This window comes from Bradyrhizobium sp. YCK136 (assembly GCF_044570075.1).
Taxonomy (GTDB): domain Bacteria; phylum Pseudomonadota; class Alphaproteobacteria; order Rhizobiales; family Xanthobacteraceae; genus Bradyrhizobium; species Bradyrhizobium diazoefficiens.
In genome coordinates this window covers 5363421-5419859 of the sequence record NZ_CP172424.1, presented here as the reverse complement: position 1 = coordinate 5419859, position 56439 = coordinate 5363421, and the positions used below count along the sequence as shown (strand labels likewise).

The window sequence follows — 56439 nt, the reverse complement described above, 5'->3', positions numbered from 1 at the left end:
GTTCGGCCCCCTCGACCGCGATCGGTCCGGTGAGGATGTGGCCGGGCAGCATGCGCTCACTCTTCGCGTGGACCTCGTGCATCTCCGGCGGAATGTGAAATTTGTCGCGGTCGGGCAGCACGTCCGGGCTGCCGCTGATGGTGTCGACCGTCACCTCGTCGCCGCTCTTGACCGTGAGGACGGGCTCGAGCGCGGCTTCGAAGAAGCCCCAATGGCAGGTTTCGGGGCTTGAATGCAGGTGATGATGGGTCATTTGCGGCCGTCCGTTCGGTTTGAACTGCTGTGCCCGGGCTTGACCGGGCGATCGATCCTCTTTCAAGAAGATTTAAGATGGACGGGCCGGTCAAGCCCGCGCATGACCCGATCATTCCAGCGAGGCTCCCCCTGTATTTCGTTCTTTCCAAGACCCTCGGCACGGCGCTGCTGCCGATCAATCTTCTGGTCGAGCTCGGAATCCTGTCGCTGGTGCTGATGCTGACGCGCTTTGCGGCGCTCGGCCGCAAGCTTGCGGTGACCACGCTGGTCCTGCTGGCGCTCGCCGCGTTCTCGCCGCTGGGCAACCTCCTGCTTTATCCGCTGGAGTCGCGCTATCCGAAGTGGGACCCGTCGCGCGGCGCGCCCGACGGCATCATCGTGCTCGGCGGTTCCGTCGACACCGATCTGTCGGCCGCGCATCGCACGCCGGTGGTCGCGTCCGCAGCCGATCGCATGCTGGCACCGGCCGAGCTCGCGCGCCGCTATCCGAATGCGCGCATCGTCTTCACCGGCGGCTCGGCGAACCTCGTCTCCACCGATGCGAAGGAGGCCGACTACTCCGCGCCGATCCTGGAAAGCCTCGGGATCCCTAAGGAGCGCCTGATCGTCGAGCGGGACTCGCGCAACACCTGGGAGAATGCGGTCTTCACCAAGCAATTGGTGTCGCCGAAGCCGGGCGAGCGCTGGCTCCTGGTGACGTCGGCTTTCCACATGCCGCGCGCGATGGGGATCTTTCACAAGGCCGGATTTGACGTCGAGGCCTATCCGGTGGACTGGCGAATGGGCGGGCGTGACGATCTCTTCGCGTTCACCCATATCGGCAAGGAGGGGCTCGGCAGGACCGACGTCGCCATGCGCGAATGGATCGGCCTGTTGACTTACCGTGTCATGGGCCGGACCGGCGAGTTGCTTCCGGGGCCGGGCAAGGACTAGAACGAGAGGCGCAAAACAAGAACACAGCACCGGCGCACGATCGCCGGCCCGGAGGACGCCATGCAGCAGCAGAGCGCTGAAAACATCGATCTTGCCGGCCTCGTCGCCGATCTCAACAGCCTGTTGCGGCTGAAGACCACGGTGATCGGCATGAAGCTGTTCGCACGCGCCGCGGACATGGAAGCGATCCCGAAAATCCGGCGGCCGAACGCGATCCATACCACCGACCAGGTCGTCAGCATGGCCGCGCGTCTGGGGTGGACCGTCGGCATCACCGCCGACGATCTCGTAGGTAGCCAGTGCCGCGCGGTGATTGGCCTTGCGCCGCAGGACGACAAATGGCTCGCCGGCGAAAATTACGTCGGGGTCTGGCACGGCACGGCGGAGGACGCGCGCAAGCGCCAGGAGGCGCTGGACGTGGTGCCGTTCGGGCACTATCAGGCGCTCGCGGTCAGCCCGCTCGCCAGCGGCCGGCTCGATCCGCCCGACATCTGCCTCGTCTATGCGACGCCCGGGCAGATGATCATCCTGATCAACGGGCTGCAATATACCGGCTACAAGAAGTTCGAATGGGGCGTGGTCGGGGAGACCGCTTGCGCGGATTCGTGGGGGCGGGCGCTCAAGACCGGGGAGCCCAGCCTGTCCTTGCCATGCTATGCCGAACGGCGCTATGGCGGCGTGCCGGACGAGGAGATGCTGATGGCCCTGAAGCCCTCGCATCTCGCCAAGGCGATCCTGGGCATGAAGGCGCTGGCGAAGAACGGCCTTCGCTATCCGATTCCGCCCTATGGCATTCAAAGCGACGTCCGTGCCGGCATGGGCGTGAGTTACGCGAAAAAGTAAAGGCCAGTCATGAGCTCTGCGAAATTCGACATCGTCGTCTACGGTGCGACCGGTTTCACCGGCCAGCTCGTCGCCGAATATCTGGCGGCGCACTACAAAGACGACAAGGCGCTGAAATGGGCGATGGCGGGCCGCAGCCTCGACAAGCTGAAATCGGTGCGCGAGGCGATCGGCGCGCCCGCAGATACGCCGCTGATCGTAGCCGATGCGTCCGATGCCGCCTCGCTGAAGGCAATGGTCGCGCAGACCAAGTCGGTGATCACGACGGTCGGTCCGTATCAACTCTATGGCGAAGAGCTGCTCGCGGCCTGCGTCGCTGGCGGCACGGATTATTTCGACCTCTGCGGCGAGCCCGTCTGGATGCGGCAGATGATCGACAAGTACGAGGCGGCGGCCAAGGCGAGCGGCGCGCGCATCGTGTTCTCCTGCGGCTATGATTCCGTGCCGTTCGAGCTCGGTACGTTCTTCGTCCAGGAGGAAGCCAAGCGCGTGTTCGGCGCAGCGGCTGCGCGCGTGAAGGGCCGCGTGCGCGACATGCGCGGGACGCTGTCGGGTGGCACCGCGGCGAGTGCGAAAGCGACCTTCGATGCTGTCTCGAAAGATCTCAGCCTTGTCGCCATTCTCAACGACCACTTCGCGCTGACGCCCGGGTTTGCCGGACCAAAGCAGCCGAAAGGCAACAAGGCGGCGTTCGAGGAGGATCTGCAATCCTGGGCCGCGCCGTTCATGATGGCGCTGATCAACACGCGCAACGTCCATCGCTCCAACATGCTGATGGGATTCCCTTACGGCCAGGAGTTCGTCTACGACGAGATGGTCTTGACCGGTCCCGGCGAGAAGGGCGAGGCCAATGCGAAGCGCGTGATGGCCGTCAACGCCGAAAAGACCGGTCCGAAGGCGCCGAAACCGGGTGAGGGGCCGTCGAAGGAAGAGCGGGAGAACGGTCTCTTCAATCTGCTCTATGTCGCGATCGCGCCTGACGGCCGCCAGGTCCGCGCCGGCGTCACCGGCGACCGCGATCCCGGCTACGGCTCGACCTCGAAGATGATCTCGGAATGCGCGATCTGCCTGTTGCGCGACACGCCGGACGTCGCTGCGGGCTTCTGGACGCCGGGCGCAGCGATGCAGCACAAGCTGATCAAGCGGCTGCAGGACCACGCTGGGCTGACGTTCGAGGTGGAGGGGTAGGGCCGCATCACGGACGCTGTCATGCCCCGCGAAGGCGGGGCATCCAGTACGCCGCGGCTTCTCCGTATCTTATCGCTGTCTCTGGAATACTGGATCGCCCGCCTTCGCGGGCGATGACACCGTGTTCGGCGCTACACCGCCCGCGCATCATACGCGTACATGAACTCCATGCTCTTCGAGCCCAGCGGCAACAGCCATTTCAGCATCTGATTGCGCATCCACGCGCCGGTAGCGCTGAACTCGCGCTTGCTGTTGCCGTTGCGGCGCGCCATCGCGACGATCTTCTCGGTGCGGGGCCGCCGCTCGGCTTCGAAAGCCTGGAAGGTGGTGCCGAGCTCCTGTCCGTCCTGCATCAGGCGCGCGAGCCGCATCGCGTCCTCCAGCGCGAGCGAGGCGCCCTGGCCGGCATGGGGGCTGGTCGCATGCGCGGCGTCGCCGATCAGCAGCGAGCGCTTGCGCGACCAGGTCGGCAAGGTCGCGACATCGAGCGTGTCGGTGACCACGATGTTCTCGGCCGCCTCGATGATGTCGGGGATCGGATCGTGCCAGCCGCGATGGAAGCCGCGCAGATGCTGCTTCAGTGTCGCCGCATCGAGCGCGCGGAACATCGCCGCGTCCATGCCGTGGGCGGGCTGCGTGCTCCACCACATCACGCCGTCGTTCGGATCCGGGCTGCAATAGCCGTAGCCGAAGAAGCCGCTCTGGCCGAACGTGGTCTCGACGTGCCGGCCGATCGGCCTGCCGTCGAGCACGGCGTGCGGCACGAAGCCGCCGAAGCCGATCAGGCCGGTGTCGAACGGCCGGGGTCCGTCCGGCACCACCTGGCGTCGCGTGATTGAATGCACGCCGTCTGCGCCGATCAGGAAGTCGCCTTCGGCGGTGGTGCCGTCGGCAAAGTAGGCGATGATCGGCTGGTCGCCGCGGTCCTCGATCTTGATCAGGCGCTTCTCGAAATAGAGCGAGACGCAGGCGCACCAGGCCTTGTCGATCAGCATCTCGTTCAGCGTGGCGCGGCAGACGTTCACCGCGGGCTGGCCGAAGCGGCGCTGCATGTCGCGGTTGATCGAGCCGAGCTTTCGGCCTTCCTGCGAATAGAAGTCGAAGGCCTCTGCGACCGAGCCGCGGCTGATCAGCTCGTTCGAAAGCCCGATCTCGTCCATCACATGCATGCCGTTCGGCGCGATCTGAAGGCCGCCGCCGATGCCCTTCGAATAGGGCCAGGCCTCGTAGATCGCGGACTCGATGCCGGCGCGGCGGAGCAGGATGGCGGCGACGGGCCCGGCGATGCCGGCGCCGATGATCAGGGCCTTGCGGGGACGGTTGGACATGGCTTGCTCCCGACGTTTCCGTGGTGCTAGGAGAAATTACGGTCGCTAAATCTCTTAGTGACTAAGATATATATCGACTAAGATATGAGGTCGGCCTTGTCAAGGACGAAGGCGCGCGCGGCGCTGTTGCAGGAGCTCGAGGAGGCGATGCGCCGGTCGTCCGCGCAGGGCGTGCTTTATGGCCAGACCGTTGCGAACGTTGCCGGAATTGCCAATTCCGACCTCGAATGCATGGACATCCTCTATCTCGAGGGACGCGTCACCGCGGGCCGGCTCGCCGAGGTGACAGGCCTCACGACGGGCGCGATCACCGGCGTGATCGACCGGCTCGAGAAGGCTGGCCTCGTGCGCCGCGAACGGGACGAGAAAGACCGCCGCAAGGTCTTCATCGCGGTCGTGCCGGAGGCGGCCATGAAGATCGGCCAGTTCTACGTGCCGATGCAGCAGGCGATGGAGAAGGTCTTCGGCGCCTATTCCGACGAGGAGCTGCGTCTTCTGCTGCGCTTCGCGACGGAGGGCTACAAGGGCGTGCTTGCCGCCACTGAAGCGCTGAAGAGCCTCCTCGACACGCCGCCGGAGAAGCGTCCCGATCTCAAGCTGAAGAAGCTTCGTCGCCAGCCCTAGTCTTATAGACTTGGGCAGCCGCGATCATGCCCCACATCGCGCCCAGCATCATCCAGAAGTGCCGCCAATGGTCGGTGTCGATCACGAAGCTTTCGCCGACTGTGCCGACGAAGGCTGAAAACACGGCGAGATAGGCGCGCTGCCAGGGCACGCGGACGAAGATGTGCCGGAAGCCCGTGATCACCGTGGTGAAGACCAGCGCGGGATAGCACACGCCGGACAGCCAGCCGCCCGACATGAAGGCGTTGAGATAGGAGTTGTGGGTGTCCTCGGGGAAGAAACGGTGGAATTGCAGGGGGCCGATGCCGAATGGCAGGTCGAGCGCCATCTCCGCACCCAGGATGTGCCGGCCGAACCGGCCGAAGCGGCCCTCGTCATAGCTCTGGTCGAAGCTGGCGCGCTGCTTGAACATCTCGGCGGTGGAATCGAACGACAGCAGCACCGCGATCAGCGCAACGCCCAGCACCGCGGCGACGATCGCCATGACGACGATGCGCGAGCGCTGCGCGTTGGTGCGGCTGGTCAGCACCATCAGCGCCAGCATGAAGGCCGAGGTCAGCACCAGCCCGCCCCAGGCGGCGCGGGAGAAGGCGAGCAGGATGGCCAGTGACATGATTCCGAAGGCGATGACGTTGCGGAAGGCCTTAGCCGGCTTGTCCGAGACCACGCTCTGGAGCGCGAACAGCGCCGGCAGGATCAGGAAGGCGCCGAGCACGTTCGGGTCCTTGAACGTGCCGCGCGCGCGCCCGTAGAGCGTGAGGAGGTCGTCTCCGCCGGGAACCAGGTGGAAGTAGCCGGCGACCGCCGACAGCGAGGCAATCATCGCGCCTACCACGAGGCCGCGGCGGAGCATATCGAGCCGGGCCGCGGTGTCCTCGGACGTGATCGTGGCGAAGAACACCACGGTCACCGCCATGTACCAGGAGGTTGCGATCCAGCTCACCACCTCGGGCTGATCGAACAGCGGGATCGCGCTGATGGTGTAGCCGACATTGAGCAGGACCAGCATCAGCAGCAGCGGCATCAGCGCGAGTCGCAGGCGCAGGCCGGTGGCGAAGAAGGTGACGGTGGCGAGCAGCGTCACGATCTCGTAGGGGCTGGGTTCGATGAAGACGATGGCGCCGGAGGCGCCGACCAGCCACACCAGCGCGCGCTGGAGGGCCAGCACGCCGGGCGCAGCGCGAACCGCTGCATTCATCTCCCCGGCTGTCGCCGCATACGCCATCACACGCTCATACGCTTACGCTACTCGTTCGCCACAAACACCGCTGTCATCGTCCGGCTTGACCGGGCGATCCAGTATTCCGTGGCGCACATTGCGGAAGACGGATGGCGCTGCGGAGTACTGGATGCCCCGCCTCAGTGCGCAACTGCGCACAAGGCGGGGCATGACGGAAACTCAATACGCGTTCTCGTTCTTGGTCAGCAGCGAGATCGGCGTCTTCAGGAGAATGACGAGGTCGAACAGCACCGACCAGTTCTCGATGTAGTAGAGGTCGAACTCGACGCGCTTCTGGATCTTCTCTTCATTGTCGATCTCGCCGCGCCAGCCGTTGATCTGGGCCCAGCCGGAAATGCCGGGCTTGACGCGGTGGCGGGCGAAATAGCCGTCGACGGCCTCGTCGAACAGGCGGCTCTGGAGCTTGCCCTGCACCGCATGCGGGCGCGGGCCGACCAGGGAGAGGTTGCCGGAGAAGACCACGTTGAAGAGCTGCGGCAGCTCGTCGAGGCTGGTCTTGCGGATGAAGCGGCCGACGCGGGTTACGCGCGGATCGTTCTTGGTCACGACCTTCGAGGCCGTCGGATCCGCCTGGTGATGGTACATCGAGCGGAACTTGTAGACGTCGATGCGCTCGTTGTTGAAGCCGAAGCGCTTCTGGCGGAACAGCACCGGGCCGGGGCTGTCGAGCTTCACCGCCAGCGCCACCAGTCCCATCACCGGCAGGGCTGCGAGCAGCGCGAGGCCGCCGACGACACGGTCGAACAGCCATTTCATCACGAGGTCCCAGTCGGTGATCGGCGCCTCGAACACGTCGAGCGTCGGCACTTCGCCGAGATAGGAATAGGAGCGCGGACGGAAGCGCAGCTTGTTGGTGTGGGCGGACAGGCGGATGTCGACCGGCAGCACCCAGAGCTTCTTCAGCATCTCCAGGATGCGCGTTTCCGCCGAGATCGGCAGCGCGAACAGCACGAGATCGACGCGGGTGCGGCGGGCGAACTCGACGATATCGTCGACCTTGCCGAGCTTGCGCGCGCCGGCGCAGGTGTCCAGCGCCCGGCTGTCGTTGCGGTCGTCGAACACGCCGAGCACGTGGATGTCGGAATCGTCCTGCGCCTTCAGTGCCTCCACCAGTTGCTCGCCGTTACTGTCGGAGCCGACGATGATGGTCCGGCGGTCGAGCCGGCCCTCGCGCCCCCAGGCGCGCACCAGCGAGCGCAGCACCAGGCGCTCGGCGATGAGCGCTGCGAGCCCGATGAAGTAGAAGGCGGCAAGCCACAGCCGCGATATTTCGCTGCCGAACTTGGCGAAGAAGGAGATGCCGATGAAGAGCAGGAAAACGAATGACCAGGACGAGATCATCCGGGTCATCTGCCGGAGTTGACCGCGGAACAGCTGCACCTGGTAGATGTCGGCGGCCTGGAAGCAGACCACGGCGGCGACCGCGACGGCGAGGATCTCCGCCGGATATACCCAGCTGAAGCCGGAAAGCGGCATGACGTAGCCGACATAGACCGCGATGCCGACGAGGCTCAGCAGCGCGAAGTCGGCAAGGCGTACGATGCCGGTGATCACGATCGGCGAATAGGCGCGGGCGACCTTCTGGTTGACGACGTCGAGTGCAGCGGGCGAGAGCCGGCGGCGGCGCTCCACAAAGGGCTGGTCAGCCGGCTTGGCCGCGGCACTGGTCGCGGCATCGAGCATCGAGCGTGCGTTGAGCGGTTCCACGGGCGTCCACGTCCATTCCAAAAACCCGCGGCGCAGCCTTGCACCCCGGGCGAGCATCCCCCGGCACCTCGATTATCGGACAAATCGGAAGAATCTCTAAAGCGACCTTAAGGGTGGTTAATGATTGGCAAATGCGTCGCGATAGCCCGCGATCACGCCGTCAACCATCGCCTGCTGGGAAAAATGCGCGGAGATGCGCTCGCGCAGGGAGGATGCGCGCTGCGCTGTCGCCTGCGGATCGTCGAGTGCGGCCGCAATCGCTTCCGCCATCGCCGCGGCGTTGCTTGCCGCGAACAGGGCCGGGCTCTCCGTGCCGAAGATCTCCGGAATGCCGCCGACGCGCGCGGCGATCATGGGAATGCCGGCCGCGCCCGCCTCGATCACCACATAGGGCATGGAATCGCCGCGCGAGGGAACGACCAGCAGCCGCCCTTTGGAGAAGCCGTAGCGTGCTTTGACGTGGCCGATGAAGCGGATCGCGCCGGAGAGGCCGAGCCTCTCGACCTGCGCCTTCAGCGCTGCCGTCTCCTCGCCGTCGCCGCCGAGCGTGAGGGTGACCTTCTTGCCGCCTTCGTGCAGGCGCGCCACGGCATCGACCAGCAGATCCGCGCCCTTGATGTGCCTGAACTCGCCGACATAGCAGAGGTCGGTGGCATCCTCGGTGGTGACAACAGGCTCGAATTCCTCCGGCGTCACGCCATTGAAGACGCAATGCACCACGCCCCTGGGTGTGCCGACGATGCGCTGATAGGTGTCGCGGGCAAACGCGCTCTCGAACAGGAACAGGTCCGTCGAGTCCATCAGCGAGCGTTCGAGCCGCGTGTAGAACTCGCCCTTCAACGTGTTGAGCGGATAGTGCAGCGAGCCGCCATGGGGCGTGTAGATGCGGATGGTGTCATCGGAGCGCCGCCGCATGCGAATGAACGCGCCGGCCTTGGCGCCGTGGCCGTGCATGACATCGGGCTTGAGCTCCGCGATCAGGCGCCGCATCCGAAGCCACACCAGGACATCGTCGGGCGACGGCTCGCGGCGGATCGCCATGCGGTGCACGCCGAGCTTCAGTCGCGGCGCGAGCTCGGCCAGCGCCTTGTCGGCGCGCTCGCCGCCGGTGAGGCGGTCGGCGAGAATCCCGACATGGTGGCCGCGATCGACCTGGCCGTTGGCGACGTCGAGGATGTGGCGGAAGATGCCGCCCACGGGGGCGCGCACGGCGTGCAGGATGCGAAGCGGCCGGTCGGGAGAGGGGGGCATGATCTGAACCAGCGCTCGACGGCGAATGCCGAACAATTTCCGAAATATCGAGACGGATTAAGAGGCCTCGTGGTTAACAAACGGTGACGGGCGCGCGTGCCCATCGCGGGATTAACGCGATTAACCCAGCGGCAACCTTAATGGAGTGTAATCGCCCCGGTTGAGGTAGCTTGGTGGCGTTGCCCTGCGGGAGTGTTCGATGCGTTTAGCGTTCTGGCGTGCCGGCAAGGACAAGGCGGTGGTCGAGCGGGCTGTTTCGAAGTCCAAAGCCGAAGCCAAGCCCGAAGCCACGCCCAAGGTCGAAGCAAGGCCTGCGCCTGCTGTCACCAGGCAGGCGTCCGGTGAATCCGGCGACATCGATCTGCACGCGCTCGGCGGCGCGCTTGCCCGCAAGCGCGGCTGGATCATCGTGCCGACGGTGCTGGCGCTGGTCGCATCCGTCGCCGCCGTCAATCTCGTGACGCCGCGCTACAAGTCCGAGTCGCGCATCCTGATCGATGGTCGCGAGAACGTATTCCTGCGTCCGAGCAGCGACCGCAGCACCGAGGAGCGGCAGGCGCTCGACCCCGAGGCTGTCACCAGCCAGGTCCAGCTCGTGCTGTCGCGCGATCTCGCGCGCGAGATCATCAAGAAGAACAAGCTTGTGGAGCGGCCCGAATTCGATCCGGTGCTGCAAGGCATTTCGCCGCTGAAGTCGCTTGCGGCGCTGGTCGGCATCGGCCGCGATCCGTTCTCGATGACGCCGGAAGAGCGGGTGCTCGACGCCTATTACGATCGCCTCCAGGCCTATGCCGTCGACAAGTCGCGCGTGATCGTGATCGAATTCCAGTCGGCTGACCCGGATCTCGCCGTGCGCGTCGCCAATTCGATCGCCGACGGCTATCTCGTGCTCCAGCAGAATGCGCGCCAGGACCAGGCGCGCAATGCCAGCCAATGGCTCGCGGGCGAGATCGAGAATCTGCGCAAGAAGGTTTCCGACGCCGAAGCCAAGGTCGAGGACTTCCGCTCCAAGTCGTCGCTGTTCGTCGGGACCAACAACACGACGCTATCGAACCAGCAGATGGGCGAGGTCAATACCCAGCTCAACAACGCGCGCTCGATGAGGGCCGATGCGGAATCCAAGGCGCGGCTGATCAAGGAGATGCTCCAGAGCGGCAAGCCGATCGAGGCGTCCGAGGTGGTGAACTCCGAATTGATGCGGCGGCTGTCCGAGCAACGGGTCACGCTGCGGGCGCAGCTCGCCGAACAGTCGTCGACGTTGCTCGGCAATCACCCGCGGATCAAGGAGCTGAAGGCGCAGCTCGGCGACCTCGACAACCAGATTCGCGACGAAGCGGCCAAGATCTCCCGCTCGCTCGAAAGCGATGCGCGCATCGCGGGTGGCCGGGTCGACGGTCTGACCACGAGCCTCGAGCAGCTCAAGAAGCAGGCGACCTCGACCAATGGCCAGGACGTCCAGCTCCGCGCGCTCGAGCGCGAGGCCAAGGCGCAGCGCGACCTGCTGGAAACGTATCTTGGCAAGTACCGCGAAGCCAGCACCCGCGAGAGCATCGATACGGCGCCGGCGGAGGGCCGCATCATCTCGCGCGCCGTCGTCTCGAACACGCCGGCCTATCCGAAGAAGCTTCCGATCGTCCTGATCGCAACCATCGCGACGTTGCTACTCTCGTCCGGTGTCGTCGTCACCGGCGAGCTATTGCGCCAGACCGCGCCGCGCGCTGCGGCTGTCTTTGCTCCGGCGCAGCCGCAGGCACAGGCGGCGGTTCGTCAAGAACCATTCGTCCGGCCGATGGTCGAGCCGGTGGTCGAACCGGTCATGGACGAGCCCGCGCCGCTTCAGCCGGAGATGACGGCCGATGCCGATGTCTCCGAGTTTGCCGAGATCGAGCATCTGGCCGACAGGCTGCGCGCCGCGGCGGCAAAGAAGATCACGGTGCTCGGCACCGCGCCAGGCGAAGCCGTCACGCTGTCGGCGCTGACGCTGGCCCGGCACCTGGCGCGCGATGCGCGGGTGGTCGTGGTCGATCTCGCCGCGTCCTCGCCGACGATTGCCGCGGTGTCCGTCGATGCCTGGGCGCCCGGCCTTGCCGAGCTGATGCAGGGCGAAGCCTCGTTTGCGCAGGTGATCACAAGGGACAAGCTGTCGCGGCTGCACCTGGTCATGGCCGGCCGTCCCGGCTTCGACCGCAGCCTGCTGCAATCGCCGCGCGTGACGCTCGCGATCGACGCCTTGCTTCGCGCCTACGACCACGTGCTGCTCGACGCCGGCAGCGCCTCCGACCTGCCGGCCGAATTGCTGACCGCCAATGCCCGCGCCGTCGTGGTGCCCGATGCGTCAATGGAGCCGGATGCGCGCAGGCTGATGAGCGAGCAGCTCAAGGCCGTCGGCTTCAGCGAGGTGACGATGCTGAGCAGGCCGGTCCAGCCGTCGGATGCACGCGAGACGGGACCGCGCGTGGTCGCGGCTTAGTAGATTTTACCCTCTCCCCGTGTGGCAGAGGGTGGCTTCGCGAAAGCGAAACCGGGTGAGACGGGTGAAGGGTCTCTCTCCGCGAGTTCGGAATCGTAGGGTGGGCAAAGGCGCACTTGCGCCGTGCCCACCACCTTTCAGCGATTGCGGCAGAGGTGGTGGGCACGCTTCGCTTTGCCCACCCTACGTTACTACGAAGTCTACCCGAACGCGCGCCGCAGCCGCTGCGCCAGGTCGAACAGCATCTGGTTCTGCTTCACCAGCCGCTTGCCGTGGCTGAGCGAGGACATCGCCATCGCCGCAAGCTTGCCGCGCGAGGTCAGCGGCACGAAGCTGTCAAAGATGTCCTCGTCGTCCTTGCAGAACATCCGCTTGTAGTCGTCCGAGCCGATGCCGAGGTCGAGCGAGCGGTAGCCGCGCTCGGCGTAGCGGTCGATGATGTAGCGCATCAGGATCAGGCCCGGGCTGTAGCGGGCGTGCTCGGACATGGTGTAGGTGTTGAACATCATCGAGAAGCGCTGGCCGTCGGCGACGCCGGCGAAGATTGCGATCACCTCGTCGTCGCATTCGAGCGCGTGGATGTCGATGACACGGCCGTCGCCGCGCGGCGACAGGCAGGCGCTACGGACGAACTGTTCGACGCCCGGCTCGGCGAAGACGTTGGGCAGTTTCTGTTCGGCCATCCGCACCGGCTTGACGCGGAAGAACCAGTCGAGCAGGCGGGTGACGTCGGCGTCGGTGGTGGCGAGGTGATAACGATAGCCGGCGAGCGCCTGGAGCTTCTTCTCCTTGCTCTTGAGGCGACGGCGGAGGGAGTTGCTGATCCGCGACGCGGGCGGGCCGCCCGGCTCCATCACCAGCAGCGGGCAGCCGTTGATCGCACTCTGCCGCGGGAGAGCCGCGAACGGGTTCTGCTGATCGTTCCAGCGCAGCGGCTGCTGCGTCAGCGAGAGCACGTCGACATGCTCGCGCAGCGGCGCGAGCAGTGCGTCGAGATCGGCGGCGACGGCCTGTGCCGCGAACTCGGCGTTCCACAGTCCCATGTTGAAGGTCGTATGCTTGCCGCCCATGAAGCAGGCCGTGCGCACCCCGTGGCCTTGGCGCAGCGAGAGCGGCACCAGCAGGACCGGTGCATGTTCGGCGTCGCGGGCGATCACGATGAAGGGGCGCGCGCCCTCGCAGCCGCCGACCAGCCGCTGCCAGGGGCTGAGCAGGTCGAAGCGCTGGTAGGGCGTGAAGAGGTGGCCGCTCTCCTCGAGGGCGCGCCAGACCGGCTCGGCCTGATCGAGATCGGTGACGATATCGACCTGCGCGATACGGCTCGCTTTCGACCGCGCTGGCGCTTCTGCCGTCCGGCTTTGCATCGCCGCAGCCATGGTCATTCGCGAAACCTGTCGAGATATCAAAAATATGCGTAATTCGGCCTGTGGCCGACCTTTGCAAAGAAATGTCAACAAAGGGTAATGACAATAGGCGAGGGAACGGGCCGCCGGCGAGCGCGAAGGTGGGATATTGGCATCCGACGACAGATGGCTGGAACGGCTGCGCCATGAGCTGACCTGGTTCACCGGCCAGGCCGCGCTGCGCAGTCGTGGAGCCGGCGCCATCCTGCGCTTTCAGCACGTGCGGCCGCGGCGGCGCGGCGGATTTCAGCCGCTGCGCGAGAACGAGATCACGCCGCAATTCCTCGACCGTGCCATTCGGGCGCTGAAGCGCTGGAAGTACGACATCCTCGGCATGGATGAGGTTTGCCGGCGTGCGGTGACGCTGCCGGAGAAGCGGCGCTTCGCGGCGCTCACCTTCGACGGCGCCAGCAAAGATCTGATCACGTTCGCCTACCCGGTGCTGGCCCGCCACGCCGTGCCGTTCACGATCTATGTGCCCACCGCGTTTCCCGACGGGGTCGGAGAGGCCTGGTGGCTCGGGCTCGAGCAGGTGATCGCGCGCGAGAGCCGCATCAGCCTGATGATAGGCGAGAAGGAGCAGCGCTTCACCGTCACTGGCAATGCCGAGAAGCGGGCGCTGTTCTCGTTCCTCGAGAGCTGGCTGCGCTCGCTGCCGCCGGCGGATGTGTCGGCTACGATCGCCGATCTCTGCACGCGCTACCGGATCGACCTGGTTGCGCTCTCGCGCGAGGCGTCGATGGATTGGGAGGATCTGGCGAAGCTCGCGGCCGATCCGCTCGTCACGATCGGCAGCGCGACCGTGAACTATCCCGTTCTCGCCAACATGAAGGACAGTGCGGCGCTGCGTGAGATGACGATGGGCAAGGTGGTTGCGGAAGCGGCCTTCCACCGCGAGATCAGGCATCTCGCTTTTCCGTTCGGCGATCGCGCCTCGTTCCGGCGCAGCCACGTGGTGATGGCGGAGGAGGCGGGCTTTACCAGCGCGGTGTCGGCGATGCCAGGCATCGTGGATGCGGAAGGGCGAACCAATCTGCGCGCGCTGCCGCGCATTTCCTGGGATGGCCGGGTGCGCTCGCTGCGCATGCTGCGCGTGCTGGTGTCGGGTGTCGCCTTTGCGCCGGTGAAACCGACCGGCAGCGCGACGTAGGAGCGTTACGTGGGTTTGGCGCGATCGGGCCGCTGCATCCAGCTCACGATCGGCATCGCCGGCAGCACCCAGCCCATGCCGACCACCACGTAGTAGATCGCCTGCCGCCAGCCGGATTCGGCGATCCACGGCATCTGCGCCGCCGCCATGCCGAGCAGGGCCCAGACGGTGGCCAGCACCAGGAGCAGGATGGCGCCGAGGAACTTGCGGGTGCGGATCGTCATGACGGAATGTCGCGGTCTCTTGCGCAACTTGCGCTGCGGGAGCGGGGGACTATAAGGGGCACGCAGTCCGGTTCAAGCCTCCTGGTTCAAGTCTCTTAGCTACAAGGTTTGGTTTCGCCCTGAAATGACGACGATTTCCGCCCCGTCCGAGCCGTATCGCGCCGTGCGCTGGTGGCTGATTTCCGTGGCCGCGCTGATCGCGCTGATGGTGCTGGTCGGCGGCGCGACGCGGCTGACGGAATCCGGCCTCTCGATCGTCGAATGGAAGCCGGTGACGGGCAGCCTGCCGCCGCTCTCGGCGGCGCAGTGGACCGAGGCGTTCGAGGCCTACAAGAAGATCCCGCAATATCGCGAGCTCAACGCGGGCATGAGCCTGTCCGAGTTCAAGGAGATTTTCTGGTGGGAGTGGAGCCACCGGTTGCTCGGCCGCTTCATCGGCGTCGCATATCTGTTGCCGTTCCTGTTCTTCCTGTGGCGCGGGGGCTTGTCCCGTGAGTTGAAGCGCAGGCTGTGGCTGCTGTTCGCGCTCGGCGGGCTTCAAGGCGCGGTCGGCTGGTGGATGGTGGCCTCGGGTCTCTCGGAGCGGGTCGAGGTGTCGCAATATCGGCTGGCGACGCATCTGGTGCTCGCGCTGCTGATCTTCGCCGGCATCGTCTGGACGGTGCGGCGGCTCAAGGAGCGGGCGCAGATCGCCGCGCCCGCGCGGCTGCGGTTCACGAGTGCGCTGCTGCTTGTCGTGACCTTCGTGCAGATCTATTTCGGTGCATTGGTCGCGGGCCTGCGCGCGGGCCGCGCCTACAACACCTGGCCTGAGATCGACGGCGCGCTCATTCCCTCCGCCGAGCGGCTGTGGTTCGAGACGCCGTGGTGGCGCAACATGTTCGACAATGTGCTGACGGTACAGTTCGAGCACCGCATGACGGCCTATGCGCTGTTCGTGTTGGCGGCGCTGCATGCGTTCGACTCGGTGCGTTCGCGCGCTGGTCTGGCTGCGAGCGGCGCACTCTGGCTGTTTGCGGCGGTGAGCCTGCAAGCGGTGCTCGGCATCCTCACGCTGCTCAACCAGGTGCCGATCGGGCTTGCGCTCGCGCATCAGGCGGTTGCGATCGCGGTCTTGACGCTCGCGGTGATGCAGACGGAACGGCTGGCCTCGCGGCAATCTGCCGAGACGCAGCCGCGCGTGGTTCCGGTCAGTCAGCCCGGCTGATCACCATCAGCCCGGCTGATCAGCAATAGCCGTAGACGCCGCACGCGTAGGGCAGGCGCCAGAAATAGTCGACCTGCTTCCCGCCGTAATACGGGCCCTGATAGTCGTAGTCCCAGGGGCGGCCATAATAGCCCGGCAGCGTGTGAGAGCCGGGCAGCAGCGGCGTGCCCGGCAGATTGCGGACGTAGCTGCCGATGCCATAGGCCGGCGAGATCAGCGCATCCGGATCGGTCTCAACATAGACCGTTGGCGCCTCCTGCGGCGGCACGGCGGCCCGCCGCTTCGGCGTGGCCGGAAGGTCGGCGGCGAGCGCGCTTGAGAGCGTCAGCATCGCCGCAAGGGCAGGCACCATCCAGCGCAGCATCGTCGGCTCCGAATCAAAGGGCGATCCAAAGACGATGTATGCGGCAGATATAGTTAATGACTGTTAACTGAGGGGGCGGCGCCGCCACCATGCGCCGTCCGTCATTCCGGGGCGGTCCGGTAGGACCGAACCCGGAATCCAGAGATGAGCAAATGACGTCGAGGTTCCGGGTTCGGTGCTTCGCACCGCCCCGGAACGACGGGCAACTAAGCCCCCAGCGCCTGTTCCAGATCGGCGATCAGGTCTTCCTTGTCCTCGATGCCGATCGAGAGCCGCACCACGTCGGGGCCGGCGCCGGACTTCACCTTGGCGGCGTCGTCGAGCTGGCTGTGCGTGGTCGAGGCCGGATGGATCACCAGCGAGCGGGTGTCGCCGACATTGGCCAGATGCGAGAACAACTGCAGTTTCGACACCAGGCTGACGCCAGCGTCATAGCCGCCCTTCAGGCTGAAGGTGAACACGGCGCCTGCGCCCTTTGGCGCGTATTTGCGCGCAAGCCGGTTGTACTTGTCGCTGGCAAGGCCCGCGTAGCTGACCGAGGCCACCGCCGGATGGCCGGCGAGGAATTCGGCGACCGCCTTGGCGTTGTCGCAGTGCTTCTGCATGCGCAGCGGCAGCGTCTCGATGCCGGTCAGGATCATGAAGGCGTTGAACGGCGACAGCGCGGGCCCGAGGTCGCGCAAGCCCAGCACGCGGCAGGCAATCGCGAAGGCAAAATTGCCAAAGGTCTCCTGGAGGCGGATGCCGTGATATTCCGGCCGCGGCTCCGACAGCATCGGATATTTGCCGCCGGTCGACCAGTCGAACGTGCCGGCATCGACGATGATACCGCCGAGCGAATTGCCGTGGCCGCCCAGAAACTTCGTCAGCGAGTGCACGACGATGTCGGCACCGTGATCGATCGGGCGGATCAGGTAGGGCGAGGCCAGCGTGTTGTCGACGATCAGCGGCACGCCCGCCTTGCGCGCCACCGTCGAGACCGCCTCGATGTCGGTGATGCTGCCGCCGGGATTGGCGATGGACTCGATGAAGATCGCCTTGGTGCGCGGGGTGACTGCGCGCTCGAAGCTGGCGATGTCGTCGGAATCGGCCCACACCACGTTCCAGCCGAAGCTCTTGAACGCATGCGTGAACTGGTTGATCGAGCCGCCATAGAGCTTTCGCGCCGCGATGAACTCGTCGCCGGGCTGGAGCAATTGCTGCAACACCACGACCTGCGCGGCGTGGCCGGAGGCAACGGCCAGCGCCGCTGTGCCGCCTTCGAGCGCCGCGACGCGTTCTTCCAGCACCGCGTTGGTTGGATTGCCGATGCGGGTATAGATGTTGCCGAACGCCTGCAATCCGAACAGCGAGGCGGCGTGGTCGGCGTCGTTGAAGACGAAAGAGGTCGTTTGATAAATCGGAGTCGCGCGCGCACCGGTCGTGGGGTCGGGCTGTGCACCGGCATGCACGGCGAGGGTTGAAAATCCCGGAAGGCGATCGCTCATTGAGGGCGTCCTGTTCTTGTGGTCTGAAATCGCGCGGCATGCTGATCGGCGCCGCTGCTGCCGTCAAGGCGCGGCTTCACATCGGAACGATCGTTCTGCGTATTGTCGCGTTCGCGAAACGAATCGTTCGCAATTGCGTCAGCTTTGCTCGCTCTTGTTTTTGGCGGCACGATCGGATGCCGCGGTATCGCCACCGCCGACACTCATCCGATTGAGGGATAGCCGCATGCCTTGCGTCGGCGCCGGCGGGCGCTTGGAGCTGAGCGTGCGCGAATTGACGCCCATCCAGGAGATCTCGGACGACAAACGGCCATATTCGATTTTTGGGCAGCGGTTCATGACCACCTTGATACCGACCGCTTCGGCCTTCGCCGCCGCGACGTCGTCACGCGCGCCGAGCTGCATCCAGATCACCTTCGGCAGCGGATCGAGCGCCAGGGCTTCCTCGACCACGGGCATGATGTGGCTGGAGTTGCGAAAGATGTCGATCATGTCGACGGGACGGCCGATGTCGGACATCGAGGCGACGAAGGGTTTTCCGAGCAGCTCCTTGCCGACATGGCCGGGATTGACCGGAATCATGTCATAGCCGCGCTGCGCCAGATATTTGAACGCGAAATAGCTCGGCCGCACATTGACCGGCGAGGCGCCGACCATCGCGATCGACTTCACGCTATTGAGGATGGCGCGGATGTAATTGTCGGGATAGGCGTCGTGGTTCATCTTTTTCTTTCGTTCGTCATTCCGGGGCGGCTCGCAGAGCCGAACTCGGAATCTCGAGATTCTCAGGTGCGCAATTGCGCACCATAGTTCGATGCTCCGCATCGCCCGGAATGACGGTGCGTGAAACGTCGCTATTCATCCCGCCACGTCGGCGCGCGCTTCTCGATGAAGGCGCCGATGCCTTCCTCGGCGTCGCGCGCCATCATGTTCTCGGTCATCACCTCTGCCGCATAGCGATAGGCGTCCGCAAGGCTCATCTCGGCCTGGCGATAGAACGCCTCCTTGCCGAGCTTGACCGTGTAGGCGGATTTCAGCGCGACCTGTTCCGCCAGCGCAATCGCGGCGCCGCGCTCGGTACCCGCTGTCACGACGCGATTGACGAGCCCGATCTCGCGGGCGCGGGCGGCCGGGATCGGCTCGCCCGTCAGCAGCATCTCCATCGCCTGCTTGCGCGGCACGTTGCGCGACAGCGCCACCATCGGCGTCGAGCAGAACAGGCCGATGTCGACGCCCGGGGTGGCGAAGTGTGCGGCCTCCGAGGCGACCGCGAGATCGCAGCTTGCGACGAGCTGGCAGCCGGCGGCGGTCGCGATGCCCTGGACGGCGGCGATCACGGGCTTTGGCAGATGCACGATCGCCTGCATCATCGCGCTACAGGCGTTCATCATCTCGGCGAAATAAGCGCGGCCGCGATCGGGGTCGCTGCGGCGCGCGGTCAATTCCTTCATATCGTGGCCGGCGGAGAAGGCCGGACCGTTGGCGGCGATGACGGCGGCGCGGATGCGCTTGTCCTCGGCAATTGCGTTGAAGCTCGCATGCAGCTGGCCGATCATCGCCTCCGACAGGCTGTTGCGCGCGGCGGGGCGGTTCAGCGTGAGCACGGCGACGGTGCCGACGATCTCCCGCAGCAGGATCGGCGGTTCCGGGAAGGGGGGGCGGGCGGGCTGGACGGACATCGAAGCGTTTCCAGTTGGATTATTGCAATTGGATGATGCAGATAACCTAATGTAACAGCGGACCTGAAGCGAGGGTGGGGGTGGCATGGCGTTAGCGAAAATGAGCGTGGCGGAGGTCGAGCAGTTTCTCCGTGACGAGTTTCCCCAGGCCTTCAGTGGCGGCGACATCACGATCGAGAGCGCGGACGGCCAGACCTGCCTTTTGCGCCAGCGCTACAGCGAAAGGATGCTGCGGCCGGGCGGAACCGTGTCCGGCCCGACGCTGATGGCGCTCGCCGATTTTGCGATGTACGTGGTGCTTCTGTCCGCGATCGGGCCGATCGGGCTCGCGGTCACCACCAATCTCAACATCAACTTCCTGCGCAAGGGCCAGCCCGGCCAGGACGTTCTGGCCGAGGCGCGGCTGCTCAAGCTCGGCAAGCGCCTGGCGGTCGGGGAAGTGAACCTCTTGTCCGGCACCTCGCCCGATCCGATCGCCCATGTCACCTCGACCTATTCCATTCCAAAAGTTTGAGCTTTTTGCGGGTAATATAGCACCATATTTTTAAGCTGTTGATTTTACGAGCGTAATTTCCGTCTTCGGGCATTGACCGTTGCGCGTCTCTTCTCTAGAAAACCGCGCAGTCCGGTGCGGTGTTCGCGCCGATATCTCCCGTCCACGGAAACTCCGATATGAAAACCTTTTCGGCAAAGCCGGCTGAGGTGACGAAGAAGTGGGTGCTGATCGACGCCAAGGGTCTGGTCGTCGGCCGTCTCGCCACCATCGTCGCCATGCGCCTGCGCGGCAAGCACCTCCCGACCTACACCCCGCACGTTGATTGCGGCGACAACGTCATCATCATCAACGCGCAGCATGCGGTCCTCACCGGTCGCAAGCGCGAGCAGAAGACCTACTACAAGCACACCGGCTATGTCGGCCACGTCAAGGAGCGCACCGCGCGCCAGATCCTCGAGGGCAAGCATCCCGAGCGCGTGCTCGAGAAGGCCGTCGAGCGCATGATTCCGCGTGGTCCGCTCGGTCGCGTGCAGATGGGTAACCTCCGCGTCTACGGCGGGGCCGATCATCCGCACGAGGCGCAGCAGCCCGAGAAGATCGACATCGCCAAGTTGAACCGCAAGAACACGAGGGCCGCATAACATGGCCGAATCCATTCAGTCGCTCGACCAGCTCTCGCAGCTCAAGACGGCGGCCGCGCCCGACGCGCCCAAGCACGAGAAGAAGGTCGACAAGTTCAACCGCGCCTATGCCACCGGCAAGCGCAAGGACGCGGTCGCCCGCGTCTGGATCAAGCCGGGTGCCGGCAAGGTCACGGTCAATTCGCGTGAGGTCGAGGTCTATTTCGCGCGTCCCGTGCTGCGCATGATGATCGAGCAGCCGTTCTCCGTGGCCCAGCGTTCCGGCCAGTACGACGTGATCTGCACCGTCGCCGGCGGCGGTCTGTCCGGCCAGGCCGGCGCCGTCCGTCACGGCATCTCCAAGGCGCTCACCTATTTCGAGCCGGAGCTGCGTACCGTGCTCAAGAAGGGCGGCTTCCTCACCCGCGACAGCCGCGTGGTCGAGCGCAAGAAGTACGGCAAGGCCAAGGCCCGCCGGTCCTTCCAGTTCTCGAAGCGTTAATCGCTTCGGTCACATTCGCCGCGAAAGCGGCTTCAATGAGATGCAAAAGGGCGCTGATTTCAGCGCCCTTTTTGTTGTTCGTTTGTATGCAAATTGACGACGTGTTTCCCGAAAAGTTGGGGCCGCGTGAAAACCTGAATGGAACCCGCGGGAACTTAGCGTCGCCTTTGGAAGGGCGCGCAAATCGGCTGGGCCGGTCGCGTAACTGCTATGTTTTCAAGGGGGCCGACATGATGTCGCTCGATAGCATCACGCTCTATTTGGTTGCCACCATGGTCGCCGCACTGCTCGGCGCCATGATGGTGTTCTTCGGCAGGCAGGAGAACAGTCCTGCGCTGAAATGGTGGGGCACCGCCTATCTCCTCGGCGCGGCCTCGGTCGCGTTGTGGACGGCGGCAGGCGACAGGCTGGGGCCGCATCTCTATCTGGCGTTAAATGCCGTCGGCTTCGTCGCCTGCGGCATGGTGTGGAACGCGGCGCGCGTCTTCCACGGTCGCAAGCCGAACTGGCCCGGCCTCGTGCTCGGCGCGCTCGCATGGGCCGCTGCCGTGACGCTGCTCGATCCCGCGGCGTCCATGCTGCGCATGATCATCGGCGCCGGCATCGTCTCGGTCTATGCCGCGCTGACCGCAAGCGAGCTCTGGGTCGAGCGGCGCAAGAGCCTGCAACGGCGCTGGCCGGCCTTCATGGTGCCGGTGATGCACGGCTGCGTGCTGATGCTGCCGATCCTGCTCGGCAGCTTCCTGCGCCCGCACGATGCCGGTTTCTCCAGCAGCATCTGGGTCACCGTGTTCGCGGTCGAGCTCGTGCTCTATGCCGTCGGCACCGTGTTCGTGATCTTCATGCTGGTCTCGGAGCGCGCCGTCACCGCGCACCGGACCGCCGCGTCCACCGATCCCCTGACCGGTATGCTCAACCGCCGCGGCTTCTCCGAAGCCTGCGGCCGCGTGATCGAGCGCGAGGCCAAGGCCGGGCGTCCCGTGACCGTGATGATCTTCGACATCGACCACTTCAAGTCGATCAACGACCGCTTCGGCCATCCCGCCGGCGACGAGATGCTGAAACTGTTCTCGACCGTGGTCGTCAGCAATCTGCGCATCACCGACATGTCGGGCCGCATCGGCGGCGAGGAATTCGCGGCGCTGCTGCCGTGTTCGCTGGAGGAGGGCGTGCTGGTTGCCGAGCGCGTGCGCGAAGCCTTCGAGACCTCCGGCGTCGTGGTCGATGAGGGCCCGGTCGACACCACCGTCAGCATTGGCGTCGCCGGCGGTCCGGCCGGTACCGAGCTCGAGGTGCTGCTGGCCTCGGCCGACACTGCACTCTACCAGGCCAAGCGCGGCGGCCGTAACCGCGTCGAGGCCGCGGAGGAGCTGCCGCTGTCGCTGGAGAACTGGCGCCGCCAGAGCGCCGCGCGGATCGGCGCGCCGCAGGCGCGTCCGGCCACGGCTTGAGGCAAAGGGCCCTGCGGTAATTCCTTGTTTACCATTCGATCCCTACCATTCCGGTCATGGAATCGATCCGTCGACAGACCCCGCAGGCCGCCCTGATGTCGCTCGAAGCTCAAGCCGCCTCGGCGCGAGGCGGCTTCGCCTGTCTGTTCTCGACCGCGGAGGAATATGAGACGGCGCTGATCACCGAGCGCCGCGCCCAGGGACGCTACACGCAGGGCCGCAGCTATTGGCCGCTCGCGCTGTTCGTCGGTTGCGCGCTCATCGTGGCAGGTACCGTCCTGCTGTTCGCCTGAGAGACCTGCAGTTTCCGGCCAGCCAGGGCGCCGTTTCGGCGCACTTTTTCTTTTGGGCGGGGTGCGGTAGACACGCCCGTCAAACAAGAAGGGTGGAAGCCGATGATCACCGAGATCGCGCAAATCGACGTCAAGCCGGGCAGCGAGAAGGATTTCGAGGCCGCCGTCGCCAAGGCCAAGGCCGCGTTCGGCCGCTCCAAGGGCTTTCACGGCTTCGAGCTGCACAAGTCGATCGAGAAGCCGCAGCGCTATCGCCTGATGGTGAAATGGGCGACGCTGGAGAACCACACCGTCGATTTCCGCGGCTCCGAGAACTTCGCCGAATGGCGCGGCCTCGTCGGCCAGTATTTTGCCGCGCCCCCGGAGGTCGAGCACACCGAGACCGTGCTGGCGACCTGAGCCGCCTCAAGCCGCCTCTGCCAGAGGCGGCGCCTCATAGGTCTTGAAATGGTCGATCATGACCTTGGCGATGGCGACCAGTGGCAGCGCCAGCGCCAGGCCCCAGATTCCGAACACGACGCCGAGCAGGATCTGGAACGCGAACAGCGTGGCCGGCGGAATGTCCAGCGCCTGCCGCTGGAGCAGCGGCGTCAGCACGTAGCTCTCCATCGCATGCACGCCGAGAAACAGGATCAGTGCGGATAGCGCCGGGATCCAGCCCGAGGCGAGACTCGCCAGCACCACGACGACATCGGCGATGATGGCGCCGACGGTCGGGATGAAGGCGAGGAGGCCGGCCTGGATTCCCAGGATGAACGAGCCGGGGATGCCGATGATGGCCAGCCCGATCCAGGTCACCACGCCGACTGCCAGCATGACGATGATCTGCGCGATCAGCCAGCGCTCCAGCGTCTCGCTGATGCGGTCGACGATGAGCGTAGCCCGCGTGCGGTGCCTGGCCGGCACGAGGAACAGCAGGCCGTCGTGATAGACGCTGGGCTGGGCAGCGAAGGCCAGCCCGAGAAACAGCACGATGAAGATGTTGCCGACGGCGCTGATGGTGCCGAGCAGCAGCTTGAAGGTCTGGCTCACGATCGCCCCGCCGCTGGACGCGAGGGCGCCTGCACCCGGCAAATTGCCGCGCGGGGCCGTGTTTGGGGTGGGCGTCGACCCTGCATCGGTGGAGGCGGCGGGTGCTGCGTTGCCGAAATCGAAGAAGCTGGTGTCGATGCCGTGGTTGTCGAGAAAGGACTTCACGTTGGTGATCTGCGACCTGATGGTCTTGCTGAGCAGCGAGGCCTGTTCGGCGATGGTGGCGCCGCCGAGATAGGCGACGCCCGCGAGCATCAGGGCCAGCGCGATGCAGACGATCGCAAGCCGCATTGTGTGCAGCAGGTGCACGCGGCGGCCGAGTGCATTGGTCAGCGCGTTGAGGCCGACGCCGAGCAGCATGCCGGTGAAGATCAGGAGCAGGGTGGCGGCAAAATACCAGGTGAAGGCGAGCAGCGCCGTGACCAGCACGACGCTGATGCCGCCGACCGAGATGGCCCAGGCCAGGTCGCTGCGGGTCCGGGGTCGTTCATCTCGGGAAATTGTCACGTCGTCTCCTTTTGGGAAGGCCGCAGAGCGCACTCTTTCGCCAAATCTTACCTGGGATCAAGCCGAGGCTATGCACCGGTTTGACGCCTCGGCGGGCCTGCTTTGGCCGACGCCGGGGCGCGAAAGGGGGGCCGAGGCGGCGCCAAAGGCGCGAAAATAGCATTGCCGTCCCGCAATCCCTTCGGTTGAATTTGTTCCATCGGAAGGGCATGTTTGGAGAATCTTCTTACGGGGGAGGTCGGAAACGGAAGATGAGAAAGCCGGTCGTCGGCGTGATCGGGAACGCCCATCGCGTCGAAAATCGATTTCAGGTCCAGATGGTCGGCGAGCGCAATTTGCGTGCGGTGGCCGAGGTCTCCGGCGGCCTGCCGGTGATGTTTGCGGGCTCGCCCGACATCACCGACATCGGTGCGTTGCTCGATACCGTCGACGGCATCGTCCTCACGGGCGCCCGCGCCAACGTCCATCCGACCCGCTTCAACGTAGACCCTTGCGAGAAGCACGAGCCCTACGACATCCACCGCGACGAGGTGGCGCTGGCGCTTTCGGTCGCCTGCGTTGCGCGCGGCATCCCGCTGTTCGGCATCTGCCGCGGCCTCCAGGAGATGAACGTCGCCTTCGGCGGCTCGCTGCACCCCGAGATCCGCGAGATCCCGGGCCGCATGAACCATCGCATGCCCCGGCTCGAGAACGGCGAGATCCACCCTGATCCGACCGTGGTGTTCGCCGACCGCCACGATGTCGACCTCACGCCGGGCGGGGCGTTCGCACGGCTGCTGGGCTGTGAGAGGATCCGGGTCAATTCTCTGCACGGCCAGGGCATCCTCGATCCCGGCAAGCGCGTGCTGATCGAAGGTGTCGCCGAGGACGGCACCATCGAGGCCATCCGCATCGCGGAAGCCCCGACCTTTGCGCTCGGCGTGCAATGGCACGCCGAATACGATCCCCAGCGCAATCCGATCAACCGGAAGCTGTTCGAGGCGTTTGGCGCAGCGCTGGTGGAGCGGCAGCGCGCGACGGCGTAGATCACGTTCGTGTCCCGGACAAGCGAAGCGCTGATCCGGGACCCACGCCGCTCGGAGGTCCTGCTGGGGGATAGCTCGTTTGGCGGATAGTCAGCCTATCTTCTGGTTTGTAGGAACGCTTGCATCTCTTCCGGCGTGAGTTTGCCATCCTTATTGCTGTCCATTGCCTTGAAAATTCGCTCGTGGGCTGCCTGAAACTCCGCCGACGAGATGGCTCCGTCGCCGTCGGAGTCCATAAGCGCAAACATCATGCGGAACATTATGGGAGGTCCCATCGCGTCCACACCCATCGTGCTGCGCCCCTTCATCGCGCGACCCATCATGTCTCCACCACCCATCATGCCTTGTCGCTCTCCGGACGGGCTTGCGGGGGGCGTCGTTTGCGCTGGATGAGCCGGTCGCGAACCTGCACCCACGGTTCATGCGGCGCCACAAAGGTCCAGAAATAGCACGTTGGTCCGCCGCCGCCTCGATCGTTGCATCACTCGCCGAGGATGTTGCGGTACCCGTGGTACGTCATCATTTGCCGCGAGGTAGCATGCGGTTCAGCGTATTGTCGCGAAAAACGATATGATGGATCAGAGCTGCGCCAGCATGAAAGAACGCGACGAATACAAGCGCGTGGGCCGCAATTTCGTGGATCTCCTTGACCGAATGCGCGAAGGCTCTATCTCGTATCCATGGCGATGATATTTCGTAGATGCCGAGCAGCGGCAACGCCTCGCCACGCGCAAACTGCGTAACGATCCCGGCGACCGGAACGACAACGAGCAAGGCGTAGAGCGTATAATGAAAAAGACGGGCGGATGGGTCGGCGAAGGCGCCAAGCCATCTGCGGAATTCGTTTGGCTCGGGAGGTGGCGGCGGAACGGCCGCCCTCCACACCAGCCGCATGATCAATGCGGCCAAGATCAACAGGCCGGCGGAAACATGAACAAGCAGGCCTGTCTCGCGCGCGCCACCCTTGGGCAAGTCATCGCCAAATATGCCGAGCGTCCACGCAACGATCACCAGAACTACCGTCGCCCAGTGGAGGAACTGGGGAACAGTACCGTATCGGTCAGGGGAACTCGTCAATGTCGCCTCCCTTCGGCTTCGATCCGGTGGCGCGGGTCAACTCTTCAAACATCATTACATCAGAAAAGTCGCGCCAACTCGTTGATCCACCTCATGGCGCGACCTGTTTCTAGCGCGAGGATGGCTGCATCTTTCTGAGACGAGTTCGATTACTGCGTATTACGGTATTGCTCGGCCGCGATCTGCTCGCGGCGTCGGCTGGAGCAGAGTTAAGAGCACTATCGCCGCAGTGGTGGATTTGCCGGGCGAACAAGGCGCTAAGCTGGGTCGAACACTCTTGGTCAGCGGTTACGCCGCCCGCTCCATCCGCCGCGCGCGATAGGCTTGCGGCGACATCAACGTCAGCTTGCGGAACGCCTTGCGAAAGCTGCTCTCGTCTTCATACCCTGTCGTGCGCGCGATGGTCTTGATCGGCTGCGTCGTCGTCTCCAGCAGCGTGCGCGCGTGCTCGACGCGGCGGCGCATGATGAAGGCTTGTGGCGGCTCGTGCGTGAGCTCCTGAAACTTCCGGTTCAGCGTGCGCTCGCTGAGGCCGAGCGCGCCGGCAAGGCGCTTGACCGTCATCGGGCTCTTGCCGGTGCGACGAACCAGCAGGTCGGCCCTGGTCAGCAGCGGGTCCTGCGAGAGCAGGTAGCCCACGGGCATGAAGATCGATTGGGTGCGCTGTGCGGTGTCGATGACGACGTAGTCCGCGCACAGTTTTGCGATCTGCTTGCCGTCGACCATCTCGATCAGCCTGAGCAGGAGGTCGACCCACGACATCGGGCCGGCGGCGCAGACGACGCGGTCCGCGCTGGTGATGACGGCGTCCGGGGCGAGGTCGATCGCGGGATGGCGCTGCCGAAGCTCGCTTTGCAGCCACCAGGTGATGGTGGCGCGGCGGTTGTCGAGCAGGCCCGCTCCCGCAAGCAGGAAGACGCCGCTGCAAAAGGCGCCGATCAGCCGGCCGTTGGCGTGCTGCTGCCGCAGCCAGGCGCCGGCACGGACGTATTGCGGCCGCAGGCGCTCGGCCGTGACGTGATCGACGAGGTTGCCGGGGACGAGGATCGCGTCGAAGCCGGCGCGCTTGCCGATCGCGCCGTCGACTGCGACCGTCTGGCCGCCGCCGGCGCGCACCGCCTTGCCGTCGAGCGACAGCGTCTTCCAGGTGAAGCGGGATTTTTCGCCGCTCTGCTGCATGACGTGATTGGCGAGCGACAGGACGTCGGCGACGCCTGAGATCGCCGAATGCATGCAACCTTCCAGCGCCAGAACTGCGAGCTTCATGGGATCTCCTGCCAGCCACTGGCGACCCTAACCGATCGGCGCCAGCGATGCGTGGCGGAAATTGCCCGATCTCTGGCTGATCCGCCACTGCCCTGCCCGGGGCACCGGGTCCAAATTCGCTCTGTCGTCACACGACATGATTGGAGAGAGACATGCCTTACGTCACCATATCCACCGTCCGCGGCATCCTGGATGCCGCACAGAAGAAAACGCTGCTCGAACGCGTCACCGACCTCCTGGTCGAGGTCGAAGGGCAGGGCAGTCCGGACTTCCGCCGCAACGTCTGGGTCAGGATCGAGGAGCAGGAGCCTTCGCACTGGTCGCTCGGCGGCATGCAGCCGACGAGCGAGATCATCGCGAGTACGTTCGGCGCGATCGGAGCGGACGGGGTGCGGATCGCGAGGCCGTAGCCGCCAAGTGCGCGGGCGGATCAGCCCAAGGCATGGTCCGCCACCGCCCTGCTCAACCGATCCGCGGGGCGATTTCCATTGCATCGCACAATCAGACAAGGGCCTGCACACGGCTGCATTGAGGTTCAAGAGACGAACACCATATGCTCTGCAAGGGAGCCCTGCCGTGCAGACCATGAAGGCGGCCCTCGTTACGGCGATTGGCGTCGTGGCTTTGATCTGCTGCCTCCTTCCCAGTTCAGCAGAGGAGAACGGCCGTCTTGCACTGATTGTTTCGATCGACGGGGCCATTGGCCCCGCGTCGGCCAGTTACGTGAAGGAGGCCTTGGCCCACGCAAGTGAACGGCGCGCCGAGGTCGTGCTTCTGAGAATCAACACTCCCGGCGGTCTCAATTCCAGCATGCGCGAGATCATTGCGGATGTGCTGGCCTCGCCCGTCCCTGTCGTCGGGTACGTCGCTCCCTCCGGCGCCCACGCGGCGAGCGCGGGGACCTATATCCTTTATGCGACCCACATCGCGGCGATGGCGCCGGGCACCAATATTGGTGCAGCAACGCCGGTGCAGATTGGCGGACCGCTGCCGGGTCTGCCGAGCGGTACACCGGACAAGGGCGGCAAGGACAAGAAGGACGGTGACCAGCAGGGCGAGAAGGATCAGCCCAAGGATGCGATGACGGCAAAGGTGACCAATGATGCGGTTGCTTTCATCCGTAGCCTTGCGGAGCTGCGCAACCGCAATGTGGACTGGGCGGAGAAAGCGGTCCGTGAGGCCGCCACTCTCTCTGCCAACGGCGCGCTAGAGGCCCATGCCATCGATCTCGTCGCGCGCGATCAGGCCGAATTGCTGAGGCAACTCGATGGCCGCGTGGTGGAGGTTGCAGGCGGCAAAACGCAACGCCTCGCGACGAAGGATGCGGTCGTTGAAGCCATCGACCCCGGATGGATATCCCGCTTCCTGGCGGTCATCACCGATCCGAATGTGGCGTTCATTCTCCTGATGGTCGGCATCTACGGCCTGATCTTCGAGTTCATGTCTCCCGGAGCCGTCGCTCCGGGAGTCGTCGGCGCGATCTGCCTGTTGATCGGCCTCTATGCGCTCAATTTGCTGCCAATCAACTATGCCGGGCTTGCCCTGATGCTGGTCGGCATAGTGCTTCTCACTGTCGAAGCCTTCAATCCGACGGTGGTGATCGGTCTCGGAGGGATCGTCGCTTTCGTGCTGGGAGCGCTGATGCTTTTCAGGGTCGAGGCGCCCGGCTACCACCTGTCGTGGTGGGTAATCGGCATCGCTGCAGCTGTGTTCACCGGCTTTGCGCTCGTCGTGCTTGGTTCGCTGCGGCGTGCCGCCAACGCTCCTGAACGGGTCGGCGCGCAAGCCATGCGAGGCTTGCCCGCCGAGGTTCTCGACTGGCGTGGGAGCGAAGGTCATGTCTTCGCCCATGGCGAGCGCTGGCAGGCGCGCGGCGCCGAAACGTTCAAGCCCGGAGAGACGGTCGAAGTCGCAAACGTCGTCGACCTGACGCTGCTGATACGGCGCGCACCAGCCCGAACAGGCGAGGGAGATCCGTCATGATGCTGGAATATCTGACCTATGCGGCGCTCGCGTTGCTTGTCATCATGTTCCTATCCCAGGCTATTCGAATCCTGCGTGAATACGAGCGTGGCGTCGTCTTTACGCTCGGTCGCTTTACCGGCGTGAAGGGCCCGGGCCTCATCATCCTCATTCCGGTCGTGCAGCAATTGGTAAAGGTCGATCTACGGGTGATGGTGCAGGTCGTCCCGCCCCAGGACGTGATTTCGCGGGACAACGTCTCCGTCAAGGTCAACGCCGTTCTGTATTTCCGCATCGTCGATCCCGAGCGGGCCATCATCAAGGTCGGCGATTACATGGCCGCCACCAGCCAGCTCGCGCAGACCACGTTACGCTCGGTGCTCGGCAAGCACGAGCTCGACGAGATGCTTGCCGAACGCGACAGGTTGAACGCCGACATCCAGGAGATCCTCGACAAGCAGACCGACGTCTGGGGCATCAAGGTCACCGGGATCGAGATCAAGGACATCGATCACAACGAAACCATGGTGCGCGCGATCGCCAAGCAGGCCGAAGCGGAACGGTTGCGGCGCGCCAAGGTGATCAACGCGATGGGCGAGCAGCAGGCCGCCGAAAAGCTCGTCGAGGCCGGCCGGATTCTCGCGCAGGAGCCACAGGCGATGCAGCTACGTTACTTCGCGGCCCTGCACGACATCGCGGGCGAACGGTCGTCGACCGTCGTCTTTCCGCTACCGACGGGTTTGCTCGATCATTTTATGCCGCGGCGGGACAACCCATAGGGAAAGCAGCAGGCTGACCCATCTTCGGCCTCAATGGGCGGATCGAATGTCGATCCCTACTTGAACGGGAGGACAATTCGATGACGAAGCCTACCGCCAGCCCAGCCAGCTGTCGCCAACGTCGAACATCCATGCTTGCCATTCCACTGCTGTCTTTTGCGCTCTGGTCCGGCGGCATTGGCGCAGCGGCGCACGCTGCGGAGCCGGGCAAGGACGCTTCGGCCGGAGGCCTGCCGCGCATTCTCGTGCTTGCGACGGGAGGCACCATCGCAGGCCAGGCTGACGCGCGTGCGACCGGTGCGTACAAATCGGGCCAGATCACGGGCGAGCAATTGATGCAGTCGGTGCCGGGTCTGGACAAGCTGGCAAAGCTGAACGCCGAACAGATTTCGTCGATCGGATCCCAGGACATGAACGACAAGGTCTGGTTTGCGCTGGCCCGTCGCATTCAGGAGGCCTTCGACAAGAACGAGGCCGACGGCGTCATCGTGACCCACGGCACGGATACGCTGGAGGAGACGGCGTTCTTTCTCGACAATGTGGTGCGTGGCGACAAGCCGGTGGTCATCGTCGGCTCGATGCGTCCGGCTTCAGCCGTCAGCGCGGATGGCCCCGGCAATCTGTACGAAGCGGTCCAGGTGGCCGCCGATCCCCGATCCCGCGGTCGCGGCGTCATGGCCGTGCTGAACGACAAGATCGAGGGAGCACGCTCGGTCACCAAGACCAACACCACGAGCATCGAGACGTTCAATTCTCCCAACGGCGGGCCGATCGGCTATGTCGACACCGCGGGCGGCATCCGTTTCATGGCCCAGGCTGCCGGTCTCAAGCGCGCGGCCTATCAGCTCCCGGCAGGCGAGCAATTGCCGCGGGTCGAGATCGTCTACTCGCATGCCAACATGGACGCCGTTCCGATCGAGGACGCCATTTCCCACGGCGCCAAAGGCATCGTGCTGGCCGGTGTCGGTGACGGCAATACGTCGAAGCCGGCGCTCGATGCGCTCGAAGCGGCCGCGAAGAAAGGGATCCTCGTCGTCCGTTCCACGCGGGTTCGGTCTGGCTTCGTCACCCGCAATGTCGAGGTCGACGATGACAAGAACGGCTTCGTCGTGTCCGAGGACCTCAATCCCCAGAAGGCACGGGTTCTCACCCAATTGCTGATCGCGAGCGGCGTCACGGCTCCGGCCGAGCTGCAGCGGGCTTTTACAGCGACATGGTGACTGGATCGGCGACGAGGCGCCCCAAAACGAAAAGGCGCCCCTCGCGGAGCGCCTTTTGCTTGTCGCAGACAGTTCGGGCCGCTTAGCCCGAATAGTACATGTCGAACTCGACCGGGTGCGGGGTCATTTCGAAGCGCTCGACTTCGGCCATCTTCAGCTCGATGTAGCTGTCGATGAAGTCGTCGTCGAACACGCCGCCGGCCTTGAGGAAGGCGCGGTCCTTGTCGAGGTTCTCGAGCGCCTCGCGCAAGCTGCCGCACACCGTCGGGATCTGCTTCAGCTCTTCCTTCGGCAGGTCGTAGAGGTCCTTGTCCATCGCCGGACCCGGATCGATCTTGTTCTTGATGCCGTCGAGGCCGGCCATCAGCATCGCGGCGAAGCCGAGATAGGGATTGGCGAGCGGATCCGGGAAGCGCACCTCGACACGCTTGGCCTTCGGCGAAGCGGTGTAGGGGATGCGGCAGGAGGCCGACCGGTTGCGCGCGGAATAGGCGAGCAGCACGGGAGCCTCATAGCCCGGGACCAGACGCTTGTAGGAGTTGGTCGAGGGGTTGGTGAAGGCGTTGATCGCCTTGGCGTGCTTGATGATGCCGCCGATGTAGTGGAGGCAGGTCTCCGACAGGTCGGCATATTTGTTGCCGGCGAACACCGGCTTGCCGTCCTTCCAGATCGACTGGTGCACGTGCATGCCCGAGCCGTTGTCGCCATAGACCGGCTTCGGCATGAAGGTGGCGGTCTTGCCGTAGATGTGGGCGACCTGGTGGATGCAGTATTTGTAGATCTGCAGATGGTCGGCCATCAGCGTCAGCGTGTCGAACTTCATGCCGAGCTCGTGCTGGGCGGAGGCGACCTCGTGGTGATGCTTCTCGACCTTGACGCCCATCTTGGCCATGGCGCCGAGCATTTCCGAGCGCATGTCCTGCACCGAGTCCTGCGGCGGGACCGGGAAGTAGCCGCCCTTGGTGCGGACGCGGTGGCCGAGATTGCCGCCTTCATATTCGGTGTCGGTGTTGGTCGGCAGCTCCGAGGAGTCGAGCCTGAAGCCGGTGTTGTAGGGGCTGGAGGAAAAGCGCACGTCGTCGAACACGAAGAACTCGGCTTCGGGACCGACGAAGACGGTGTCGCCGACGCCCATCGACTTCACCATCGCCTCGGCCTTCTTGGCGATGCCGCGGGGGTCGCGGTTGTAGGGCTCGCCGGTGGTCGGCTCGAGCACGTCGCAGGTGATGACCATGGTAGTCTCGGCGAAGAACGGATCGATCGTCGCGGTCACCGGATCCGGCATCAGGCACATGTCGGACTCGTTGATCGCCTTCCAGCCGGCGATCGAGGAGCCGTCGAACATCGTCCCTTCGGCAAATATGTCTTCATCGATCATGCTGACGTCGAACGTCACATGCTGCCACTTGCCGCGCGGATCGGTGAAGCGCAGGTCGACGTACTTGACGTCGTTGTCCTTGATCGATTTCAGGACGTCTTTGGCGGTCTTCATGCATACCCCTTTTGGCTCTGCGGGTCGGTTTCCAGATGAGCAGGATTATTCTCGCTTTTGGCGAGTTCGCGCGCGACCGCACAAACGAATTCGGGCCGCCGAAGCAGCCTTATTTCTTGTCAGAGTGTCGCAAAATGCGGGATAGCACCCGGCTCAGATAGCGTCCAGCCCGGATTCGCCGGTTCGGATGCGGATCGCCTCTTCGATGTTGGAGACGAAAATTTTGCCGTCACCGATGCGACCGGTCTGCGCAGCGCGGCGGATCGCGTCGATGGCGCGCTCGACCAGATCGTCGCCGATCACGATCTCGATCTTCACCTTGGGCAGGAAGTCGACGATGTATTCTGCGCCGCGGTAAAGCTCGGCGTGTCCCTTCTGCCGGCCAAAGCCCTTGGCCTCGGTGACGGTGATGCCCTGAAGGCCGACTTCCTGAAGCGCTTCCTTCACCTCGTCGAGCTTGAACGGCTTGATGATGGCTTCGATTTTCTTCACTGCGCGCCTCCCGGCATTTCGATCAAATAGCAACGTCTTCGTCAGGATGCGCTTTTCTCACGCACGATCTTGTCTTCGCTATGCCGGGATCCCTGACCAGCCCGGCACCAACGGCCGGCCACACCCTGATAGATGTCAGTGAGCACGACGAACCGAAGCGGCTTCCTCGAAAGCAGGGTCTATGCCAAGTTGCAAATGCCCTGATTATTGGAGCGTTATCAGCCTTTTAACGAGCATCTCTGATAGGTGGAGCCGACCGGCCCAAAATACCGAAGACTACGAAATAGGCAAACGGTTCAATCTGTGGGCAAATCGGCGTTCCGGCGGTCGGATCGGCACCGAAGATGCCTGTTGAAGATGCGTTTGTACAGGGAAGTGGCATGGAAGTTCTGACCAACGCCGAAATGCAGCGCGCCGACCAGCTCTCGATCGCGGCCGGCACGCCCGGCTTCAAGCTGATGCTGAGCGCGGGCCAGGCGGTCGCCGAGGCCGCCAACGCGCTGGTGGAGGAGGGGCCGATCCTGATCGTGGCCGGCCCCGGCAACAATGGCGGCGACGGTTTTGTCGCAGCCGCCGAGCTCGCCGCCCAGGGGCGCGAGGTCTCGGTGATCCTGATGTGCGAGCGCGACCAGCTCCAGGGCGACGCGGCCTCCGCCGCGCGCGGCTGGAAGCACCCGGTGCTCCCGTTCAATCCGCAGGCGATCGGAAAGCCCGCGCTGATCATCGACGCGCTGTTCGGTGCGGGCCTCAGCCGCCCCGTCGACGGCGAGGCGCGCGCGATGATCGAGGCCGTCAACGCCAACGGTGCCTTGGTGCTTGCGGTCGATCTGCCGAGCGGCATCAACGGCACCAGCGCCGCCGTGCTGGGCGCTGCGGTCAACGCCACCGAGACCGTCACCTTCTTCCGCAAGAAGCCGGCGCACCTGCTGCTGCCGGGGCGGATGCATTGCGGCCGCGTGCGCGTTGCCGATATCGGTATCGACGCACAGGTGCTTGACGAGATCAGGCCGCAGACCTTCGAGAACGACCCGGATTTCTGGGGCGCGGCCTTTCCGGTGCCGCGGATCGACGGCCACAAATATGCGCGAGGGCATGTGCTGGCGGTCTCGGGCGATGCAGCCGCGACCGGCGCGGCGCGGCTTGCCGCGCGCGGCGCGTTGCGGGCCGGCGCGGGCCTGGTGACGCTGGCGAGCCCGCGCGATGCGCTCGCGATCAATGCGGCCGCGCTGACCGCGGTGATGGTTCGCCCCGTCGACACCGCGATCGAGTTCGGCGAGCTGCTCGGCGACAAGCGCTACAACACCTGCATCATCGGCCCCGGCACAGGCGTAGGTGATCGCACCTGCGATTTCGTCCACACCGCGCTTGGCGCGCAGCGGCATCTGGTGCTGGACGCTGATGCATTGACGAGCTTTGCCGCGAATCCCGAGCGCCTGTTCGAATCGATCAAGGCCTCGCACGACAATGCGGTGGTGCTGACGCCGCACGAGGGCGAGTTTCCGCGCCTGTTCTCCGATCTCAGCAACAAGCACCCCGGCCGTTCCAAGCTCGAGCGCGTCCGCGCCGCCGCCGAACGCTCCGGCGCGGTGGTGCTGCTGAAGGGGCCGGATACCACCATCGCCGCGCCGGACGGCCGCGCCACCATCGCCGCCAATGCGCCGCCCTGGCTTGCCACGGCGGGTGCGGGCGACGTGCTCTCCGGTATCATCGCGGGGCTCCTGGCGCAGGGCGTGCCGGCGTTCGAAGCCGCCAGCATCGGCGTGTGGATGCACGGCGAGGCGGCAAGCGAGGCGGGGCCGGGGCTGATCGCGGAGGACCTGACCGAGACCCTGCCGGCCGTGCACCGGCGGATTTATAACGCGCTGGGGATCGAGTACTGAGCTGCTCGCTCCGGCGGGTAGGATGGGTAGAGCGCAGCGAAACCCATCATCTCAAACCTCGGCGCGATGGCGATGGGTTTCGCTGCACTCTACCCATCCTACGAAACCTCACTCCACCGCGTACCAGCGCACCAGCCGCGGCGCGGCCCAGTCGGTCACGACGGATTCGATCAGCCATCGTCCGGGCGAGGTCGCCGCGAACGCGATGCGCTGGGTCTGGCCGGACTCGATCGCGAGCGTGTCGAGCCAGTAGGGCTTCCAGCCGTCGTCGAGCTTGTCGAGCAGGCGGAAGGGATGGCCGTGCAGGTGGAAGACAGTCGTGATCGGGGCGGGGTTCTTGAGGGTCAGCACGACGGTGCGGCCGGTCCTGGCGCGAAAGGCGGGCGCCGAGGAGGTCGAGAAATTCGCCGGCCGCGTCCAACCGGTATCGGGGGCACCGAGCGCGACATCGAACCGCAGGGCGCCTCTGAGATCGAGCTGGTCGGGCAGGGCATTCGCGGGGAGCGGCTGCGGCGGCAACAGCGGCGCGTGCCGCTCCAGCCTGCCGGAGATCGTGAGGTTTCCGATCGGGCGGGCCTCCTTGCCGTCATGCAGCAGAAATTGGGCCGATGTGGCTGCGTCCACAAAGGCGTCGGCCCGTCCGCCCGGGGCCAGCACCAGGGCGCCGTTGCGGGCCGGGAACGGCTCGGCCGGCTGTCCGTCCAGGGCCATCACGCGGACCTCGTGATTCTCCAATTTGATTGCGAGGACAGTGCGTTGGGAGCCATTGATAAAGCGCAGCCGCAGCCGCTCATTGGCGGCGGCTGAGAGCTCGCATGAAGTCTGCCCGTTGATTGTATAGAGCGGGGTCGTGTCCTTGGGGGCGCGGCCCGGGGGCAGCGCGGTCCCATCCGGCCGCAGGCGCCATTCCTCGATCAGCAGGACCTCGTCACGATCGACGGCGATGCGGCTCGTCTCCTCCGCGATGATCGGAAGCGGCCGCGCCGGCTGCTTCAGGCCGTCCTCGAAGAGGCGAAAGTCGGTCAGCAGGGTTCCGGCGTTTGGTATTGAAATAATTGAAGTTTCAGTCGCGTCCGGCGCCGTCGGCGCGCGCCCTCGCAGCGGGTCCGCCGCAGCCGGGCCGTTGAGGCCGTACCAGACTGGGGCAAGCGGCACAGGCAGGTCGTTGCGGAATACCACCTCGCAGCGGTCGCCGCGCTTGAGATGGACGCCCCTGGTATGGCTTACGGCGGCCAGCTCCCAGATTGGTGTGGGCGGCTGCCCCGGCTTCAGAGCCAGCGTTGCCGGCCTCGCCTGAAGGGCGATCTGGGCGGTCACGGACGGACCTGCGCCGCCGGCCATCAGCCCCGCAGCCGAGGCTCCGAGGCCAACCAGAACCTCGCGTCGGCTCGGGTGAAAGATCCGCGGTTTCATGGCCCGATCCGGACCACGCCGCGCTGGATAAGTCCAGCCATCGTGCCTACTTGAAGCCTGCCTCCATCAGGCCATTTTTTTGCTGCGAACAGTCAGGCGCATGCTATAAGCCCGGCCGCCCGCGGCATCGCGGCCGGTCTTGATGCAAATTCACGCGGGCGTGGCGGAACTGGTAGACGCGCTGGATTTAGGTTCCAGTGACGAAAGTTGTGGGGGTTCGAGTCCCTCCGCCCGCACCAAGCGCTTTCAGCGTTTGCACGGATTACCGAAGGGCCTCGCTTCGTGCGGATGTTTTCCGTCTGGAGCAGGGCTCTGATGAACCACCGGCGTTGAGGCGTTTGCCTCGCGTTGGATCGATTAATGACAGCGTCCCGACGCATGCGTGCCGGGGCCGAACGAGAAGAAGATTGGACGCCATGCAGGTCACAGAAACCCTCTCGGAAGGTTTGAAGCACGAGTTCAAGATCAGCGTTCCCGCGTCTGATCTCGATGCCAAGGCCGGCGCCAAGTTCGTCGACCTCAAGGACAAGGTCCGCATCAACGGCTTCCGTCCCGGCAAGGTGCCGGTCGCTCATCTGAAGAAGGTCTATGGCCGCTCGGTGATGGCCGAGACCATCGACCAGACCATCCGCGACACCAACACGCAGCTGTTCTCCGAGCGCGGCTTCCGCCTCGCGACCGAGCCGAAGATCACGATGCCGAGCGAGCAGGCCGAGGTCGAGGAGCTGCTGAGCGGCAAGACCGATCTGACCTACACGGTTGCGATCGAGGTGGTGCCGTCGATCGCGCTCGCCGACTTCAAGACCTTCCAGGTCGAGAAGCCCGTGGCTGACGTTACCGACGCCGACGTCGACGAGGCGATCAAGCGCATCGCCGACACCAACCGCGGCTATGCCGCGAAGGCCGACGGCGCCAAGGCCGGGTCGGGCGACCGCGTCACCATCAACTTCAAGGGCACCATCAACGGCGAAGTCTTCGAGGGCGGCACCGGCGAGGGCATCCAGGTCGTCATCGGCTCCAACACCTTCATCCCCGGCTTCGAGGAGCAGCTCACCGGCATCGGCGCGGGCGAGACGCGCACGCTGAAAGTGTCGTTCCCCAAGAACTACATGAACGACAAGCTCGCCGGCCAGCCGGCCGAGTTCGAGACCACCGCGACCTCGATCGAAGCGCCGCAGGACATTGCGATCGATGACGAGTTCGCCAAGACGCTCGGCCTCGAATCGCTGGACAAGCTGAAGGAAGCCGCGCGCGAGCGTCTGGTTGCCGAGTTCGCCGGTGCGACGCGCCAGCGCGTCAAGCGCGCGCTGCTCGACCGTCTCGACGAGGCGCATCGCTTCGAGGCGCCGCCCTCGCTCGTCGACGAGGAGTTCAATCTGATGTGGAACTCGGTCAAGGCCGAGATGGACTCGGCCGGCAAGACCTTTGCCGACGAGGACACCACCGAAGATGCCGCCAAGGAAGAGTACCGCAAGATCGCCGACCGGCGCGTGCGCCTCGGCCTCGTGCTCTCCGAGATCGGCGAGAAGAACAAGATCACCGTGACCGACGACGAGGTCGGCCGCGCCGTGATCGAGCGAGCCCGCCAGATGCCCGGCCGCGAGAAGGAAGTCTGGGACTATTACCGCAGCAACGCCCAGGCGCTGGCCCAGCTTCGTGCGCCGATCTATGAGGACAAGGTCGTTGACTTCATCCTCGAGCTCGCCAACGTGACCGAGAAGAAGGTTTCGCGCGAGGACCTCTACAAGGACGATGAGGCGGAAAAGACCGCGGCCTGAAGGCTTTGAGACAGTCTTCTATTTTGAGACAGTCTTCTATTAAGGATGATCAGCGGAAGGGCCCGGCTAGCCATGTGGCTGGCTGGGCCTTCTTGCGAGAATCAGCTTCAAGTGCCCGGCGGATTAAGCCTTAATTCGCTCCGCACTTGTCTGGCGCGAATTGGGCTATATCTGTCGGTACACCCTGTACCCAAACTTCTACCGCTACCAACTTCCTGCATCACGGGCGTCCATCGGCCTTCCGGCAAATCCAGCCAGACTGGCAGCCAAGAGTGGCGATGTCCGCCTCCGAAAACCCTAGGTGACTCATGCGCGATCCGGTTGAAACCTACATGAACCTCGTGCCCATGGTGGTCGAGCAGACCAACCGTGGCGAGCGCGCCTACGACATTTTCTCGCGCCTGCTGAAAGAGCGCATCATTTTCCTGACCGGTCCGGTCGAGGACGGCATGTCGACGCTGGTCGTCGCGCAGCTGTTGTTCCTCGAAGCGGAAAATCCGAAGAAGGAAATCTCGATGTACATCAACTCGCCGGGCGGCGTGGTGACGTCGGGCCTTGCGATCTACGACACCATGCAGTTCATCCGCCCGCCGGTCTCGACGCTGTGCACGGGGCAGGCGGCCTCGATGGGCTCGCTGCTGCTCGCCGCCGGCGAGAAGGACATGCGCTTCTCGCTGCCGAACGCGCGCATCATGGTGCATCAGCCCTCCGGCGGCTTCCAGGGCCAGGCCACCGACATCATGCTGCACGCGCAGGAAATCCTGAACCTGAAGAAGCGGCTCAACGAGATCTACGTGAAGCATACCGGCCAGACCTACAAGACGATCGAGGACGCGCTGGAACGCGACAAGTTCCTGACCGCCAACGACGCCAAGGAGTTCGGCCTGGTCGACAGGGTCATCGACAAGCGCGCCGAAGAGCCGGCCGCGGCGAAGACCCAGTAGCACTACCGGTCGGTAGCGGCGTCCCTCGGGGGCGCCCGGGTACCTTCAGGGGAGCGTTCACGTTTAGGACTCGTGTGCGCGCTGCAAAACGCCGTTTTGCGCCCTGCGACAGGCAGAAAGTTCCGCTTTCGTGCTTGTTTTTCGTGGCAATCCAGCAACGCCGGGGTGATTTCGATCACTTCGCCCGTGCCAAGACCTGAAATCACGGTATTGTCACGGGTAGCCGGCGACCCCCGATTAGCGAATTCTTGATAGTCGGGTGACAGCATGGTTGGCTACGAATGATCCGCTATGATCGCGGGAGAATCGAGTGACCGTGATTCGCACGGGATGTAGTGCGTAGGGTCTTTTTTGGTACGGAATTTGCTCTATTTGAACTTCATACCGACCGGTGTGTCGGGATGGAGCGATCGAGCGGAACGGGATCGAACCGCGGACGGAGACATGAATGAGTAAGGTCGGCACGAGCGACTCCAAGAACACGCTATATTGCTCGTTCTGCGGCAAGAGCCAGCACGAAGTCCGCAAACTGATCGCGGGTCCCACGGTCTTCATCTGCGACGAGTGCGTCGAGCTTTGCATGGACATCATCCGCGAGGAGAACAAGTCCTCGCTGGTCAAGTCGCGCGACGGCATTCCGACGCCGAAGGAAATCTGCAAGGTGCTGGACGATTACGTGATCGGCCAGAGCCACGCGAAGAAGGTCCTGTCGGTCGCGGTGCACAACCACTACAAGCGCCTCAACCACCAGACCAAGCACAACGACGTCGAGCTCGCGAAGTCGAACATCCTGCTGATCGGTCCGACCGGTTCGGGCAAGACGCTGCTCGCGCAGACGCTCGCCCGCATTCTGGACGTGCCCTTCACGATGGCGGACGCAACGACGCTGACCGAAGCCGGCTATGTCGGTGAGGACGTCGAGAACATCATCCTGAAGCTGCTCCAGGCCGCCGACTACAATGTCGAGCGCGCCCAGCGCGGCATCGTCTACATCGACGAAATCGACAAGATCAGCCGCAAGTCCGACAATCCCTCGATCACGCGCGACGTGTCGGGTGAGGGCGTGCAGCAGGCGCTCTTGAAGATCATGGAAGGCACGGTGGCTTCGGTCCCGCCGCAGGGCGGCCGCAAGCATCCGCAGCAGGAGTTCCTGCAGGTGGATACCACCAACATCCTGTTCATCTGCGGCGGCGCCTTCGCCGGCCTCGAGAAGATCATCTCGGCACGCGGACGGTCGACCTCGATCGGCTTCGGCGCCCAGGTGCTCGCGCCGGAGGATCGCCGTACCGGCGAGATCTTCCGTCACGTCGAGCCTGAGGATCTCCTGAAGTATGGTCTCATCCCCGAGTTCGTCGGCCGTCTGCCTGTCGTGGCGACGCTCGAGGATCTGGACGAGACCTCGCTGAAGAAGATCCTGACCGAGCCGAAGAACGCGCTTGTGAAGCAGTACCAGCGCCTGTTCGAGATGGAGAACATCGAGCTGACCTTCGCCGACGAGGCGCTTGGCGCGGTCGCCCGCAAGGCGATCGAGCGCAAGACCGGCGCCCGTGGCCTGCGTTCGATCCTCGAGGCGATCCTGCTCGAGACCATGTTCGACCTGCCGGGTCTGGAAGGTGTGGAAGAAGTCGTGATTTCCCGCGAAGTCGTGGAAGGCACGGCCCGTCCGCTCTACATCTACGCCGATCGATCCGATCGCGCCGTCGAGAACGCCAGCGCCTGATTTGCGGCGCTGGAACGCTCCAATCGTCCTGAGAAGTGACGGCTGCGGAAGGTATCTCCGCAGCCGAGTTTGCGTCGCTTACCCGTGTGCGTAAGCGCCTGATGGCGCGCGTTTTTCAATGACTTGACACCCCCCCGGTCGATAGCCACCTAATGTCGGCGGCGAGCGTGAATTCTCTTCAAGATTCGCCTCAGTTCCGATCCGGCAAGCCCGGTCCACCCTTGGAATGGTAGACTGGTTTTGTGGATCACCTCGGCACCTTGTGGCGGTTGCGCATGAGCATGGCGGGCTGCGTGCAAGGGGGCAAAGCAAAAGGAAAAGGCCATGACTAATCCAAAACCCAGGCCAACCATCGTCCATGGCGAAACGCACGCTTATCCCGTGCTTCCCTTGCGCGACATCGTCGTCTTCCCGCACATGATCGTGCCGCTCTTCGTCGGCCGCGAGAAGTCGATCCGCGCGCTCGAAGAGGTGATGAAGAACGACGCGCTGATCATGCTCGCGACGCAGAAGAACGCGTCCGACGATGATCCGGCGCCCGATGCGATTTACGAGACCGGTACGCTTGCCAGCGTGCTCCAGCTCTTGAAGCTTCCCGACGGCACCGTGAAGGTGCTGGTCGAAGGGCTCGAGCGTGCGCGCGTGCAGAAATACACCGATCGCGCCGACTACTATGAAGCGACCGCGATTGCGCTCGCCGATACCGATGCGAAGTCGGTCGAGGCGGAAGCGCTGGCACGCTCGGTCGTGTCCGACTTCGAGAGCTATGTGAAGCTCAACAAGAAGATCTCGGCCGAGGTCGTCGGCGTCGTGCAGGCGATCACCGATTTCGCCAAGCTCGCCGACACGGTCGCCTCCCATCTCGCCGTCAAGATCGCGGATCGCCAGGGCATCCTGGAGACGCTGTCGGTCACCACGCGCCTCGAAAAGGTGCTGGGCCTGATGGAGAGCGAGATCTCGGTGCTTCAGGTCGAGAAGCGCATCCGCTCGCGCGTCAAGCGCCAGATGGAGAAGACCCAGCGCGAGTATTATCTCAACGAGCAGATGAAGGCGATCCAGAAGGAACTCGGCGACGACGACGGTCGCGACGAGCTCGCCGATCTCGAAGAGAAGATCTCCAAGACCAAGCTCTCCAAGGAAGCGCGCGAGAAGGCGCAGCACGAATTGAAGAAGCTGCGCCAGATGTCGCCGATGTCCGCGGAAGCGACCGTCGTGCGCAACTACCTGGATTGGCTGCTGTCGATCCCGTGGAACAAGAAGTCCAAGGTCAAGAAGGACCTGGAATCGGCGCAGGCTATCCTGGACTCCGATCACTACGGTCTGGAGAAGGTCAAGGAACGTATCGTCGAGTATCTCGCGGTGCAGTCGCGCGCCAACAAGCTGACGGGACCGATCCTGTGCCTCGTCGGACCTCCCGGCGTCGGCAAGACCTCGCTCGGCAAGTCGATCGCGAAGGCGACCGGACGCGAGTTCGTGCGCGTCTCGCTCGGCGGCGTGCGCGACGAGGCCGAGATCCGCGGTCACCGCCGCACCTATATCGGCTCGATGCCCGGCAAGATCATCCAGTCGATGCGGAAAGCCAAGTCGTCCAATCCGCTGTTCCTGCTGGACGAGATCGACAAGATGGGCGCCGACTTCCGCGGTGATCCGTCCTCGGCTTTGCTCGAGGTCCTCGACCCCGAGCAGAACGGGACCTTCAACGACCACTATCTCGAGGTCGACTACGATCTGTCCAACGTGATGTTCATCACGACCGCGAATACGCTCAATATTCCGGGACCGTTGATGGACCGCATGGAGATCATCCGGATCGCGGGCTACACCGAGAACGAGAAGGTCGAGATCGCGCGCAAGCACCTGATCCCGAACGCGGTGTCCAAGCACGGCCTGGACTCCAAGGAGTTCTCGATCGACGACGACGCGCTGCTGCTGCTGATCCGCCGCTACACCCGCGAAGCGGGCGTGCGTAACCTGGAGCGTGAGCTCTCCACACTCGCCCGCAAGGCGGTGAAGGAGCTGATGATCTCCAAGAAGAAGTCGGTCAAGGTCACGGAGAAGTCTCTCGAAGAGCTTCTGGGTGTGCCGAAGTACCGCTTCGGCGAGATCGAGAGCGAGCCGCAGGTCGGCATCGTCACCGGCCTTGCCTGGACCGATGTCGGCGGCGAGCTGCTGACCATCGAAGGCGTCATGATGCCGGGCAAGGGCAAGATGACGGTCACGGGCAACTTGCGCGACGTGATGAAGGAATCGATCTCGGCGGCGGCGTCCTACGTCCGCTCGCGCGCGATCGTCTACGGGATCGAGCCGCCGCTGTTCGACCGGCGCGACATCCACGTGCACGTGCCGGAAGGCGCGACGCCGAAGGATGGTCCGTCGGCGGGCGTGGCGATGGCCACCGCGATCATCTCGGTCATGACCGGAATCCCGGTCCGCCACGATGTCGCGATGACCGGCGAGATCACGCTGCGCGGCCGCGTGCTGCCGATCGGCGGTCTGAAGGAGAAGCTGCTGGCTGCTGCCCGCGGCGGCATCAAGACGGTGCTGATCCCCGAGGACAACGCCAAGGATCTCACGGAGATCTCCGATGCGATCAAGGGCGGCATGGAGATCATCCCGGTCTCCCGTCTCGACGACGTCGTCGCCAGGGCGCTGGTGAAGAAGCCGGTGCCGATCGTCTGGGAGGAGGACACCAAGGTGACGGTGAAGCCGGACGGCGACGAAGCCGCTGGCGGCCTGACCGCTCACTGAGCTCCAGCGAAAGATGATAAAACGGCGCCTTCGGGCGCCGTTTTTGCTTTGATGCAAGGGAACGAGGGCGATGCAGATCGACGGGCAATGCCATTGCGGGCAGATCACCTTTGAAGCCGAGATCGACCCAGAGGCGATCTCGGTCTGCCATTGCCAGGACTGCCAGACGCTGACGGGATCGCCGTTCCGAGTCACCGCGATCTGTTCCGCCGGCGACGTCAAGCTCACCGGCGGCACGCCAAAAATCTACGGCAAGCGCGGCGACAACGGCCGGATGCGCTTCCAGCATTTTTGCGCCGACTGTGGTTCCCCGCTGTTCACCAGCGGCGAGGGCGACCAGGCAGACGACTGGGGCATCCGCTGGGGCAGCATCCGCCAGCGCGACGCTCTGAGGCCCAGCCGACAGATCTGGTGCCAGTCGGCGGCAGTGTGGATCGACGCCGTGCCGGGGCTGCCGGGGAGGCCGCAGGATTGATGTTCCGTACTTGCTCACCGAGGGCGGGTAGGGATAAAGAGGCGGCGAGGGCGGTTAGCTCAGCTGGTTAGAGCATCTCGTTTACACCGAGAGGGTCCGCGGTTCGAATCCGTGACCGCCCACCAACGCGTTTTTCGGTACTGCCTCGTCACTTGGAACGGGCCGAGCGAGCAGCACCGAGCCGACGGCCATCGGTTCCGGCTGCATCTTGTGCTTGCGGCCGGTCTTCTCGGCCCGAACTGGGACGCGTAGAGCGGCTGCCCTGCCAAGCACCACCTGGATCCGACGCCGGCCATATGCCGACCAAGCTGCCCTACCGACCGGAGATCGACGGCCTGCGAGCGATCGCGGTCCTGCCTGTCATTCTCTATCATGCCGGGGTTCCCGGATTCTCGGGCGGCTTTGTCGGAGTCGACGTCTTCTTCGTGATCAGCGGCTATCTGATCACGTCGATCATCCTCGACGAATATGAAAATGGCGGCTTCAGCTTCGTCGGCTTCTACGAGCGGCGCGCCCGGCGCATTTTGCCGCCTTTGTTCCTGGTCTGCCTTGCGTGCATTCCGTTCGCCATCTATTCGCTGAGCCCGCGCGATCTCGAGGAGTTCGCCAGGAGCCTGCTCTCGGTCTGCGGTTTCGTTTCGAACTTCTTCTTCTGGTCGCAAAGCGGATATTTCGACGGGCCGACCGAGCTCAAGCCACTCGTCCATACTTGGAGCCTTGCGGTCGAAGAGCAGTTCTATCTGGTCTTTCCGATCGCGCTGTTCTTGTTGCTCAAGCTCGGTCGACGTCACGCCATCGCGTTGTTTGTCGCGACCGCTGTACTGAGCTTCGCTCTCGCTGTTTGGGGATCGCGTCACGCGACGGCAGCGACCTTCTACCTCCTGCCGGCAAGGTATTGGGAGCTTTTGATCGGTGCGCTGCTGCCGCTGTGCCGCATCGAGACCGAAGCGCGGCGCCTGCCGCGCCGGCTCGCCGAGCCGCTTGCGTTGCTCGGTCTTGCATTGATCGCGATTCCGATCTTCACCTATCACAACATTCCCTATCCCGGCGTTTACACGTTGCCGCCGACACTCGGCACGGCGCTGGCGATCGTGTTCCTGCGACCCGATACGCTATCGGGCCGCATCGTTGCGACGCGCGGCCTCGTTGGCATCGGCCTGATCAGCTACAGCGCCTATCTCTGGCATCAGCCCGTGTTTGCGTTTGCGCGGCTCGGAGCGATCTATGAGGCCAATATCCCGGTCTTCATCGGCCTTTCGGCGATTGCGCTGCTCCTGGCCTACCTGACCTACGTGCTGGTCGAGCGCCCGGTGCGCGACCGCAAGCGGTTCACCCGGAACGAGGTGTTCGCCTATTGCGGTGCTGCCTCCGCGGGACTGGCCGGCCTCGGACTGGTCGGCATCTTCACCGGCGGGCTCGAGAACAGCTATCTCGCCCGCAACGACATGGCGACCCAGCGGGCCTATGCGCTCATCAAGCAATATGGCTTGCGCGATATCAAGGCCCGGCTGATCGACAGCGGCTGCCAGTTCTGGTCTCCCCGTCCGGACGAGGCGTTCGAGGCGCGGTTTCGATCCTGTGCCGAGAAGTTTGGCCCGGCCACCATGGTCGTCGGCGATTCCCACGGCGAGAACGTCTACAATGCGGTGGCCAAGGCGAGCCCCGGCGAGTTCGTCGTCGGTCTGGTCGACGAAGGCTGCCGTGCGTGGAACGACAGCGATGCCTGTCCGTATTCCAGGCTCAAGGGCTTCCTCGATCGCAACGGAGCTTCCGTGCGCGGGATCGTCTTCAACGTGTCGGGAGCTCACCTTCTGACCGACCTGGAAGGCAATTCGGAAAACCATCACCTGTTCGAGTGGAAGACGGGATATCTCATCAATTACGAGAAGGTCGCCTTCTCGATCAACTATCTGCGGACGATCGCGCCGCTGGCGAAGATCGTGTGGCTCGGTCCCTTTGTCGAAGCACGGGTCAACTTCCGCGATCCGCCGTCAATCGCAAGGGACGCGTTCAGGATGAATCCCGTCTCGCTCCATCATTTCAAGGCGCTGGACGCCGAGATTGCCAAGGAAGTCGCCGAAGGGCCACAGACCTTCAAGTATCTGTCATTCTACGACGTGCTCAAGGTCGATCAGTATTTCCTGCTGACCGGCGATTGTCTGACGTTCAGCGATCCCGATCATCTGAGCGCCTGCGGCGAGGAGTTGCTTGGCGAGAAGCTCAAGGCCCAACTGCCCTGGCCGAATTCGTAGGCTCCAGGCACAAGCATCCAAGCGGTGCCCGTCCGACCTTCAATTTGAATGGGCCGCAACTTCGGTTCGTGATATGGGCTGAACGGCGCGTGAGTGCGCGATGAGGTCCCGATGCAGCAACCCAGCGGACACGAGCAGAATGTCGACCAGATCGCCTATTGGAACGGCCCCAGCGGGCAACGCTGGGCCGATCGACATGCGGTGCAGGAGAGGCTGCTCGGGCCGATCGCGGATGTCCTGATCGATCGCGCCGGGCCGAAGCCGGGCGAGCGCGTGATCGACGTCGGCTGCGGCTCCGGCGCAACGACGGTGGCATTTGCGAAGGCGGTGGCGCCTGATGGCTTCGCGCTCGGCCTCGATGTCTCCGACCCCATGTTGTCGCAGGCGCGTGCGCTGGCGCCAAAGGGCCTGCCGCTCGATTTCGTGCTGGCGGATGCGACGGTGCATCCGTTCGAGCCGGCGAGCTTTGACCTCCTGGCCTCGCGCTTCGGCGTGATGTTCTTCGCCGATCCCATTGCGTCCTTCACCAACCTTCGTCGCGCGCTGAAGCCGTCCGGGCGGCTCGCCTTCGCCTGTTGGCGTGAGCCGAAGGAGAACCCGTGGATGATGGCGCCGCTGATGGCGGTCTACAAGCACGTGCCCAAAATGCCGCCGGTCGGGCCGGAGGAGCCGGGCCCGTTCGCCTTCGCATCCGAAGAGCGCGTGATGCGCATCCTGAAAGGGGCGGGCTTCGTCGATGTGGCGATGGAGCGGCACAATCTCGCGATGGATATCGCCATCGGCGGTGGGCTCGAGGCCGCCGTCGACGGCGCGCTCCAGATCGGCCCGGCCAGCCGTGCGCTGCAAGGGCATCCGCCGGAGACGTATGAGGCTGCTAAGGCCTCGATCCGCGAAATGCTCGCGCCGTTTTTGAAGGGACAGTCGGTGGCACTTCAGGGCGCGATCTGGACCGTGACGGCGAAGGCGTCGTAGCGCTCGCTGCTCGACGCCGTTGTGCGCAGTTGAAGCTGAGCAAATGCCTCTTCACACCACATCATCCGGCGCCAGCGCACAGCCATTATCCGGATGCGTCTCGACCTGAAGCGTGGTGTGGCCGATGCGGAAGGACGCCTTCAGCATCTGCGCGGTCTCCATCAGGAACGCATCGCCGCTACCTGCGGGCATGACGAGATGGCAGGTCAGCGCCGTCTCGGTGGTCGAGATCGGCCAGACGTGCAGATCGTGGATCGCGGACACACCCGGGCGCGCCAGCAGGAGCGCCCTGATCGCGGCGAGGTCGGTGCCCTTGGGGGCGGCCGCCATCGACATGTCGATGGAGCCGCGGAGCAGGCTGGTCGTGCTCCAGAGAATGGCGGCGCAGATGACGAGGCTGGTGACGGGGTCGAGCCAGAGCCAGCCGGTCCAGATGATCAGCGCCGCCGAGACGACGACGCCGAGCGAGACGGCGGCGTCGGCGGCCATGTGCAGATAGGCGCCCTCGATGTTGATGTCGTCCTTGCGACCGCTCGCGAACAGCATGGCGGTGAAACCGTTGACGAGGAGGCCGATGCCGGCGACCACCATCACGGTCACCCCCGCGACTGGCTCCGGCTCGCGCAGGCGCAAAGTCGCCTCCCAGCCGATCGCGCCTGTCGCGACCAGCAGGAACACGGCATTGGCCAGTGCCGCCAGGATGGTCGAGGCACGCAGGCCGTAGGTGAAGCGCCCGCTCGGCGCGCGCCGCGCCGCGATCGCGGCGCCCCACGCCACGACCAGGCCGAGCACGTCGGAAAGATTGTGGCCGGCGTCCGCGAGCAGGGCGGTGGAGTTACCGATATAGCCATAGACCGCCTCGGCCACGACCAGCGCAGTGTTGAGCGAAATGCCGATCGCGAAGGCCTTGCCGAAACTGGCGGGCGCATGGACATGCGCGTGGCCAAGACCACGACCATGGCCATGATCATGACCGTGGTCGTGATCATGCCCGTGACCTGCATCGTCATGATGGTGATCGCCGTGGTGGTCGTGGCTGCCCAAACCTAGCGCTCCCCGGACGCTGCCAAATCAGCCGCCATTCTAGGCGTTTCGCGTGCCACGTCACGCCGGAACAGCATGTAGAGCGCCGGCAGCACCAGGAGCGTCAGCACGGTCGAGGAGATGATGCCGCCGATCACCACGGTTGCGAGCGGCCGCTGCACCTCGGCGCCGGCGCCCGTGGCGAGCGCCATCGGCACGAAGCCGAGCGAGGCGACCAGCGCGGTCATCAGCACCGGGCGCAGCCGGGTCAGCGCGCCCTCGCGCACCGCCTCCGCAACGGATCGTCCCTCGCTGCGCAGCCGCTCGATGAAGGCGATGATGACGAGGCCGTTGAGTACGGCGACGCCCGACAGCGCGATGAAGCCGACGCCGGCGCTGATGGACAGCGGGATGCCGCGCAGCAAGAGCGCCGCGACGCCGCCCGTCAAAGCCAGCGGCACGCCGGAGAACACCAGCGCCGCATCAGCCGCCGATCCCATGCCCATGAACAGCAGCAGGAACACCAGCAGCAGCGCCACCGGCACCACGATGGTCAGCCGCTTGGTGGCCGAGACCAGCTGCTCGAACTGGCCTCCCCAGCCGATCCAGTAGCCCGGCGGCAGCTTGACCTTCTCCGCGACGGCGGCTTGCGTCTCGGCGACGAAGGAGCGCAAATCGCGCCCGCGAACGTTGGCCATCACCACGACGCGGCGCTTGCCGTTCTCGCGGCTGATCTGGTTGGGACCCGGCGCGATCTCGATTGCCGCAACGGAAGAGAGGGGCACGTAGCGCGGCGTCGTTCCCGATGTCCCCGGCCAGGCGGTCTTCGTGACGGCCGCCACGTCTTCGCCCGGCGGCAGTGGGATCGGCAGCGACTTGATCGTGTCAGGGTCGGCACGCAGGCTTTCCGGCAGCCGGACCACGATGTCGAAGCGGCGATCGCCTTCGAACAGCTTGCCGACCGGCTTGCCGCCGATCGCGATCTCGACGAGGTTCTGCACCTCGCTGAGGCTGAGGCCATAGCGCGACAGCGCCTGGCGATCGAGCTTGACGGTGAGGATCGGCAGGCCCGCGACCTGCTCGGTCTTGACGTCGGCCGCGCCCTCGATGCCGCGGACCACGCCGTTGACCTGCTGGGCGATGCCGGCGAGGACGTCGAGATCGTCGCCGAAGATCTTGACGCCGACGTCGCTGCGGATGCCGGCGATGAGCTCGTTGAAACGCATCTGGATCGGCTGGGTCATGCCATAGGCGGTGCCGGGCAGGGTGTTGGCGGCGCGTTCGATCTCCTCGATCACCTCGTTCTTCGGCTTGGCGGGATCGGGCCATTCCTCGCGCGGCTTGAGCGTGACATAGGTGTCGGCGGCGTTCGGCGGCATCGGGTCGTTGGCGATCTCGGCGGTACCGACCTTGGAGAAGATGGTCGCGACCTCCGGCACTTGCTTGACCGCCTTCTCCAGCCGAATCTGCATGTCGACGCTCTGGGTCAGGCTGGTGCCGGGAATCCGGATGGTCTCGATGGTGATGTCGCCCTCGTCGAGGCTCGGGATGAATTCGCCGCCCATGCGTGTCGCGGCGAAGACGCTGCCGGCGACGATCAGGACGGCGCCAAACGCGACGCTGCCGCGGTAGCGGATGGCGCGGTCGAGCAGCGGCACATAGAACCGCTTGGCGGCCCGCATGAAGAGGTTTTCCGTCTCCGAGACCTTGCCGGTCACGAAGATCGCCACCGCGGCCGGGACGAAGGTGATCGACAACAGCGCCGCGCCCGCGAGCGCCATCAGCACCGTGAGGGCCATCGGCGTGAACATCTTGCCTTCGGTCCCCGTCAGGGTCAGGACCGGCAGATAGACCACGGCGATGATGAGCGTGCCGAACAGGCTCGGCTTGATGACCTCGCTGCTGCCGGCGCGGATCGTCTCCATCCGTTCCTCGAGCGACAGCAGCCGGCCGCGCCGGTGCTGCTCGGCAGCGAGCAGCCGCAGGCAGTTTTCGACGATGATGACCGCGCCGTCGACGATAATGCCGAAGTCGATTGCGCCGAGGCTCATCAGATTGGCGCTGACCTTGCTCTCGACCATGCCTGATATCGTGAACAGCATCGACAGCGGGATGACGCAGGCCGTGATCAGCGCGGCGCGGATGTTGCCGAGGATCAGGAACAGCACCGCGATCACCAGCGCCGCGCCTTCGACGAGGTTCTTCTCGACGGTCTGGATGGTCGCTTCCACCAGATGCGTGCGGTCGTAGACGGCGCGCGCGATCACGCCGTCGGGAAGCGATTTCGCGATCTCCGTGAGCCTCGCTTTCACGCGCTGGGCCACGGTGCGGCTGTTCTCGCCGATCAGCAGCATGGCGGTGCCGAGGACGGTTTCGTTGCCGTTGGTGGTCGCGGCGCCCGAGCGCAGGTCCTGGCCTTCCTGGACGTCGGCGACGTCGCGGATGCGCACCGGCACGCCGCCGCGCGAGCCGATCACGATGTCCCTGATGTCCTCGATATTGGCGACTTGGCCGGGTGCGCGGACGAGATATTGCTCGCCGTTGCGCTCGATATAGCCGGCGCCGACATTGGCGTTGTTGGCGGCCAGCGCCGTCATGATGTCGCGGAAGCCGAGCTTGTAGGCCATCAGCCGGCCGGGGATCGGCAGCACGTGGAATTGCCGCTCATAGCCGCCGATCGAGTTGACCTCGATCACGCCGGGGATGGTGCGCAGTTGCGGCTTGATGATCCAGTCCTGGATGGTGCGCAGTTCCGTCGGCGTGAACTCGGCGCCGGTCGGTGACTTCGCGCCGGCCTTGGCCTCGACTGAGTAGACATAGATCTCGCCGAGCCCGGTCGAGATCGGCCCCATCGCGACCTCGGTGCCTGCAGGCAGCAGGTCCTTTGCCTGCTGGATGCGCTCGTTGACGAGCTGGCGCGCGAAGTAGATGTCGGTGCCGTCCTGGAACACGACGGTGACCTGGCTCAGGCCGTAGCGCGAGATCGAGCGGGTGTAGTCGAGCCTGGGCAGGCCGCCCATCGCGGTCTCGATCGGGAAGGTGATGCGCTGCTCCGCTTCGAGCGGCGACAGGCCCGGCGCGCGCGTGTTGATCTGGACCTGGACGTTGGTGACGTCGGGCACCGCGTCGATCGGCAGGCGGGTGAAATTCCAGGCGCCGAAGCCGCCGGCGACGAGCGCGAACAGAACCACGAGCCATCGTTGACGAATGGAGAAGGCGAGGAGGGCGTCAATCATGGTCGGCGTCTCCCTTGCCCATCTCCGCCTTGACCACAAAACTGTTCTCGGCGACGTAGCGCTCGCCGGCCAAAAGGCCTGCGCGGATCTCCACGAATTTCGGATCGGGGTCGCCGAGCTCGACCGGACGTGCCTCGATCTTGTCGCCGTCCTCGCGGACGAACACGATGGTTTTGTTCTCCAGCGTCTGGATCGCACTTCGCCGCACGGCAACTGCGACATTGCGTGCGGCGAGGATCAGCCGCGCCGTGACGAACAGGCCGGGGCGGAGCCGGCCGTCGGGATTTGGCAGCACCACGCGCGCCAGCGCGGTCTGGGTCTCGCTCGAGCCGATCGGCGCCATGTAGGAGATCGCGCCCTTGATCTCGCCGCGGCCATCGTCGGGGTCGATCAGCACCTCGTCGTTGAGGCGGACGCGCCGGAGGTCCTGCCGGTAGATCGACAGGTCGACCCAGATGCTGGAGAGGTCGGCGACGACGAAGGCCGGTTTCTGCTCGGAGGCGTATTCGCCGAGCGAGATCTGCCGCTCGATGATGGTGCCGGCGATCGGCGCCTTCAGCTCATAGACCGTGAGGCTCTGATTGCTCTCGATCGCGGCGAGCAGGTCGTCCCTGGCGACCTTGTCGCCGATGCGCTTCTGGATCGACTTGGCGACGCCCGGAAAGCGCGGTGTCACCTGCACCACGGCTTCCTGATTGGCGCGCAGGATACCGTTGAAGGCCAGCGTGTCGGTCAGCGTGGCGCCCGCGGCTTCCGCCAGCGTCACGCCGGCGGCCGCGAGTTTGACGTCGGAGATGCGGATGCGGTCGGCGCCATGCTCGTCCTGCTCGACGTGGTCGTTTGGTTTCTCCGGCTTCTTGTCCGCGGCATGTTCGGTCGGTGCGACCTTGGGCGCTGCAAGCATGGAGTAGCCATAGGCACCGAGCGCTGCGGTCACGATCGCGACGAGGATTGTGGAGGATGTCTTCATCGAGCGCCCTCCCGGGCCAGCGCAAAGGGATTGCCGACGAGGCCTTCGATGGTCGCCACACCGGCATGGAAATTCTGCAGCGCTTCCTGCTCGCGCAGCCGCGCCTGGGTCACGCTCGCTTGCGCGTCGAGCACTTCGAGCAGGGAGAAGCGGCCCTGGCCGTAGCCTTGCGAGATCGCTTCCGCAGCCTCAGTGGCCTTGGGGATGGCGATCTCGCGCAGCACCGCGAGCTCGCGCAGCGAGCCCTGGAGCGAGTCATAGGCGCGGCCCGCAATCACGATCAGCGTGTTGCGGTTGGCCTCGCGCTCGGCCCCGGTCTTGGCGAGGCTTTCCTGCGCTGAGAGGATGTTGCCCTGGTTCTGGTCGAACACGGGTATCGGCACCGAGACGGTGAGGCGCGCCGCATCGTCATTGGTTTCGTTGAAATGGCGCCAGCCGGCCGCGATCCGCACGTCCGGATAGGGCTTGAGCCGCGCCATCAATAGTTCGGCATTGCGCTGGGCAAAGACCGCCGTCCAGCGCACCAATTGCGGATTGGCATCGATGGCGGCGACCACCGACTGGAACGTCGGCGGGCGCCCCGTGGTGTCGAGCCGGCCGGAGACCTCGCCGAATTTCGCAGAGGGATCGCCCATCAGCACCGCGAGCTCGCGCCGGGCGCTTGCCAGCGTCGCCTTGAATCGCTCGCGGTCGGCCTTCACCAGGGCGGAGGCGACCTCGGCGCGGCCGGTCTCGGCCGGAGAGGAGGCGCCGGCTTCCACGCGGCGGCGGAGCAGCGGCGTCAGCCGGTCGATCGCGGCGATCTGCTCGTCGAGGATCTGGATCCGCCGCTGCGCGCCGAGCACGCTGAGGAAGGCGATCGCGGTTTCCGACAGCACCTCCAACCTGACGGCCTTGCGCTGGATCGCGGCGACCTCGATGCCGGCCTGTCCGGCCGCGATCCTGGCGTCGCGCTTGCCGAACAGCTCGAAGGCCTGGCTGATCTGGAGGGTGGTCTCGGCCGATTTCGTGCCGCGATAGATGCCCGACCCGAACGAATTGTCCTGTTCATAGGACAGTTCCGGATTGAGCAGCGCGCCGGCCTGGATGCGCTGACCGGTGGCGATGCCGACGTCGCGCTCCGCCGCCGTCAGGCGCGGGCTCGCGGCCAGCGCGCGCGAGAGCGCCGCGCGCATGGTCAGCGTCTGGGCGTGTGACGTCAGCACCAGGGGTGGGCTGATGAGAATAGCCAGCGCGCACGCGATGCGCGCAGCCAGTCGCCTGCAAAACATGAACAGAACCTGTGAAGGAGAACCGATGGGCGCGATGGGGCGCCCGGCTGATCCGTTCAGGTCAGGTGCTTGGGGGGCGGGGATGCCGTATCGGGCGCGATGCCGGCGAGCGCCGGCTGCCGCTGCGGGACCGGCGCGGCCATTACATCGGCCGCGGCTTCCGGCTGCACCGGTTGCACGACAGCGATGGAGAAGCAGCCGTGGCAGTGATGGCCGGCAAGCGCCTTATGATCGCCATGGCCGGCCGCGCCGTGGTCGAGCATCGCCGCGATCTCGGAGCCGCCGGACGGGCTGGTCACATCGATGTCGTGGGCCCCGTGGAGCGCGCCCGAGAGCAGATACATGACCGCGACGAACACAGCCACGAGCCCGCGCCAATGGCGCGTGGTGCTCCGTCTGAAGGGTCGGCGATTCAGGACCACGAATTCACTCTCGCTGTCGGTTCGGCTGGCCTAGCATGGCAGCGGGAACAGTGTCGACCCGCAATAGTGTTACGTGTGGGGAACTCAACGTCGCAGCCGCACCTCATGATGCGAGTGCGACCGGGGCGCAACATTCCGGGGGATTACGAGCTCATTCGGCGGCCTCCGGAATTTGCTCCGACGCGACAGCCCCATCGCCCGTACGCAGCCCGAAGCCCTTCACCAGGCCGAAGATTGCGGGGATCACGATCAGCGTCAGCAGCGTCGACGAGATCATGCCGCCGATCATGGGCACGGCGATCCGCTGCATGATCTCCGATCCCGTTCCGCTGCTCCACATGATCGGCAGCAGGCCGGCCATGATCGCAACCACGGTCATCATCTTCGGGCGGACGCGCTCGACCGCGCCTTCCATGATTGCCTTGTCGAGATCGTCGCGGGTCAGGACACGGCCGGCGCGCGCGCAGCGCGCTTCGGTCTCGGCAAGGGCGTGGTTGAGATAGATCAGCATCACCACGCCGGTCTCGGCCGCCACGCCCGCGAGTGCGATGAAGCCGACCGCGACCGCGACCGAGAGGTTGAAGCCGAGCCACCACATCAGCCACAGGCCGCCGACGAGGGCGAAGGGCAGGGAGAGCATCACGATCATGGTCTCGGTGATCGAGCGGAAGTTGAGGTAGAGCAGCAGGAAGATGATCAGCAGCGTCACCGGCACCACGATCTTCAGCCGCGCGGTGGCGCGTTCCAGATATTCGTATTGCCCGCTCCAGACCACGTAATAGCCTGATGGGAACTGGACGCTCGCCTGCACCGCGGCCCTCGCATCGGCGACATAGCCGCCGAGGTCACGGTCGCGGATGTCGACATAGATGTAGGTGGCGAGCTGGCCGTTCTCGGTCCGGATCGAGGTCGGCCCGCGCGCCGGCGTGACGCTTGCGACCTCGCCGAGCGGGACGGCGCCGCCGCCCGGCATCGGCACCAGGATGTCGCTGGCGATTGCCTTCGGATTGTCGCGCAGGTCGCGCGGATAGCGCATGTTGACGGTGAAGCGCTGCCGGCCCTCGACGGTCGTCGTCACCGTCTGGCCGCCGAGCGCGGTCGCGATCGTGTCCTGCACGTCCTGCACCATGATGCCGTAACGCGACAGCGCCTCGCGGTCCGGCGTGATCTCGAGATAATAGCCGCCGAGGCTCCGCTCGGCATAGGCCGAGGAGGTGCCGGGCACCGCCTTGAGCACCTGCTCGATCTGCCGGGCCACCTTGTCGATCCCGGCGAGATCGGTGCCCATGACCTTGATGCCAACGGGGGTACGGATGCCGGTCGAGAGCATGTCGATGCGCGCCTTGATCGGCATGGTCCAGGCGTTGGAGACGCCCGGAAACTGCAGCGCCTTGTCCATCTCGGCGATCAGGCTGTCGATCGTCACGCCGGCGCGCCACTGCTCCTTCGGCTTGAGGTCGACGATGGTCTCGAACATCTCCGATGGCGCCGGATCGGTCGCGGTTGCCGCACGACCGGCCTTGCCGTAGACCGAGGCGACTTCCGGAAACGAGCGGATGATGCGGTCCTGGGTCTGCATCAGCTCGGCCGCCTTGGTCACGGAAATGCCGGGAAGCGTCGTCGGCATGTAGAGCAGGGTGCCTTCGTTGAGGTTCGGCATGAACTCGGAGCCGAGCCGGCCTGCCGGCCAGATCGAGGCGGCGAGCACGCCAAGCGCGAGCAGGATCACTGGGATCCGCGCCCGCAGCACGCCTGAGATCACCGGCCG

50 protein-coding genes, 2 tRNA genes and 1 pseudogene (2 of these 53 running past the window's edge) are annotated in these 56439 nt (G+C 64.9%); 29 read left to right on the top strand and 24 right to left on the bottom strand.

Annotated elements, in window-relative coordinates:
- Positions 1-253: pseudogene (locus ACFLEY_RS26550) on the bottom strand (acetamidase/formamidase family protein); it reaches 687 nt to the left of the window's first position.
- Between the two features lie 131 nt (positions 254-384).
- Between ACFLEY_RS26550 and ACFLEY_RS26545 the strand changes: the two are divergent.
- From ACFLEY_RS26545 to ACFLEY_RS26535, 3 genes are read left to right on the top strand one after another with little or no spacing between them, the layout of a single operon-like run.
- Positions 385-1188, top strand: a complete 804-nt coding sequence (locus ACFLEY_RS26545) for a YdcF family protein (protein ID WP_210268995.1) — start codon at positions 385-387, stop codon at positions 1186-1188.
- 60 nt (positions 1189-1248) lie between these two features.
- Positions 1249-2031 carry a DUF169 domain-containing protein gene (locus tag ACFLEY_RS26540; RefSeq protein WP_060912456.1) on the top strand — a complete coding sequence of 261 codons (783 nt, stop codon included), beginning with the start codon at positions 1249-1251 and terminating at the stop codon, positions 2029-2031.
- A gap of 9 nt (positions 2032-2040) precedes the next feature.
- Positions 2041-3219 (top strand): trans-acting enoyl reductase family protein, encoded by a 1179-nt coding sequence (locus tag ACFLEY_RS26535; protein WP_060912455.1) that lies wholly within the window; start codon positions 2041-2043, stop codon positions 3217-3219.
- Positions 3220-3350: 131 nt separating this feature from the next.
- Here ACFLEY_RS26535 and ACFLEY_RS26530 read toward each other — a convergent pair whose 3' ends face one another.
- Positions 3351-4547 (bottom strand): FAD-dependent monooxygenase, encoded by a 1197-nt coding sequence (locus tag ACFLEY_RS26530; protein WP_060912454.1) that lies wholly within the window; start codon positions 4545-4547, stop codon positions 3351-3353.
- A 147-nt stretch (positions 4548-4694) separates the two neighbouring features.
- Here ACFLEY_RS26530 and ACFLEY_RS26525 point away from each other — a divergent pair, with 147 nt between their 5' ends.
- Positions 4695-5171 carry a MarR family winged helix-turn-helix transcriptional regulator gene (locus ACFLEY_RS26525; protein WP_049832408.1) on the top strand — a complete coding sequence of 159 codons (477 nt, stop codon included), beginning with the start codon at positions 4695-4697 and terminating at the stop codon, positions 5169-5171.
- Here ACFLEY_RS26525 and ACFLEY_RS26520 read toward each other — a convergent pair.
- From ACFLEY_RS26520 to ACFLEY_RS26510, 3 genes are all read right to left on the bottom strand, one after another.
- Positions 5140-6396: an O-antigen ligase gene (locus ACFLEY_RS26520; RefSeq protein ID WP_060912453.1), complete on the bottom strand. Its 1257-nt coding sequence runs from the start codon at positions 6394-6396 to the stop codon at positions 5140-5142. The genes ACFLEY_RS26525 and ACFLEY_RS26520 overlap by 32 nt on opposite strands.
- 174 nt (positions 6397-6570) lie before the next feature.
- Positions 6571-8118: an undecaprenyl-phosphate glucose phosphotransferase gene (locus tag ACFLEY_RS26515; RefSeq protein ID WP_028171667.1), complete on the bottom strand. Its 1548-nt coding sequence runs from the start codon at positions 8116-8118 to the stop codon at positions 6571-6573.
- 117 nt (positions 8119-8235) lie between these two features.
- On the bottom strand, positions 8236-9369 hold the full coding sequence (locus ACFLEY_RS26510) for a glycosyltransferase family 4 protein (protein WP_060913122.1): 1134 nt from the start codon (positions 9367-9369) through the stop codon (positions 8236-8238).
- A gap of 199 nt (positions 9370-9568) precedes the next feature.
- Here ACFLEY_RS26510 and ACFLEY_RS26505 point away from each other — a divergent pair, with 199 nt between their 5' ends.
- Complete coding sequence (locus ACFLEY_RS26505) at positions 9569-11839, top strand: exopolysaccharide transport family protein (RefSeq protein ID WP_060912452.1); 2271 nt, start codon at positions 9569-9571, stop codon at positions 11837-11839.
- A gap of 200 nt (positions 11840-12039) precedes the next feature.
- Here the strand turns inward: ACFLEY_RS26505 and ACFLEY_RS26500 are convergent, their stop codons facing one another.
- Positions 12040-13221 carry a GNAT family N-acetyltransferase gene (locus ACFLEY_RS26500; RefSeq protein ID WP_060912451.1) on the bottom strand — a complete coding sequence of 394 codons (1182 nt, stop codon included), beginning with the start codon at positions 13219-13221 and terminating at the stop codon, positions 12040-12042.
- Positions 13222-13351: 130 nt separating this feature from the next.
- On the opposite strand from ACFLEY_RS26500, the gene ACFLEY_RS26495 reads away from it, so the two are divergent.
- Positions 13352-14392, top strand: coding sequence for a polysaccharide deacetylase family protein (locus tag ACFLEY_RS26495; protein ID WP_060912450.1), 1041 nt, complete (start codon positions 13352-13354; stop codon positions 14390-14392).
- Positions 14393-14397: 5 nt separating this feature from the next.
- Here ACFLEY_RS26495 and ACFLEY_RS26490 read toward each other — a convergent pair whose 3' ends face one another.
- A complete protein-coding gene (locus ACFLEY_RS26490) occupies positions 14398-14616 on the bottom strand; it encodes a DUF2842 domain-containing protein (RefSeq protein WP_011087732.1) in 219 nt (72 codons plus the stop codon).
- A gap of 124 nt (positions 14617-14740) precedes the next feature.
- Here ACFLEY_RS26490 and ACFLEY_RS26485 point away from each other — a divergent pair, with 124 nt between their 5' ends.
- Positions 14741-15823 carry a COX15/CtaA family protein gene (locus tag ACFLEY_RS26485; RefSeq protein ID WP_060912449.1) on the top strand — a complete coding sequence of 361 codons (1083 nt, stop codon included), beginning with the start codon at positions 14741-14743 and terminating at the stop codon, positions 15821-15823.
- A gap of 19 nt (positions 15824-15842) precedes the next feature.
- On the opposite strand, the gene ACFLEY_RS26480 is transcribed toward ACFLEY_RS26485, so the two are convergent.
- The 4 genes from ACFLEY_RS26480 to ACFLEY_RS26465 form a co-directional block, all read right to left on the bottom strand.
- Positions 15843-16187 (bottom strand): hypothetical protein, encoded by a 345-nt coding sequence (locus ACFLEY_RS26480; protein ID WP_028171673.1) that lies wholly within the window; start codon positions 16185-16187, stop codon positions 15843-15845.
- A 206-nt stretch (positions 16188-16393) separates the two neighbouring features.
- Positions 16394-17674, bottom strand: coding sequence for an O-acetylhomoserine aminocarboxypropyltransferase (locus ACFLEY_RS26475; RefSeq protein ID WP_011087730.1), 1281 nt, complete (start codon positions 17672-17674; stop codon positions 16394-16396).
- Positions 17675-17812: 138 nt separating this feature from the next.
- Entirely contained in the window at positions 17813-18397 is a 585-nt protein-coding gene (locus ACFLEY_RS26470; RefSeq protein ID WP_060912447.1) for a CoA-binding protein, read from the bottom strand.
- A 131-nt stretch (positions 18398-18528) separates the two neighbouring features.
- On the bottom strand, positions 18529-19353 hold the full coding sequence (locus ACFLEY_RS26465) for an enoyl-CoA hydratase (protein WP_060912446.1): 825 nt from the start codon (positions 19351-19353) through the stop codon (positions 18529-18531).
- An 85-nt stretch (positions 19354-19438) separates the two neighbouring features.
- On the opposite strand from ACFLEY_RS26465, the gene ACFLEY_RS26460 reads away from it, so the two are divergent.
- The 6 genes from ACFLEY_RS26460 (at position 19439) to ACFLEY_RS26435 (ending at position 23114) form a co-directional block, all read left to right on the top strand.
- Entirely contained in the window at positions 19439-19867 is a 429-nt protein-coding gene (locus tag ACFLEY_RS26460; RefSeq protein ID WP_060912445.1) for a PaaI family thioesterase, read from the top strand.
- Between the two features lie 158 nt (positions 19868-20025).
- A complete protein-coding gene (gene rplM, locus ACFLEY_RS26455; protein WP_011087726.1) occupies positions 20026-20490 on the top strand; it encodes a 50S ribosomal protein L13 in 465 nt (154 codons plus the stop codon).
- A gap of 1 nt (position 20491) precedes the next feature.
- Positions 20492-20971, top strand: coding sequence for a 30S ribosomal protein S9 (gene rpsI / locus ACFLEY_RS26450; protein ID WP_011087725.1), 480 nt, complete (start codon positions 20492-20494; stop codon positions 20969-20971).
- A gap of 230 nt (positions 20972-21201) precedes the next feature.
- A complete protein-coding gene (locus ACFLEY_RS26445; protein ID WP_211433453.1) occupies positions 21202-22422 on the top strand; it encodes a diguanylate cyclase in 1221 nt (406 codons plus the stop codon).
- 56 nt (positions 22423-22478) lie between these two features.
- Complete coding sequence (locus ACFLEY_RS26440) at positions 22479-22715, top strand: hypothetical protein (RefSeq protein ID WP_028171677.1); 237 nt, start codon at positions 22479-22481, stop codon at positions 22713-22715.
- A 102-nt stretch (positions 22716-22817) separates the two neighbouring features.
- Entirely contained in the window at positions 22818-23114 is a 297-nt protein-coding gene (locus tag ACFLEY_RS26435; protein ID WP_060912443.1) for an antibiotic biosynthesis monooxygenase, read from the top strand.
- A 6-nt stretch (positions 23115-23120) separates the two neighbouring features.
- On the opposite strand, the gene ACFLEY_RS26430 is transcribed toward ACFLEY_RS26435, so the two are convergent.
- Positions 23121-24254 (bottom strand): AI-2E family transporter, encoded by a 1134-nt coding sequence (locus ACFLEY_RS26430; RefSeq protein WP_060912442.1) that lies wholly within the window; start codon positions 24252-24254, stop codon positions 23121-23123.
- A 251-nt stretch (positions 24255-24505) separates the two neighbouring features.
- Between ACFLEY_RS26430 and ACFLEY_RS26425 the strand changes: the two genes are divergently transcribed.
- Positions 24506-25279 carry a gamma-glutamyl-gamma-aminobutyrate hydrolase family protein gene (locus ACFLEY_RS26425; RefSeq protein WP_028171680.1) on the top strand — a complete coding sequence of 258 codons (774 nt, stop codon included), beginning with the start codon at positions 24506-24508 and terminating at the stop codon, positions 25277-25279.
- A 95-nt stretch (positions 25280-25374) separates the two neighbouring features.
- On the opposite strand, the gene ACFLEY_RS26420 is transcribed toward ACFLEY_RS26425, so the two are convergent.
- The 3 genes from ACFLEY_RS26420 to ACFLEY_RS26410 form a co-directional block, all read right to left on the bottom strand.
- The gene (locus tag ACFLEY_RS26420; RefSeq protein WP_082757040.1) at positions 25375-25620 is read right to left on the bottom strand and encodes an EF-hand domain-containing protein; all 246 of its coding nucleotides are present in this window, start codon (positions 25618-25620) and stop codon (positions 25375-25377) included.
- 178 nt (positions 25621-25798) lie between these two features.
- Positions 25799-26356, bottom strand: coding sequence for a cytochrome b (locus ACFLEY_RS26415; RefSeq protein ID WP_028171681.1), 558 nt, complete (start codon positions 26354-26356; stop codon positions 25799-25801).
- A 288-nt stretch (positions 26357-26644) separates the two neighbouring features.
- A complete protein-coding gene (locus ACFLEY_RS26410) occupies positions 26645-27622 on the bottom strand; it encodes a GlxA family transcriptional regulator (RefSeq protein WP_060912441.1) in 978 nt (325 codons plus the stop codon).
- 152 nt (positions 27623-27774) lie between these two features.
- On the opposite strand from ACFLEY_RS26410, the gene ACFLEY_RS26405 reads away from it, so the two are divergent.
- The 4 genes from ACFLEY_RS26405 (at position 27775) to ACFLEY_RS26390 (ending at position 31583) form a co-directional block, all read left to right on the top strand.
- Entirely contained in the window at positions 27775-28032 is a 258-nt protein-coding gene (locus ACFLEY_RS26405) for a tautomerase family protein (RefSeq protein ID WP_011087716.1), read from the top strand.
- Positions 28033-28198: 166 nt separating this feature from the next.
- Positions 28199-29605 (top strand): nodulation protein NfeD, encoded by a 1407-nt coding sequence (locus tag ACFLEY_RS26400; protein ID WP_028171683.1) that lies wholly within the window; start codon positions 28199-28201, stop codon positions 29603-29605.
- Positions 29602-30363: a slipin family protein gene (locus ACFLEY_RS26395; RefSeq protein WP_060912440.1), complete on the top strand. Its 762-nt coding sequence runs from the start codon at positions 29602-29604 to the stop codon at positions 30361-30363. The genes ACFLEY_RS26400 and ACFLEY_RS26395 overlap by 4 nt, the downstream gene beginning before the upstream one ends.
- Positions 30364-30494: 131 nt before the next feature.
- Positions 30495-31583 (top strand): asparaginase, encoded by a 1089-nt coding sequence (locus ACFLEY_RS26390; RefSeq protein WP_236842067.1) that lies wholly within the window; start codon positions 30495-30497, stop codon positions 31581-31583.
- A gap of 82 nt (positions 31584-31665) precedes the next feature.
- Here the strand turns inward: ACFLEY_RS26390 and glnA are convergent, their stop codons facing one another.
- Entirely contained in the window at positions 31666-33075 is a 1410-nt protein-coding gene (gene glnA, locus ACFLEY_RS26385) for a type I glutamate--ammonia ligase (protein ID WP_060912439.1), read from the bottom strand.
- Positions 33076-33228: 153 nt separating this feature from the next.
- A complete protein-coding gene (locus ACFLEY_RS26380; RefSeq protein WP_007603495.1) occupies positions 33229-33567 on the bottom strand; it encodes a P-II family nitrogen regulator in 339 nt (112 codons plus the stop codon).
- A 380-nt stretch (positions 33568-33947) separates the two neighbouring features.
- Here ACFLEY_RS26380 and ACFLEY_RS26375 point away from each other — a divergent pair, with 380 nt between their 5' ends.
- Positions 33948-35447 carry a bifunctional ADP-dependent NAD(P)H-hydrate dehydratase/NAD(P)H-hydrate epimerase gene (locus ACFLEY_RS26375; protein ID WP_038966309.1) on the top strand — a complete coding sequence of 500 codons (1500 nt, stop codon included), beginning with the start codon at positions 33948-33950 and terminating at the stop codon, positions 35445-35447.
- A 108-nt stretch (positions 35448-35555) separates the two neighbouring features.
- Here the strand turns inward: ACFLEY_RS26375 and ACFLEY_RS26370 are convergent, their stop codons facing one another.
- Positions 35556-36860, bottom strand: a complete 1305-nt coding sequence (locus tag ACFLEY_RS26370; RefSeq protein ID WP_211433452.1) for a multicopper oxidase family protein — start codon at positions 36858-36860, stop codon at positions 35556-35558.
- Positions 36861-37014: 154 nt separating this feature from the next.
- Between ACFLEY_RS26370 and ACFLEY_RS26365 the strand changes: the two genes are divergently transcribed.
- The 9 genes from ACFLEY_RS26365 to ACFLEY_RS26325 all read left to right on the top strand — a co-directional run bounded on the left by ACFLEY_RS26365 (position 37015) and on the right by ACFLEY_RS26325 (position 47749).
- Positions 37015-37099, top strand: a tRNA-Leu gene (locus ACFLEY_RS26365).
- A gap of 177 nt (positions 37100-37276) precedes the next feature.
- Entirely contained in the window at positions 37277-38638 is a 1362-nt protein-coding gene (gene tig / locus ACFLEY_RS26360) for a trigger factor (RefSeq protein WP_060912438.1), read from the top strand.
- Between the two features lie 308 nt (positions 38639-38946).
- On the top strand, positions 38947-39582 hold the full coding sequence (locus ACFLEY_RS26355) for an ATP-dependent Clp protease proteolytic subunit (protein ID WP_011087708.1): 636 nt from the start codon (positions 38947-38949) through the stop codon (positions 39580-39582).
- Positions 39583-40030: 448 nt separating this feature from the next.
- Positions 40031-41302: an ATP-dependent Clp protease ATP-binding subunit ClpX gene (gene clpX / locus ACFLEY_RS26350; RefSeq protein ID WP_008547851.1), complete on the top strand. Its 1272-nt coding sequence runs from the start codon at positions 40031-40033 to the stop codon at positions 41300-41302.
- Positions 41303-41626: 324 nt separating this feature from the next.
- A complete protein-coding gene (lon, locus tag ACFLEY_RS26345) occupies positions 41627-44050 on the top strand; it encodes an endopeptidase La (RefSeq protein WP_011087707.1) in 2424 nt (807 codons plus the stop codon).
- A gap of 70 nt (positions 44051-44120) precedes the next feature.
- Positions 44121-44525 carry a GFA family protein gene (locus tag ACFLEY_RS26340; RefSeq protein WP_060912437.1) on the top strand — a complete coding sequence of 135 codons (405 nt, stop codon included), beginning with the start codon at positions 44121-44123 and terminating at the stop codon, positions 44523-44525.
- Positions 44526-44573: 48 nt separating this feature from the next.
- Positions 44574-44650, top strand: a tRNA-Val gene (locus tag ACFLEY_RS26335).
- Positions 44651-44821: 171 nt separating this feature from the next.
- The gene (locus ACFLEY_RS26330; RefSeq protein ID WP_211433451.1) at positions 44822-46777 is read left to right on the top strand and encodes an acyltransferase family protein; all 1956 of its coding nucleotides are present in this window, start codon (positions 44822-44824) and stop codon (positions 46775-46777) included.
- Positions 46778-46888: 111 nt separating this feature from the next.
- Positions 46889-47749, top strand: coding sequence for a class I SAM-dependent methyltransferase (locus tag ACFLEY_RS26325; RefSeq protein WP_060913120.1), 861 nt, complete (start codon positions 46889-46891; stop codon positions 47747-47749).
- A gap of 51 nt (positions 47750-47800) precedes the next feature.
- On the opposite strand, the gene ACFLEY_RS26320 is transcribed toward ACFLEY_RS26325, so the two are convergent.
- Entirely contained in the window at positions 47801-48616 is an 816-nt protein-coding gene (locus ACFLEY_RS26320; RefSeq protein ID WP_396604245.1) for a cation diffusion facilitator family transporter, read from the bottom strand.
- Positions 48617-48676: 60 nt separating this feature from the next.
- Between ACFLEY_RS26320 and ACFLEY_RS26315 the strand changes: the two genes are divergently transcribed.
- Positions 48677-48799, top strand: a complete 123-nt coding sequence (locus tag ACFLEY_RS26315; protein WP_342714472.1) for a hypothetical protein — start codon at positions 48677-48679, stop codon at positions 48797-48799.
- On the opposite strand, the gene ihpC is transcribed toward ACFLEY_RS26315, so the two are convergent.
- The 5 genes from ihpC to ACFLEY_RS26290 form a co-directional block, all read right to left on the bottom strand.
- Positions 48796-52008 (bottom strand): divalent metal ion exporter subunit IhpC, encoded by a 3213-nt coding sequence (gene ihpC, locus ACFLEY_RS26310; protein WP_060912435.1) that lies wholly within the window; start codon positions 52006-52008, stop codon positions 48796-48798. The genes ACFLEY_RS26315 and ihpC overlap by 4 nt on opposite strands.
- Positions 52001-52978, bottom strand: coding sequence for a divalent metal ion exporter adaptor subunit IhpB (gene ihpB, locus ACFLEY_RS26305; RefSeq protein ID WP_060912434.1), 978 nt, complete (start codon positions 52976-52978; stop codon positions 52001-52003). The genes ihpC and ihpB overlap by 8 nt, the downstream gene beginning before the upstream one ends.
- Positions 52975-54249 carry a divalent metal ion exporter subunit IhpA gene (gene ihpA / locus ACFLEY_RS26300; protein WP_028171693.1) on the bottom strand — a complete coding sequence of 425 codons (1275 nt, stop codon included), beginning with the start codon at positions 54247-54249 and terminating at the stop codon, positions 52975-52977. Before ihpA ends, ihpB begins: the two co-directional genes overlap by 4 nt.
- Positions 54250-54305: 56 nt before the next feature.
- Entirely contained in the window at positions 54306-54671 is a 366-nt protein-coding gene (locus tag ACFLEY_RS26295) for a hypothetical protein (RefSeq protein ID WP_011087699.1), read from the bottom strand.
- Positions 54672-54822: 151 nt separating this feature from the next.
- Positions 54823-56439, bottom strand: partial view of an efflux RND transporter permease subunit gene (locus ACFLEY_RS26290; RefSeq protein WP_060912433.1) — the 3' portion only. Its footprint extends 1542 nt past the window's final position; only the last 1617 of its 3159 coding nucleotides appear in the window; the start codon falls outside the window, past its right edge; it ends in the stop codon at positions 54823-54825.

Bases quoted from the DNA above. Each gene is read 5' to 3' on its own strand.
- rpsI (WP_011087725.1), top strand. From the start codon at position 20,492: ATGGCCGAATCCATTCAGTCGCTCGACCAGCTCTCGCAGCTCAAGACG.
- ACFLEY_RS26370 (WP_211433452.1), bottom strand. From the start codon at position 36,860: ATGAAACCGCGGATCTTTCACCCGAGCCGACGCGAGGTTCTGGTTGGC.
- ACFLEY_RS26490 (WP_011087732.1), bottom strand. From the start codon at position 14,616: ATGACGATCCGCACCCGCAAGTTCCTCGGCGCCATCCTGCTCCTGGTG.
- ACFLEY_RS26435 (WP_060912443.1), top strand. From the start codon at position 22,818: ATGATCACCGAGATCGCGCAAATCGACGTCAAGCCGGGCAGCGAGAAG.
- ACFLEY_RS26405 (WP_011087716.1), top strand. From the start codon at position 27,775: ATGCCTTACGTCACCATATCCACCGTCCGCGGCATCCTGGATGCCGCA.
- ACFLEY_RS26505 (WP_060912452.1), top strand. From the start codon at position 9,569: ATGCGTTTAGCGTTCTGGCGTGCCGGCAAGGACAAGGCGGTGGTCGAG.
- ACFLEY_RS26465 (WP_060912446.1), bottom strand. From the start codon at position 19,353: ATGTCCGTCCAGCCCGCCCGCCCCCCCTTCCCGGAACCGCCGATCCTG.
- ACFLEY_RS26330 (WP_211433451.1), top strand. From the start codon at position 44,822: ATGCCGACCAAGCTGCCCTACCGACCGGAGATCGACGGCCTGCGAGCG.
- ACFLEY_RS26530 (WP_060912454.1), bottom strand. From the start codon at position 4,547: ATGTCCAACCGTCCCCGCAAGGCCCTGATCATCGGCGCCGGCATCGCC.
- ACFLEY_RS26375 (WP_038966309.1), top strand. From the start codon at position 33,948: ATGGAAGTTCTGACCAACGCCGAAATGCAGCGCGCCGACCAGCTCTCG.
- ACFLEY_RS26485 (WP_060912449.1), top strand. From the start codon at position 14,741: ATGACGACGATTTCCGCCCCGTCCGAGCCGTATCGCGCCGTGCGCTGG.
- ihpA (WP_028171693.1), bottom strand. From the start codon at position 54,249: ATGTTTTGCAGGCGACTGGCTGCGCGCATCGCGTGCGCGCTGGCTATT.
- ACFLEY_RS26410 (WP_060912441.1), bottom strand. From the start codon at position 27,622: ATGAAGCTCGCAGTTCTGGCGCTGGAAGGTTGCATGCATTCGGCGATC.
- ACFLEY_RS26540 (WP_060912456.1), top strand. From the start codon at position 1,249: ATGCAGCAGCAGAGCGCTGAAAACATCGATCTTGCCGGCCTCGTCGCC.
- ACFLEY_RS26340 (WP_060912437.1), top strand. From the start codon at position 44,121: ATGCAGATCGACGGGCAATGCCATTGCGGGCAGATCACCTTTGAAGCC.
- ACFLEY_RS26395 (WP_060912440.1), top strand. From the start codon at position 29,602: ATGATGCTGGAATATCTGACCTATGCGGCGCTCGCGTTGCTTGTCATC.
- ACFLEY_RS26525 (WP_049832408.1), top strand. From the start codon at position 4,695: ATGCGCCGGTCGTCCGCGCAGGGCGTGCTTTATGGCCAGACCGTTGCG.
- ACFLEY_RS26420 (WP_082757040.1), bottom strand. From the start codon at position 25,620: ATGATGGGTGGTGGAGACATGATGGGTCGCGCGATGAAGGGGCGCAGC.
- clpX (WP_008547851.1), top strand. From the start codon at position 40,031: ATGAGTAAGGTCGGCACGAGCGACTCCAAGAACACGCTATATTGCTCG.
- ACFLEY_RS26520 (WP_060912453.1), bottom strand. From the start codon at position 6,396: ATGGCGTATGCGGCGACAGCCGGGGAGATGAATGCAGCGGTTCGCGCT.
- ACFLEY_RS26315 (WP_342714472.1), top strand. From the start codon at position 48,677: ATGGACATGCGCGTGGCCAAGACCACGACCATGGCCATGATCATGACC.
- ACFLEY_RS26535 (WP_060912455.1), top strand. From the start codon at position 2,041: ATGAGCTCTGCGAAATTCGACATCGTCGTCTACGGTGCGACCGGTTTC.
- ACFLEY_RS26510 (WP_060913122.1), bottom strand. From the start codon at position 9,369: ATGCCCCCCTCTCCCGACCGGCCGCTTCGCATCCTGCACGCCGTGCGC.
- ACFLEY_RS26470 (WP_060912447.1), bottom strand. From the start codon at position 18,397: ATGAACCACGACGCCTATCCCGACAATTACATCCGCGCCATCCTCAAT.
- ACFLEY_RS26500 (WP_060912451.1), bottom strand. From the start codon at position 13,221: ATGACCATGGCTGCGGCGATGCAAAGCCGGACGGCAGAAGCGCCAGCG.
- ACFLEY_RS26460 (WP_060912445.1), top strand. From the start codon at position 19,439: ATGGCGTTAGCGAAAATGAGCGTGGCGGAGGTCGAGCAGTTTCTCCGT.
- glnA (WP_060912439.1), bottom strand. From the start codon at position 33,075: ATGAAGACCGCCAAAGACGTCCTGAAATCGATCAAGGACAACGACGTC.
- ihpB (WP_060912434.1), bottom strand. From the start codon at position 52,978: ATGAAGACATCCTCCACAATCCTCGTCGCGATCGTGACCGCAGCGCTC.
- ACFLEY_RS26440 (WP_028171677.1), top strand. From the start codon at position 22,479: ATGGAATCGATCCGTCGACAGACCCCGCAGGCCGCCCTGATGTCGCTC.
- lon (WP_011087707.1), top strand. From the start codon at position 41,627: ATGACTAATCCAAAACCCAGGCCAACCATCGTCCATGGCGAAACGCAC.
- ACFLEY_RS26390 (WP_236842067.1), top strand. From the start codon at position 30,495: ATGCTTGCCATTCCACTGCTGTCTTTTGCGCTCTGGTCCGGCGGCATT.
- ihpC (WP_060912435.1), bottom strand. From the start codon at position 52,008: ATGATTGACGCCCTCCTCGCCTTCTCCATTCGTCAACGATGGCTCGTG.
- ACFLEY_RS26445 (WP_211433453.1), top strand. From the start codon at position 21,202: ATGATGTCGCTCGATAGCATCACGCTCTATTTGGTTGCCACCATGGTC.
- tig (WP_060912438.1), top strand. From the start codon at position 37,277: ATGCAGGTCACAGAAACCCTCTCGGAAGGTTTGAAGCACGAGTTCAAG.
- rplM (WP_011087726.1), top strand. From the start codon at position 20,026: ATGAAAACCTTTTCGGCAAAGCCGGCTGAGGTGACGAAGAAGTGGGTG.
- ACFLEY_RS26480 (WP_028171673.1), bottom strand. From the start codon at position 16,187: ATGCTGCGCTGGATGGTGCCTGCCCTTGCGGCGATGCTGACGCTCTCA.
- ACFLEY_RS26355 (WP_011087708.1), top strand. From the start codon at position 38,947: ATGCGCGATCCGGTTGAAACCTACATGAACCTCGTGCCCATGGTGGTC.
- ACFLEY_RS26475 (WP_011087730.1), bottom strand. From the start codon at position 17,674: ATGAGCGATCGCCTTCCGGGATTTTCAACCCTCGCCGTGCATGCCGGT.
- ACFLEY_RS26325 (WP_060913120.1), top strand. From the start codon at position 46,889: ATGCAGCAACCCAGCGGACACGAGCAGAATGTCGACCAGATCGCCTAT.
- ACFLEY_RS26425 (WP_028171680.1), top strand. From the start codon at position 24,506: ATGAGAAAGCCGGTCGTCGGCGTGATCGGGAACGCCCATCGCGTCGAA.